This is a genomic window from Pectobacterium carotovorum (assembly GCA_016415585.1).
Lineage (GTDB): Bacteria > Pseudomonadota > Gammaproteobacteria > Enterobacterales > Enterobacteriaceae > Pectobacterium > Pectobacterium carotovorum_K.
This window is the reverse complement of record CP066552.1, coordinates 1,268,770-1,326,440: the sequence shown is the minus strand read 5'-3', so window position 1 is coordinate 1,326,440 and position 57,671 is coordinate 1,268,770. Positions and strand designations below refer to the sequence as shown.

At 49.9% G+C, this 57,671-nt stretch carries 48 protein-coding genes, 1 tRNA gene and 3 pseudogenes; 17 read left to right on the top strand and 35 right to left on the bottom strand.

Translation table 11 applies throughout. The annotated features are described in order from the left end of the window. Positions 1-79 precede the first annotated feature (79 nt). Positions 80-1,593, bottom strand: a protein-coding gene (locus JFY74_05940) for an IS3 family transposase (GenBank protein QQG29580.1) whose coding sequence is annotated in 2 segments (ribosomal slippage) — positions 80-1,146 and positions 1,146-1,593 — 1,515 coding nt in all. Because the reading frame shifts where the segments join, the coding sequence is not laid out codon by codon here. A 63-nt stretch (positions 1,594-1,656) separates the two neighbouring features. On the opposite strand from JFY74_05940, the pseudogene JFY74_05935 reads away from it, so the two are divergent. Next, positions 1,657-2,298: pseudogene (locus JFY74_05935) on the top strand (IS3 family transposase). A gap of 395 nt (positions 2,299-2,693) precedes the next feature. On the opposite strand, the gene JFY74_05930 reads toward JFY74_05935, so the two are convergent. Together JFY74_05930 and JFY74_05925 are read right to left on the bottom strand one after the other, a co-directional pair. Further along, on the bottom strand, positions 2,694-3,875 hold the full coding sequence (locus JFY74_05930; protein QQG29579.1) for a DUF4062 domain-containing protein: 1,182 nt from the start codon (positions 3,873-3,875) through the stop codon (positions 2,694-2,696). Between the two features lie 31 nt (positions 3,876-3,906). After that, positions 3,907-4,368, bottom strand: a complete 462-nt coding sequence (locus JFY74_05925; protein QQG29578.1) for a helix-turn-helix transcriptional regulator — start codon at positions 4,366-4,368, stop codon at positions 3,907-3,909. Positions 4,369-4,607: 239 nt separating this feature from the next. On the opposite strand from JFY74_05925, the gene JFY74_05920 reads away from it, so the two are divergent. Further along, complete coding sequence (locus JFY74_05920) at positions 4,608-5,105, top strand: hypothetical protein (protein ID QQG29577.1); 498 nt, start codon at positions 4,608-4,610, stop codon at positions 5,103-5,105. A gap of 137 nt (positions 5,106-5,242) precedes the next feature. Here JFY74_05920 and JFY74_05915 read toward each other — a convergent pair whose 3' ends face one another. After that, positions 5,243-6,952 (bottom strand): RNA-directed DNA polymerase, encoded by a 1,710-nt coding sequence (locus JFY74_05915; GenBank protein QQG29576.1) that lies wholly within the window; start codon positions 6,950-6,952, stop codon positions 5,243-5,245. 264 nt (positions 6,953-7,216) lie between these two features. Further along, complete coding sequence (locus tag JFY74_05910) at positions 7,217-7,882, bottom strand: recombinase family protein (protein QQG29575.1); 666 nt, start codon at positions 7,880-7,882, stop codon at positions 7,217-7,219. Positions 7,883-8,236: 354 nt separating this feature from the next. On the opposite strand from JFY74_05910, the gene JFY74_05905 reads away from it, so the two are divergent. The 6 genes from JFY74_05905 (at position 8,237) to JFY74_05880 (ending at position 14,359) form a co-directional block, all read left to right on the top strand. Further along, the gene (locus JFY74_05905) at positions 8,237-8,509 is read left to right on the top strand and encodes a hypothetical protein (protein ID QQG30462.1); all 273 of its coding nucleotides are present in this window, start codon (positions 8,237-8,239) and stop codon (positions 8,507-8,509) included. 10 nt (positions 8,510-8,519) lie between these two features. Next, the gene (locus tag JFY74_05900) at positions 8,520-8,849 is read left to right on the top strand and encodes a hypothetical protein (GenBank protein ID QQG29574.1); all 330 of its coding nucleotides are present in this window, start codon (positions 8,520-8,522) and stop codon (positions 8,847-8,849) included. A gap of 10 nt (positions 8,850-8,859) precedes the next feature. Further along, entirely contained in the window at positions 8,860-9,786 is a 927-nt protein-coding gene (locus tag JFY74_05895; protein ID QQG29573.1) for a hypothetical protein, read from the top strand. 930 nt (positions 9,787-10,716) lie between these two features. Next, entirely contained in the window at positions 10,717-11,049 is a 333-nt protein-coding gene (locus JFY74_05890) for an NIPSNAP family protein (GenBank protein ID QQG29572.1), read from the top strand. A 375-nt stretch (positions 11,050-11,424) separates the two neighbouring features. Then, a complete protein-coding gene (locus JFY74_05885) occupies positions 11,425-13,089 on the top strand; it encodes an AAA family ATPase (protein QQG30461.1) in 1,665 nt (554 codons plus the stop codon). Positions 13,090-13,150: 61 nt separating this feature from the next. Beyond that, complete coding sequence (locus JFY74_05880; GenBank protein ID QQG29571.1) at positions 13,151-14,359, top strand: IS256 family transposase; 1,209 nt, start codon at positions 13,151-13,153, stop codon at positions 14,357-14,359. Positions 14,360-14,437: 78 nt separating this feature from the next. Here JFY74_05880 and JFY74_05875 read toward each other — a convergent pair whose 3' ends face one another. The 7 genes and pseudogenes from JFY74_05875 to JFY74_05845 all read right to left on the bottom strand — a co-directional run bounded on the left by JFY74_05875 (position 14,438) and on the right by JFY74_05845 (position 20,828). Next, positions 14,438-14,803: an AAA family ATPase gene (locus tag JFY74_05875; protein QQG29570.1), complete on the bottom strand. Its 366-nt coding sequence runs from the start codon at positions 14,801-14,803 to the stop codon at positions 14,438-14,440. Continuing rightward, a complete protein-coding gene (locus JFY74_05870; protein QQG29569.1) occupies positions 14,796-15,893 on the bottom strand; it encodes an ISAs1 family transposase in 1,098 nt (365 codons plus the stop codon). The genes JFY74_05875 and JFY74_05870 overlap by 8 nt, the downstream gene beginning before the upstream one ends. Positions 15,894-15,931: 38 nt before the next feature. Further along, a pseudogene (locus JFY74_05865) lies at positions 15,932-16,315 on the bottom strand (AAA family ATPase). Positions 16,316-16,350: 35 nt separating this feature from the next. Beyond that, positions 16,351-17,559 (bottom strand): IS256 family transposase, encoded by a 1,209-nt coding sequence (locus JFY74_05860; GenBank protein ID QQG29568.1) that lies wholly within the window; start codon positions 17,557-17,559, stop codon positions 16,351-16,353. Between the two features lie 125 nt (positions 17,560-17,684). After that, positions 17,685-19,625 carry a site-specific integrase gene (locus JFY74_05855; GenBank protein ID QQG29567.1) on the bottom strand — a complete coding sequence of 647 codons (1,941 nt, stop codon included), beginning with the start codon at positions 19,623-19,625 and terminating at the stop codon, positions 17,685-17,687. A gap of 87 nt (positions 19,626-19,712) precedes the next feature. Continuing rightward, positions 19,713-19,788 (bottom strand) — tRNA-Thr (locus tag JFY74_05850). Between the two features lie 299 nt (positions 19,789-20,087). Further along, positions 20,088-20,828, bottom strand: coding sequence for an IS5 family transposase (locus JFY74_05845; GenBank protein ID QQG29566.1), 741 nt, complete (start codon positions 20,826-20,828; stop codon positions 20,088-20,090). Between the two features lie 685 nt (positions 20,829-21,513). Between JFY74_05845 and JFY74_05840 the strand changes: the two are divergent. Further along, positions 21,514-23,561, top strand: a pseudogene (locus JFY74_05840) (multicopper oxidase domain-containing protein). A gap of 101 nt (positions 23,562-23,662) precedes the next feature. Here the strand turns inward: JFY74_05840 and proA are convergent. From proA to gpt, 5 genes are all read right to left on the bottom strand, one after another. Then, the gene (proA, locus tag JFY74_05835; GenBank protein ID QQG29565.1) at positions 23,663-24,916 is read right to left on the bottom strand and encodes a glutamate-5-semialdehyde dehydrogenase; all 1,254 of its coding nucleotides are present in this window, start codon (positions 24,914-24,916) and stop codon (positions 23,663-23,665) included. Between the two features lie 10 nt (positions 24,917-24,926). After that, positions 24,927-26,030, bottom strand: a complete 1,104-nt coding sequence (gene proB / locus JFY74_05830; protein QQG29564.1) for a glutamate 5-kinase — start codon at positions 26,028-26,030, stop codon at positions 24,927-24,929. 123 nt (positions 26,031-26,153) lie between these two features. Beyond that, positions 26,154-26,528 (bottom strand): sigma factor-binding protein Crl, encoded by a 375-nt coding sequence (crl, locus tag JFY74_05825; GenBank protein ID QQG29563.1) that lies wholly within the window; start codon positions 26,526-26,528, stop codon positions 26,154-26,156. Positions 26,529-26,632: 104 nt separating this feature from the next. Continuing rightward, on the bottom strand, positions 26,633-27,883 hold the full coding sequence (gene frsA / locus JFY74_05820) for an esterase FrsA (protein ID QQG29562.1): 1,251 nt from the start codon (positions 27,881-27,883) through the stop codon (positions 26,633-26,635). 244 nt (positions 27,884-28,127) lie between these two features. Then, positions 28,128-28,586 (bottom strand): xanthine phosphoribosyltransferase, encoded by a 459-nt coding sequence (gene gpt / locus JFY74_05815; protein QQG29561.1) that lies wholly within the window; start codon positions 28,584-28,586, stop codon positions 28,128-28,130. A 331-nt stretch (positions 28,587-28,917) separates the two neighbouring features. Here gpt and pepD point away from each other — a divergent pair, with 331 nt between their 5' ends. Next, positions 28,918-30,378 carry a beta-Ala-His dipeptidase gene (gene pepD / locus JFY74_05810; protein ID QQG29560.1) on the top strand — a complete coding sequence of 487 codons (1,461 nt, stop codon included), beginning with the start codon at positions 28,918-28,920 and terminating at the stop codon, positions 30,376-30,378. Positions 30,379-30,444: 66 nt separating this feature from the next. Here the strand turns inward: pepD and dinB are convergent, their stop codons facing one another. Both dinB and JFY74_05800 read right to left on the bottom strand, forming a co-directional pair. Next, the gene (gene dinB, locus JFY74_05805) at positions 30,445-31,503 is read right to left on the bottom strand and encodes a DNA polymerase IV (GenBank protein QQG29559.1); all 1,059 of its coding nucleotides are present in this window, start codon (positions 31,501-31,503) and stop codon (positions 30,445-30,447) included. A 75-nt stretch (positions 31,504-31,578) separates the two neighbouring features. Continuing rightward, a complete protein-coding gene (locus tag JFY74_05800; GenBank protein QQG29558.1) occupies positions 31,579-32,379 on the bottom strand; it encodes a helix-turn-helix domain-containing protein in 801 nt (266 codons plus the stop codon). A gap of 229 nt (positions 32,380-32,608) precedes the next feature. Between JFY74_05800 and JFY74_05795 the strand changes: the two genes are divergently transcribed. Together JFY74_05795 and JFY74_05790 are read left to right on the top strand one after the other, a co-directional pair. Beyond that, positions 32,609-33,382, top strand: a complete 774-nt coding sequence (locus tag JFY74_05795; GenBank protein ID QQG29557.1) for a methyltransferase domain-containing protein — start codon at positions 32,609-32,611, stop codon at positions 33,380-33,382. Between the two features lie 256 nt (positions 33,383-33,638). After that, positions 33,639-34,373: a murein L,D-transpeptidase gene (locus JFY74_05790; protein ID QQG29556.1), complete on the top strand. Its 735-nt coding sequence runs from the start codon at positions 33,639-33,641 to the stop codon at positions 34,371-34,373. On the opposite strand, the gene JFY74_05785 is transcribed toward JFY74_05790, so the two are convergent. After that, complete coding sequence (locus JFY74_05785) at positions 34,344-35,111, bottom strand: class II glutamine amidotransferase (GenBank protein ID QQG29555.1); 768 nt, start codon at positions 35,109-35,111, stop codon at positions 34,344-34,346. The two genes, JFY74_05790 and JFY74_05785, sit on opposite strands and share 30 nt — an antisense overlap. Positions 35,112-35,161: 50 nt before the next feature. Then, positions 35,162-35,743 (bottom strand): D-sedoheptulose 7-phosphate isomerase, encoded by a 582-nt coding sequence (gene lpcA, locus JFY74_05780; protein QQG29554.1) that lies wholly within the window; start codon positions 35,741-35,743, stop codon positions 35,162-35,164. 349 nt (positions 35,744-36,092) lie between these two features. Between lpcA and fadE the strand changes: the two genes are divergently transcribed. Both fadE and JFY74_05770 read left to right on the top strand, forming a co-directional pair. Further along, positions 36,093-38,540 (top strand): acyl-CoA dehydrogenase FadE, encoded by a 2,448-nt coding sequence (fadE, locus tag JFY74_05775; protein QQG29553.1) that lies wholly within the window; start codon positions 36,093-36,095, stop codon positions 38,538-38,540. Positions 38,541-38,818: 278 nt separating this feature from the next. Next, positions 38,819-39,169, top strand: a complete 351-nt coding sequence (locus tag JFY74_05770; GenBank protein ID QQG29552.1) for an HNH nuclease family protein — start codon at positions 38,819-38,821, stop codon at positions 39,167-39,169. 50 nt (positions 39,170-39,219) lie between these two features. Here JFY74_05770 and JFY74_05765 read toward each other — a convergent pair whose 3' ends face one another. Next, positions 39,220-40,422 carry an S-methyl-5-thioribose kinase gene (locus JFY74_05765; GenBank protein ID QQG29551.1) on the bottom strand — a complete coding sequence of 401 codons (1,203 nt, stop codon included), beginning with the start codon at positions 40,420-40,422 and terminating at the stop codon, positions 39,220-39,222. Positions 40,423-40,574: 152 nt separating this feature from the next. Between JFY74_05765 and mtnA the strand changes: the two genes are divergently transcribed. Beyond that, complete coding sequence (gene mtnA / locus JFY74_05760) at positions 40,575-41,606, top strand: S-methyl-5-thioribose-1-phosphate isomerase (protein QQG29550.1); 1,032 nt, start codon at positions 40,575-40,577, stop codon at positions 41,604-41,606. Positions 41,607-41,662: 56 nt separating this feature from the next. On the opposite strand, the gene JFY74_05755 is transcribed toward mtnA, so the two are convergent. From JFY74_05755 to JFY74_05700, 12 genes are all read right to left on the bottom strand, one after another. Continuing rightward, positions 41,663-41,929, bottom strand: coding sequence for a type VI secretion system PAAR protein (locus tag JFY74_05755; protein ID QQG29549.1), 267 nt, complete (start codon positions 41,927-41,929; stop codon positions 41,663-41,665). A 42-nt stretch (positions 41,930-41,971) separates the two neighbouring features. Continuing rightward, entirely contained in the window at positions 41,972-43,687 is a 1,716-nt protein-coding gene (locus JFY74_05750; protein ID QQG29548.1) for a DUF2235 domain-containing protein, read from the bottom strand. A gap of 2 nt (positions 43,688-43,689) precedes the next feature. Beyond that, positions 43,690-44,205, bottom strand: coding sequence for a hypothetical protein (locus JFY74_05745; GenBank protein ID QQG29547.1), 516 nt, complete (start codon positions 44,203-44,205; stop codon positions 43,690-43,692). After that, positions 44,202-45,899, bottom strand: coding sequence for a DUF2235 domain-containing protein (locus tag JFY74_05740; protein ID QQG30460.1), 1,698 nt, complete (start codon positions 45,897-45,899; stop codon positions 44,202-44,204). The genes JFY74_05745 and JFY74_05740 overlap by 4 nt, the downstream gene beginning before the upstream one ends. Before the next feature lie 20 nt (positions 45,900-45,919). Continuing rightward, positions 45,920-46,438, bottom strand: a complete 519-nt coding sequence (locus JFY74_05735) for a hypothetical protein (GenBank protein QQG29546.1) — start codon at positions 46,436-46,438, stop codon at positions 45,920-45,922. Further along, positions 46,435-48,150: a DUF2235 domain-containing protein gene (locus JFY74_05730; protein ID QQG29545.1), complete on the bottom strand. Its 1,716-nt coding sequence runs from the start codon at positions 48,148-48,150 to the stop codon at positions 46,435-46,437. The genes JFY74_05735 and JFY74_05730 overlap by 4 nt, the downstream gene beginning before the upstream one ends. Then, complete coding sequence (locus JFY74_05725) at positions 48,150-48,665, bottom strand: hypothetical protein (protein ID QQG29544.1); 516 nt, start codon at positions 48,663-48,665, stop codon at positions 48,150-48,152. The genes JFY74_05730 and JFY74_05725 overlap by 1 nt, the downstream gene beginning before the upstream one ends. After that, positions 48,662-49,387 (bottom strand): DUF4123 domain-containing protein, encoded by a 726-nt coding sequence (locus JFY74_05720; protein ID QQG29543.1) that lies wholly within the window; start codon positions 49,385-49,387, stop codon positions 48,662-48,664. The genes JFY74_05725 and JFY74_05720 overlap by 4 nt, the downstream gene beginning before the upstream one ends. A gap of 1 nt (position 49,388) precedes the next feature. Next, the gene (locus JFY74_05715) at positions 49,389-51,416 is read right to left on the bottom strand and encodes a type VI secretion system tip protein VgrG (protein QQG29542.1); all 2,028 of its coding nucleotides are present in this window, start codon (positions 51,414-51,416) and stop codon (positions 49,389-49,391) included. Between the two features lie 458 nt (positions 51,417-51,874). Continuing rightward, on the bottom strand, positions 51,875-52,420 hold the full coding sequence (locus JFY74_05710; protein QQG29541.1) for an acireductone dioxygenase: 546 nt from the start codon (positions 52,418-52,420) through the stop codon (positions 51,875-51,877). Then, complete coding sequence (gene mtnC, locus JFY74_05705) at positions 52,417-53,106, bottom strand: acireductone synthase (protein QQG29540.1); 690 nt, start codon at positions 53,104-53,106, stop codon at positions 52,417-52,419. The genes JFY74_05710 and mtnC overlap by 4 nt, the downstream gene beginning before the upstream one ends. Next, the gene (locus JFY74_05700) at positions 53,103-53,720 is read right to left on the bottom strand and encodes a methylthioribulose 1-phosphate dehydratase (GenBank protein ID QQG29539.1); all 618 of its coding nucleotides are present in this window, start codon (positions 53,718-53,720) and stop codon (positions 53,103-53,105) included. The genes mtnC and JFY74_05700 overlap by 4 nt, the downstream gene beginning before the upstream one ends. Positions 53,721-53,900: 180 nt before the next feature. Here JFY74_05700 and JFY74_05695 point away from each other — a divergent pair, with 180 nt between their 5' ends. Continuing rightward, positions 53,901-55,058 carry a pyridoxal phosphate-dependent aminotransferase gene (locus tag JFY74_05695; protein QQG29538.1) on the top strand — a complete coding sequence of 386 codons (1,158 nt, stop codon included), beginning with the start codon at positions 53,901-53,903 and terminating at the stop codon, positions 55,056-55,058. Beyond that, positions 55,046-55,813, top strand: a complete 768-nt coding sequence (locus JFY74_05690; GenBank protein QQG29537.1) for an amidohydrolase — start codon at positions 55,046-55,048, stop codon at positions 55,811-55,813. The genes JFY74_05695 and JFY74_05690 overlap by 13 nt, the downstream gene beginning before the upstream one ends. A 59-nt stretch (positions 55,814-55,872) precedes the next feature. Here JFY74_05690 and cysI read toward each other — a convergent pair whose 3' ends face one another. Beyond that, positions 55,873-57,567, bottom strand: coding sequence for an assimilatory sulfite reductase (NADPH) hemoprotein subunit (cysI, locus tag JFY74_05685; GenBank protein ID QQG29536.1), 1,695 nt, complete (start codon positions 57,565-57,567; stop codon positions 55,873-55,875). Between the last annotated feature and the right edge of the window lie 104 nt (positions 57,568-57,671).

The window sequence follows — 57,671 nt, the reverse complement described above, 5'->3', positions numbered from 1 at the left end:
GCGATGGTCACCACCAAAGGTATAAAACTGAGCCGCTGGCGGGCGGTAAGTGTCAAGGTAGTTGGCACCCTTGGTTAATTTAAGCCGCCTGTTTTTCCCGTTCCGGATTCAACGTTACCGGGCCTTCCGGCTGCCAGTTTCTTGTCTTCCCTGACCAGCGCTCAGGATGCGCTTTCTGTGCCTGACTATACAGTTCATCCCGCTGGGTCAGCAGAGCTCTGTCTTCACCACGATGTCGTTCTGCCGGCGTCACATAGCGTATTCCACTGTGACGATGCTCTTCGTTATACCAGCGGATAAATTGATTCACCCAGTGACGGGCATCCTCCAGCCTTCGGAACCCTGATGACGGCCACTGTGGGACATATTTCAGCGTCCGGAACAGCGACTCTGCATACGCATTATCATTACTGACTCGCGGTCTGCTGTGAGACGCTGTGATATTCAGTTCATGTAGTTTCATCCGCAGCGTCTGCGATTTCATCGCCGCACCATTATCAGCATGTAACACCAGGGGCTGACGCCAGCAGCCTTCCCGTATCACGCTACGTTGCATCAGTGCCGCTGCCTGTTCACCACTTTCCGTCTCATACACCTCATAACCGGTGATTTTTCGGCTGTACAGGTCGAGTATCATATACAGATAAAACCAGCGACCACGCACTACAGAGGGTAGCCAGGTGATGTCCCACGACCACACCTGACAAGGCCCAGACGCTATAAAGGTTGTCGGTGCTGATACCTTCTGCTGCCGTGCCTGACGTCCTCTGCGATGGACTTCACCTGAGCGACGCAACACCCGATAGAATGTTGACTCACTGGCCAGGTAAATACCCCTGTCGGCCAGACGCGGCACGATTTGTGAGGGGGGAAGGCTGGCATATTCCGGTTCATGACAGACACCCCGTATCCGGTTTTCTTCCTCCGGACTCAGCCGATTAAACGGCACGGGTCTTACCGCCTCAGCTCGCCGGTCACGGGGAAAGTACTGCCAGCGTCGCCAGGTACGCAGGCTGATGTTGACTTCACGGCAGGCAATGGCCAGTCGCGCTCCCGAGGTTACCGCTTCATTTATCCAGAGAATAAACTGCTGTCGCTCACCTTCAGGTGTCAGTCGTCCCCGTCGGTTTCCCCGTAGTAGTCTGTGAGCTTTTTTCGCAATACCAGTATGGCTGCCGCCTCCGCAAGGGCTTTTTCTTTACGGAGAAGTTCTCTCTTTAGCTGTTTGTTTTCTTTCTGACTCTGCTTGAGGGCTGCTTTATCATCGGGATTTTCAGTCTGCATAAAACCTTGTTTCCAATGAACAAGTTGCTCCGGGTAGAGTCCTTTCTTACGGCAGTATTCCGCGATTTCTGCCTCACTGAGTGTGGCGGTTTCGACTATCACGGCAAAGCGCGCATCTGCTGACCACTGGTCTGTTGTTTTCTCTGCTCTGGGCACGGGTTTTCCCTCTGATCTAGCCTGATTTCGCCAGTTATAGAGGGTAGCTTCGGATATTCCTTCCATCTGTGCAACAGCAGCCACGGTCATATTGTAGGGCGGCAGCAGTTTTGCCAGTATTCCGGATTTTCGTTCAGGGGAAATACGTTTCATTTGTCACTCCATCACCCTCGCGTTTATTTTCAGAGGGGGTGACAACTATGCTGACACTGAGGGCGGGCAACAAAGCTGATGAAAGCGCTCAATATTATCAGCTGTCAGCAACCTGGCCATCGTTATAAGAAGGCGTCTAAGGAACACATTGAGATCCCTAATTATCTGGATCGCCAGTTTGCTGTTACCGAGCCTAATCAGGCCTGGTGCGGTGATGTGACTTATATCTGGACGGGAAAACGCTGGGCTTATCTGGCTGTAGTACTCGATTTGTTTTCCCGTAAACCGGTTGGCTGGGCGATGTCATTTTTCCCTGATTCAGCACTGACAGGTAAAGCCCTGTCGATGGCCTGGGAAGCACGGGGAAAACCGGCTAATTTACTGTATCACTCGGATCAAGGCAGTCACTATACCAGCAGGAATTTCAGGCAGTTACTGTGGAGATATCAGATAAAGCAAAGTCTGAGTCGCCGGGGAAATTGCTGGGATAACAGCCCAATGGAACGGTTCTTCAGAAGCCTGAAAACAGAGTGGGTACCGGATAATGGCTACGCGAATTTTAGCCAAGCCAGCACGGCAATAACGAATTACATCACAGGATATTACAGCCAGCTCAGACCTCATCAATATAATGGTGGTTTGACGCCGAATGAATCAGAAAGATTGTTCTGGAAAAACTCTAAAGCCGTGGCCAGTTTTTGTTGACCACTACACTCTTGATGATATGTAGAACTGATTTTTCAACGTGAACGGAACTATTCCCATTAAATGTTTTGTTTTCTAAAAGGGAATACTCACTACATGCAAACGCATCACAGTTTTAGGAAATGCGTAGTTTCCGTCAATGTTTCGATCTCACTGGTCATTTACTACTGTTCGCTTTAACACTAGCCGGTAATGCAACTGCTTTCATATTTCGAAAGGACTCATGAATAATCAATCAACTCTTCTATGGTTAAATTAACTTTATGTTATTAATAGTTTTTAAGAGATTTGAATTGTCTTTATCAAGGAGAAAATGCAACCATAACACCTCTGAAACGCACCTACTTTTAGCCCTATTTAAAAAAACAGGGCATTGTAAATTATTTATAACTAAATCAACTCTCGTTATCGGATAGCAATTCACCGTTTTCTTGCCATTCGGATGTTTTCTTACCAAAAGGTTCTTTTATATATCTAATGATGCCTAAGGGTGTTCTCATATCACCCAACGCATCAAATATAATAGCTCTAACATCTTCAGACAACTTAATAAATGCCTCCCAGTCCAATGAAAGATTATTAATATATTCAATCGGAAAACGTAACTCAAAGTAAGTTTCATCAGCTTTAATTAAGAACGTCCGCCCCCGCATATGATAAGATGAGCTTTCCTTAATGCTTTGAATTAACTCTGGTGATAAATTACTTATATCAACAACTCTCTCTATACCGGCATGATTTTTAAGAAGCACATCCCATGAGTCTTTACAACGGATAAAAATTTGATCATCTCCGATTCTCAATGCCTTCATAAAATCAATTAATCGTCTATATTTGACTACACCTCTAGCAACTTCTCTCTCGTTACTAGAGCCAATTGAAGTTAAAATTGCGGTTTTCAAATCTTCGAACTGTTCTGTAAGACTATCAATCTTCTTAATTTCAATGGCTTTCCTTCTTTGCTCATGAATCAACCGTTGAAATAAGAAAGACCATTGTTTGCGTAATGTTTCTTCAATATCTTGAGTTTTCGAAAATGGGAATAAGCTATTTCCTTTTGCTCTCTGCCTTAGGAAATTAATAAATTCAAAAACAAAAACTGCGGTTTCATTTTTTTCAATGGATGGGAATATTATATCTTTAATGATACCCTTATCTTTATTCCTCTCATACAAAGAGTGATCATGCCATACTGCATTGTCAACAAAAGTGAATATAGGAATCCCAGACTCAATTGCTTTTAAAATTTCCAACTGAGTTATCGATATATTCTCTTTCTTTTTTAAAAACTCTATTGTTTTCCCTGGCTCTTGAAGAGAATCAAAATCTACTTTTGTTAAAGCTTCTGGAACTACTTTCCCACCAAAACGGGACCCAATAATCAGAACAACAACATCGGCGGAAGAAACCTCATCAATACAACTAGTATGAGTATGCTGTCTTGGGTCATAGAGAAGATCACTATAATCACTCATCATAGGTTCATAACCAAGATTTTGTATAAAAATTCTTAATTGCGAACGTAGAAGCGATAAATCATAGCAAGTAGAGGAAACAAAGACCCTTAATCCAGCCATAATAAAAATATTCCTTTTAAAAAAAACACAATTATTTCAGTTTATCCCACCGCACTGCTGAAACTATACCCCAGTTGCCACTGGCATTGGGCCTACGCCATTTTGCCGTCTCCATGCTACGGAGATACTCCAGTGCTTCGGAAAATGAGTCAAAACGCTTTTGAGCCGCTTTATCACCAACGCCAAAAGAACCATCGCGAGTGCTTGCCAGTCCGGGATGAAAGCACGAGCCATCGGCAGCATATGGAACCAACAGTTCCGGATCGTTATCTTCGGATGAGTCGAACGTCAACAACTGCCAAGGCTCAACACTTAAAGCCTCAGCCAGCACCTCAATCGCATCAAGAGACGCATTAGAGCCACCACGTTCAATTCTACTCAGATAGCTTCTCGCAAACCCGCATAAATCAGCAAAAGCTTCCTGGCTCATTCCGGTAGCGATACGCAACTCTTTTACTCGTTGTCCAAACAGGATTCTTAAAGATTTCTTCATGCCCTGAATGTGCAAGTTTGACCTCTACAAGGCCACGCTCCAATTGAGACATTTTGAATCTAAAGACCTCCTTTGTGAGCACCATCACCATCATCAACACCTTTCATCCTTTCGCCCCATAAGATTCAAAATGATCACCAATGGTGACATTTCAAATCTAACCAGTATGATGATCATTATCGGCTGGGCTAAGCCAGCAATCTCTATCAGGTAGATGTAATTTGGAAAACGAGGGAATCATGACGGGATCATACTTTTTATTACCGATGGCAATGGGGGCCGTGCTTGGTTGGGTAAGTTACAATGTAGTCGCTCACGTTACGTCGAAACGGCAAATTAACACGCTACGTGCTATATCATGGGGCGTTCTTGCAACTCTCACAATGATGCTTGGCGTAAGCGCTTTTTCCGCTATAGGAGCGGAACAGACGTTAACTAAGCAGAACGTCCAATGTTCAAATAACAGCCCTGAATGTTATGCGAAAGCGCACTATAACCCCGTAAGAAAGTGCAGGCAGGCAATTGATGAAAAAGCAGAATTTCACCATATATGGCTGAAAAACGCATCTCAACAGATTTTTGAAAAATATCTTTGGCACGACCAGACCAAACGAACTATACAAATCTTCGGTCAACAGGCTAAAGCGATAAACAGTTTAGGAATATTAACGCCACTCCAATACTTTTGTATTTTCAACGCTAACACCGGAGAAATTATCGCTGCGTCATTTGAGTGAATAATGCTTCCCAATAATTTTGAAGAAAGCATCTTAATGATGCTTTCTTCTTTACTAATAGTAACAAACAATAAAAACAGTTTAATTAAAAGTATTCTTCCCAGTTACTTATCCATTGCTCATTTATCATTAAAAGCCTACTTATTATACGTAGAGGCTATTTCAAGTATTTGTATGAAAACCTCATGAAAACCACTATAATCGACATTATTAAAAGGTGGTTGACCGCTGCAAACATAATCTGCAAATTTGTTTTTAGGTAATGCTACATTTTTCCTCTCTGAGATATTAATCACATTATCATCATACACAAGAGAACTCTTGTTAATCCGGCAGAAGAGATTAGGATCAGTCTTATGACAATTAAGGTTATCGAACTCATCCTTAAAATACAAACGTCTTCCCTCGCTATCACAAGTAAAAAGTAACGAGTCTTGATACAGATGCTCAATACATATTGAGTCATTCCCTTTTCTAAATTCAGGAATAGGGATAATTAGACTAAATACGTTATTACCGTGATCTCTGTAATTACCCGGAGAACCACTCATTTCATTTACTATATTTCTTTCATCTCTATCAAAGATGCATAAAGTGAGATGTTTTTGTGATGTTTCTCGCAGATTTTCACACAGCGTTTTAAGATTTGCGCTTCCAGGCTTGCTTGAGTTTTTGAATATTATTTTCAAGTCAAGGAATTCACCACGATTTTGAAATGCATTCAGCGCCGCTTGGAAATGTTTTGTATCAGTCACACCTTCGGTATAAATATGAATTTCGTCGGTTATCTCTCGCCGAAATTTCTGCTCATCAATTTTAAATTCGCTATCAAGTGTTTGTAATCGCTTAACAAGCGTTAGGAAAGTTGCATCAGTATATCCTTTTACATGACCAACATGGATTATTTTACCGCGTATTACCAATCTCATTTGTGGCGGTTGATCATCAAATTTATTAGATCTTTCTATTTCTTTCTTCCAATATTCCTCAGCAGCGTCCAAGCCAAACTTCTCCCACGCATAAAGTCCTGCACGGATAGACTTTATATACTCCTTCGGTATATTGGTTTTTTTGTTAACTATAACCCCTGTAACAAGTTGCCTCTCGGATTTTTTACGAAGAGTCGTCTTACCAGCATTCACTTCAAAACCAGAATTTATTATGATATTTTTTATTGCTTCACTTAGTTCTACATTACCATCGTCGCCTCTTATTGCTATTGCCGAAGGGAATACACTTCCATTATTAGAGATAAATATATCATCGGCATAGCGAGTGTAGTAACACTTGTTTGAAGAAGCTAGTTGCTTAAGTTTATAATCTAATCCTTTGCAAATGATGTTACTAATCACTGGACTAGCTGGTGAACCTTGTGGTAAGCGCCCATCTTTTGTGCAAAGACGTGCTACAGTATTTGCCGGGGATTTAGCAAAGCAAAATGGAGCGCGTCTTAACACTCCTGAAACTCGCGCCGAACTTATTGAATGGAAGAAATCCTTTAAATCCAGGCGTAGTAGCCATCGTTGCCCAACGTGAATTGAGGCATGTTCAACTATGCCTCTTTCTTTAACATACGCAAATACGCAAGAACGAGGTGTATAGTTTCTCTCCAGAAAATGAGAAATTGTTTTTTGGATATCTTTAAGCCCTCTATTTGGAGCTTCAATTAATCTTTCTCCGTTAATTCGCTTGCGAATTTTGAATGAGTGATACTTATCATCATCACTTAAATAATAGGCGTAATAAGTTAACTTAGCAGTAGTAATACCGATTAGTGCAGCTAATTCTTTATTGTTTTCTATCTTATATTTTGGCGAGGTATTAAAAGGGAAAAATGTATCCATCACTGGCTCATGCTCCTTCTGGTATGAGAGGGCAACTCAGGACCCCAACAACCGCGAGTAACCCGTGGCGGCGCGACGCGTTAGCGTCAAAGGTAAAGGCACTACAAGCCGAGACGTATACATCTCAGAAATGCGGGTCCTGAGGCCCAACACAATCGTAACCATGTTGATTCTATTGGTCAATGTATCTAGACAACTGGTTTCTAAATCAACAAATACCTACTGTTTTTTCGAAAAAAAATCATTACTTAACAATAAATTAATATATCAGCCGAGCCGTGAAATTACCCTTTGGAGCTGCGACAATCCCCACTCACCACCTTTCGGTGCTGGTGTCCGTGAAGCATTTAGCGTTTCAACCATTTTGCGCTGCGATAGTCCGCGCACTTTCATGCTTTCGATTAACGGCCGCATATTCTCTGCGAAGCTCTCTGCCGCTTGTTGGCGGGCTTCAATGTTACTTTTGAGGTTAGCACTACCCGCCACCCCCAGAACTTTACCACGTGCTTTGGCGGCTGCGAGAGCTGCTTTTGTCCGGGCGCTAATCTGGTCGCGTTCATGCTCAGACATAACCGCGTGCATCTGGATCATCACCTTGTCAGCTTGTGGCATATCGGCGGCCACAAAATTAATCCCAGTTTCAATTAGTCCGGTAACAAAGTGCACGTTGCGGGCCAGGCGGTCAAGCTTAGCGATCAGCAAAGTAGCACCTTGTTTCTTACACGCGGCCAGCGCTGCCCGCAGTTGCGGACGTCTTTCTAGAGCATTTGAACCTTTACCTGTCTCAATCTCTTCAAACTCGTCGACAACTTCCCCAGTAGTGCTTCTGATGTAAGCAGAGACAGCTTCCCTTTGAGCTGCCAACCCTAAACCGCTCTTACCCTGCTTCGCAGTGGAAACGCGGTAGTAAGGGATGAACTTGCCTTTTGCCATGTCGCTGACCTCGCAGCTAATCGAACGTTTAATGTGTGGTCAATGTATACACAAACAATATAGGATGCAATTAGTTTCCTATGTTGTGCAAATTAATTCCATTGGGTATAATGTCATTGCGTTACTAACTATAAGGATGATGTTGTGAACTCTGAACCAAAAATTAGAACAGCCAAGTTAATTGGAGAAAATCGTACTTCGTTGAAGCTTGATGAAAGCACTTGGGCCGCAATTGACATGCTGGCTGGGAAACAAGGCACTGATTGGAAAGGCTGGGCAAAGATGGTGCTTAAAGCAAATCCTGACTCACCAAATAAGGCAGCTTTGCTCCGAGCCGCGGTAGTAGAAGAATTAATGACCGAGCAGATTCTTACCCTCGCGGAAGCTGGGCCAGTTCAAGCCAATATCAGCCATAAAATTATCGGAAATGGCTATTGGCGGTTAAATGACGAGCAACTTCAGAGCGAGCTAGACGGCGCAACCATCGTCACACGTGATAACTCATTTGCGGCGTTTACCTTACTGACTGGCTACAGAGATAAAAGCTACGGCGGATCACCATTCGTGATCATCCAGAACGAGCTACGCGGTCAGCTACATCTCATGATCGCTCCAGACGTTGATTAAGGAGGAAAAAATGAAAGTTAAAACGCTTTCAGCAAGTGAGACGGCTTACTTTTTGAGAGTCAAGCTGGGCGACGTCAGGGCATGGGATGATTTATTAGCGGATATGCGGCGCGGGAGGGCTAGCTATTGCGGTGAGTTCTTACTTCCTGTCGGAAAGTATTCCGCCACTCGCCACCCTCGCCCGGTTTATCTATTTAGTGAAGTATGTGAGTTCGTCGAAAAAGTCTCACGCCTTTGCCCTCCCCCCGCCAAGCCGCACATGCTGTCTATGCTTGAGGTTGACATTGACCTCACCGATAAGCGGCATTGGAGCGTTCGCCCTCCAATAGCGACGAGCTGAAAGGCTGGCAATGAACAACTATCAACAAACAGCGGATTCAGCCTTGAAGCAATTCAGGGCTACCGCCGTCATCGACTGGCTCGACGTTGAGATTCGCACTGAACGCCCAACACAACACCAACACATCCGCAGAGCGCTGAGAGAGATAACGAACGTTAATCGCTGGTGGGTTGAGGCAATCGACATGCAGCCCGGTGATGTTACTGACACATTCCGCATTCGCTTTCATGACGAGCTGGTGAACAACTATCAGCAGCTCCGTGCTGCGCTCCATGCGTTAGCCAGACGGTTCACGTTTACAACCGAACCGACTATTGCCGGGATAGAGATCAGTTGTGACTTCTGGCACAAACAACAGTCAGTTGAAGCAACTCGCGCCCTCACATATCGGATGCAAACAAGCCTGTTCGCTCCGGGCACCAATCATCGCCAATACAACGGCGAAAACAACAGTAACCAATTTCTTGATAAGCCCGGCAATCGTATAAACCCGGCTTATAACCTACGGATTGGCAACGAAGATGACGCCATTTCATGGCAGTGCTATCACAAGTGCACCGACAAGAAGCAGCCGCTGCCGCTTCGTCTGCAACGTGCTCGTATAGAGGCGACATTACAGGGTGACGCGCTACAGCAACACGGCTTCGGTCTTCTCTCCGGGCTGCAACACTTCCCGTTTGAAACGCTCTCCAGTCTTTTCACGTTCCGCAGTCCGATAGCTGCGGCACAGATGGCAAAAGGGGATATGTTCCGACTCATTTCAATCAACTGGATACGCACATACAGAGATGCAACGACGGAACGCGGCATTCACTCGTTCAGCACTGTAGGACAACGCGACAAGAAAGGCCGAACTCGGACAGAGAGCAGTCACCTGACAGCAGACAAAGAACTGAGTAACCGGGTTAGAGCAGCATTGCGGCACCTACACCCGTGAATATCCATTCCAAAAAAGTGTGCGGATTTTGAAGCATTGATCCGCGTATCTACAGGGGGGACGGGCTGCTACCTAATAACTTAAATACATTCAGCCGCTAACCAACTACGTTTACACACAACAACAGGTAACAGGGAAAACCGGAAGTGAGAAGCGGAGCCGCGAACTTCACCAACAAGCTGTCAGGGATATGACCGCTGAAAAGTGAAGAGTCTTAGGTTTTAACATCCCCCTTCTTGGCGAAGCAGTTAAAAACTTCGGAGTTTGAAAAACAAAACCTTATACAAAGAATTGTGGGCGATTATGCTTAATGCCAAAAGTGCTGAGAGAGCGCCGCAAATACCACCCCATAAAAAACCTACTGCCCAGGATAAAAACGCGGCAAGGGGCTTTACAAGCGCTTTCGATACAAAAGTTAAAGCTCACCCAGATTTCTCAGTGATAGCTCAATCTCCGCTACCCACTTATTAGGACAAGGGTAAACCCGGCTTTCGGTGCTGATCCGGTTCGGAGATACGCGGCGGGTTAGTCCATGCAATGACTTAACATGCGCTATCCAGCATGTTTTGACTGATCTCCCTGTTCGAGATTTAACATCATCAGCAATTTGTCGATAGGTCGCCATAGATGTCCATACTCCGCTAGTTGATATTTTTCAGCACGTTGCCGCATATTCCATCAGTGGCAAGGTTACGCGCTTGTTTCCACTGGCTTCGCCAGCAACTCTATGACAGCTCCGCTAATTCTGCACCATGATTTCACTACCCCTGAGAAAAAACGCGCCACACAGCTTCCCTGCGCGTCTGAGGGGTTTTGCTGCTTCGGCTTACGAATAGCTGTCTGGTTAGTAGTAGCTTCATAGGCCAGCCAGGTTTACTTTAATCTCTATCAACAAGGAACCGCCCAGTAGCTACTAACGGAGACAACTTTTTGATAACCGTCGAAATACTGCAATACACCTTACGTAAAGGCACCGGAACTGCTTTTCACGCAATCATGCAGGAAATCAGCGTTCCCCTACACCGACGCCACGGGATCGACGTTGTTTCGTTTGGCAACTCGCTTCATGACCCGGATTGCTACTACCTGATTCGCGCCTTTGACAGCGCTGAAAAAATGGCTGCGGTTCTCAATGATTTTTATGCAAGCGATGACTGGCGCAGCGGCCCACGCGAAGACATTATTCGCAGCATTGGAACCAGCATTAAAACAGTGATGAATCTACCATCAGAAAGCGTGGAAGGGCTGCGGGTGCAATTGTAGGTCATCAAGTTTCACTAAACGCGTTTTGAGCATCTCCAAATTTCGCACTATGAAATCTACAACCCTTAATAAAAAAATGCGCCAGAATCGTTCTGAGCGCGTTAGATCAAGAAAGAGAGTCAGGCTGTTGCGGTTCTTTTCGCGTTTTCTTGTTGCGCTTCATTCGCAGGATGTTACCCGTAGCGGAAGTTAGATCGCTATTACTAAACTTACGGACAATGACCTTGATACTGCGAAGATATAACGTTTTTTTGGCATATATCAAATTGTTGAACCATAAAACTATCGCAACACATACAAATAATAGAGTATTTTTATTCGTAAAGTCTGTATGAGAAAAAAATGGCATAGATATAATCACGCAGGGTTACTACTATAGTGCAAAGCATTGACTTACTTAGAGACTACGGAATTTTCAGAAATTACATCAAGACTGATGCAAAAGATTTTGGAAGGCTTAATTTAATATACGGCTGGAATGGAAGCGGAAAATCAACATTATCATCGCTTTTTGAGCAGATAGAAAACCGCCAGAATACTAGATACCCTAATTCAACCTTTTCTATAAAAACCTTCGATCAAGGAACGATAACAAAAGATAACATTTTCGCAAATAATTTAAATCTGAAAGTATTCAATCAGAGTTTTATAAACAAAAACATTGACTGGAATAACTCAGTAAAAAGTATTTTGTTGATAGCTCAAGAAAAAATTGAAGAGAAGAAAAAATTAGAGGAATTGAGAACATCTTTAGATAAAAAAACAAAAGAGTATGTTAGAAGAAAAACAGCGAATGATAAACTTACCGATGAACTTCAAAAGTTTCTAACGGATGCAGCGAAGAGAACTAAAACAAGTTTACAAGTTATTGATACCAGTGACTCAAGATTTTTAAGCTATAATAGAACAAAACTTGAAAACTTCATCACGTCAAATGTTGATCTAATAAAAAAAGCAGATTCAATCCTAGATATAAATGAAGTAGCAAGGTTAACTAAAGCAGCAAATCCCACACAAAAACCGGCAATTACAACCAAAACTCCGAGCGTAGACTCTTCTCTACTTAAAAAAGCACAAGATAGGTTAAATGAACTATTTAAACAATCAGTAACAAACAAAGTTATTGAGAGCTTAAAAAACAATCAAGATATACAATCTTGGGTTTTTAGTGGATTGAATTTAAATCTAGGTAGCGATAGCTGTCATTTTTGCGGGAACAAGATTTCACAAGAACGAATCGATGAATTAAACGCACATTTTAATGATGAATACAGAAAGTTTTCAGAAACTCTAGACAAAGCTAAAACATGGTTAACAAGCCATTTCATTGTGTTAGCAAGCAACAGTGATATTGATATTTATGACGAACATAAAGATCTTCTAAAAGAAAAATCATCACTCCTTAAAGATGAGGCTGAAAAAATAAACAGTTACATCAATGAATGGGAGAAAACATTAGATGAAAAAATAACCAACCCTTTCAACATTGATCTCTTTGCCGTTGAGATACCTAACTCCTTATTTATTAACTTCAATCAAATCGCAACCGAAATTAATAAAATAATAGAAATGCATAATAAAAAATGCAAAGACTTCAAAGAAGAAACTCACAAGGTAAAATCAAAACTTGAGTCACACTATGCAGCATCGGAGGTAAATAGCTTCGATTATTTCAGAAAAATATCAAATCGCGATGCAGAAACAAAAAACTTGCAAACAAATGATAATGACCTAAAAGAAATAAAAGCAGAAATAAAATCCATTGAAGATTCGTTATCAAATGAAACCATAGCAGCAGATATTTTCAATAAGCATCTACACGGTTTTCTTGGTCGTTCAGAATTATCTCTCCAATTTAATAAAGAAAAAAATGGATACGAAATACTCAGAGATAACCAAATTGGGCATGCACCTAATCTTAGCGAGGGTGAAAAAACTGCCATAGCCTTGATTTACTTTATAACAAAACTAACAGAGAATGATAACAAAATCTCCGACAGCATCATAGTTTTCGATGATCCCGTTTCGAGGAGACTGTAATTAAAATTGTGTAATTGCCTGTTTTTGATATGTTCACTCCAACAACGGAGACAGGCAAACGATGGACGAAAAGAAACTTAAAGCACTGGCTGCTGAATTGGCTAAAGGCCTTAAAACCGAAGCCGACCTCAATGCGTTTTCCCGCATGCTGACGAAGTTAACCGTCGAAACCGCGCTCAATGCAGAACTGACTGAGCATCTCGGGCACGAAAAAAATGCCCCTAAATCAGGCTCCAATACCCGAAATGGTTACTCGTCTAAAACCGTGTTATGTGACGACGGTGAGATTGAACTAAGCACGCCACGTGACCGTGAAAACACCTTCGATCCGCAACTGATAAAGAAAAATCAGACGCGCATCACGCAGATGGACAGCCAGATTTTATCCCTGTACGCCAAAGGTATGACGACCCGTGAAATCGTTTCTACATTCAAAGAGATGTACGATGCCGATGTGTCGCCCACGCTGATATCCAAAGTCACCGATGCGGTTAAAGAACAGGTGACAGAATGGCAAAATCGTCCGTTAGACTCACTGTATCCCATTGTTTACCTTGATTGTATTGTGGTGAAAGTCCGTCATAGCGGCAGTGTCATTAACAAAGCGGTATTCCTCGCTCTGGGTATTAACACCGAAGGCCAGAAAGAGCTGCTGGGTATGTGGCTGGCCGAAAACGAAGGCGCGAAGTTCTGGCTAACAGTGCTGACGGAGCTTAAAAACCGAGGACTTCAGGACATCCTGATTGCCTGCGTGGACGGCTTGAAAGGCTTCCCAGAGGCCATCAACAGCGTCTATCCGCAGACACATATCCAACTGTGCATCATCCACATGGTGCGAAACAGCCTGAAATACGTCTCGTGGAAGGATTACAAGGGCATCACCAGCGGGCTGAAAGCGGTGTATCAGGCCCCAACCGAGGAAGCGGCGTTGATGGCGCTGGACACATTCGCGGGCATCTGGGATGAGAAATACCCCCAAATCAGCAAAAGCTGGCGTGCGCACTGGGAAAATCTCAACACGTTCTTTGGCTACCCGCCGGATATCCGCAAGGCTATCTACACCACCAATGCCATCGAGTCGCTGAACAGTGTGATTAGGCAGGCGATAAAGAAACGTAAGGCGTTCCCGACAGATGATTCGGTACGTAAAGTGATTTATCTGGCGATACAGTCGGCCTCGAAAAAATGGAGTATGCCGATCCAGAACTGGCGGCTGGCAATGAGCCGTTTTATTATCGAGTTCGGTGACCGCCTGAGCGATCACCTTTAATACGGTGGCAATTACACAGAATTATGGACAGGCTCTTATAATATGGCATCCCCCATAACAATTGGGGGGATGCAACTATCAGTTTTTCTGGCAAACACTTACCATTTCATCATAATGAACCTTGTCAATTTCTTCTATCCATAAAAAGATATCTCCGATTACGTTTGTGCCTTCACCTATTAAATTTTCAGCAATATCTTCATTCATTTCGATAACAGCACTATGGGAATATTTGTTAATGAAGCGATAAACCTTTTCTTTTTTATTGCTATCAAAGACAACACAATTTTTTGCAGCAACATCCATTAGTTGTGATAAATCTGATCTATGTTTTGGGTATTTGAAGTTTAAAAATGATTCTAACAATTTACGAGATAGATTTGCTGTAAAGAATGCCTGCTCACGAGTCAGGGCGGGATTCCACTTTGTCGATGAATTAACCAAAGATAACCTCGCTACGAAAATCTCCTGACCATCCGGCACATTGTCGTTTGCCCGCTATGCTATCTTTTTTACCTTCATGCTGTTTCAGAACACTCAACGCGACTCGATTGAACAGCGCCATATGCGCCGCTCCTTCCGGGTCTTTCAGGTTCATCTCATCCTCTCTGAAAACCACATCCAATACCCAATGCAGTTGATTTTCTATACACCAATGCTCGCGTATCATTTGTGACGCTACCCGTGCGTCTACCGCCAACGAACTGACATACCAACGCGACTCTCTGTGTACCACCTTTCCCCGCTCACCACGTTCACTCACCACTTCTATTAACGTACGAATTGTCGGCCAGCGTTGTTTTAACTCCTCGGGAAGGTCCGCATCTATCTGCATCACCTGACGATATTCCGTCCGCCCATGCGCCTGATTATTTTCACTGTGCGTCGCCAGCCCTTCATCGTCATAACATGAAGAAAAACGCTGTTTAACAAATTCATACAGCTTTTTTTGGTTCCCTTTAATGCCGACGATAAACTCGCCTTTACGCTGACAGATAAGCTGCAATGTCTCCACCTGACAATGAAGAGCATCCAGCGTGACGGTGGCATTTTCCAGCGACAGACATTCAATAAGCTGGCGGGCCACTGGTCCTTCTTTACCTTTTCTTTCAGTAAGTTGTTGATACAACGCAATACCATTGCCAATGTCGTAAGCGCTGACGACATGCAGGGCTTGCGCTAAAAAGCCGTTGCCCGTTCCGCGAAGTGTTTTACCGTCAATTGCTATCTGTTTTCTGCCATTACCACTGCGACGTTCATTAATCCAGCTTAACAGTGCCGACATCAGGGACTGGCTATCTAATGCCTTGATAATATTGGCGATACAATGACGTTTTGGAATACCATTAGCAAAAGGAGAATGCTGTCTCAGCCACGGGAGTTGGCACTCACCGAATTGCTGTATGGCTTTCCAACCCGATGCGCCGCTGAGCACGGCAGCAAAGGTGAGGAAAATGACGTCCATCAATTCATGCTTTTTATTCGTCTCGCAGCGAGGGTCGGGTATTTCATTGATATAATTAAAGATGGTCATTGTCTTTCACTGAGTGTTGGGGGGAGATAAAACTCAGATCAATGAAATCGAAATAAGTTCTCTATTTCAATAAGTAAAGTGGGATCCCACCCTGGCTCACGAGTTAGTCGAGGATGTTCTTTATGCTTATACAAAGTATCAAAGATATAATGATATTCTGAGTTGTAATCAATTAAACTCGGGTCAGCATTACATATTGCTGATGAGCGAGGCGTAACAGCACTGGGTTCAATGGTATAGAAAAATGCGTTTTCAATTTTTTCTTTCCTTTTTCTGTTTTTATTGTTTGTATTGAACCAGTCGCGTGCCAATTTGAAAAACGTAAAGTTATGAGTTAGTAAAAAAAGTTGCTTTGCATCATTACAATACGTTTTTATAAATGAATATGAATGAAATAGATGGTTTGAATCAAAACTCGAAACGAGCCTGTCCATAATTCTGTGTAATTGCCACCGTATTAAAGGTGATCGCTCAGGCGGTCACCGAACTCGATAATAAAACGGCTCATTGCCAGCCGCCAGTTCTGGATCGGCATACTCCATTTTTTCGAGGCCGACTGTATCGCCAGATAAATCACTTTACGTACCGAATCATCTGTCGGGAACGCCTTACGTTTCTTTATCGCCTGCCTAATCACACTGTTCAGCGACTCGATGGCATTGGTGGTGTAGATAGCCTTGCGGATATCCGGCGGGTAGCCAAAGAACGTGTTGAGATTTTCCCAGTGCGCACGCCAGCTTTTGCTGATTTGGGGGTATTTCTCATCCCAGATGCCCGCGAATGTGTCCAGCGCCATCAACGCCGCTTCCTCGGTTGGGGCCTGATACACCGCTTTCAGCCCGCTGGTGATGCCCTTGTAATCCTTCCACGAGACGTATTTCAGGCTGTTTCGCACCATGTGGATGATGCACAGTTGGATATGTGTCTGCGGATAGACGCTGTTGATGGCCTCTGGGAAGCCTTTCAAGCCGTCCACGCAGGCAATCAGGATGTCCTGAAGTCCTCGGTTTTTAAGCTCCGTCAGCACTGTTAGCCAGAACTTCGCGCCTTCGTTTTCGGCCAGCCACATACCCAGCAGCTCTTTCTGGCCTTCGGTGTTAATACCCAGAGCGAGGAATACCGCTTTGTTAATGACACTGCCGCTATGACGGACTTTCACCACAATACAATCAAGGTAAACAATGGGATACAGTGAGTCTAACGGACGATTTTGCCATTCTGTCACCTGTTCTTTAACCGCATCGGTGACTTTGGATATCAGCGTGGGCGACACATCGGCATCGTACATCTCTTTGAATGTAGAAACGATTTCACGGGTCGTCATACCTTTGGCGTACAGGGATAAAATCTGGCTGTCCATCTGCGTGATGCGCGTCTGATTTTTCTTTATCAGTTGCGGATCGAAGGTGTTTTCACGGTCACGTGGCGTGCTTAGTTCAATCTCACCGTCGTCACATAACACGGTTTTAGACGAGTAACCATTTCGGGTATTGGAGCCTGATTTAGGGGCATTTTTTTCGTGCCCGAGATGCTCAGTCAGTTCTGCATTGAGCGCGGTTTCGACGGTTAACTTCGTCAGCATGCGGGAAAACGCATTGAGGTCGGCTTCGGTTTTAAGGCCTTTAGCCAATTCAGCAGCCAGTGCTTTAAGTTTCTTTTCGTCCATCGTTTGCCTGTCTCCGTTGTTGGAGTGAACATATCAAAAACAGGCAATTACACAATTTTAATTACAGTCTCTATTATAACAAACAAATTAAATCAGACAGCTAACAAAAACACTCAAACTTATGTTTATTGTTTAAGATTACGCTCTCTATTATTTCTTTTAATTTGTAGCGCATCAGCTACCGCATCTACACCATCTTCGCAAACAAATGGAGCAACTTCTGGTAGCCCTAACGTAACGCTCTCAAGCACAGCATAGAGGGCTGCTGGTGGATGATCTTTGCTATATCGGTTCTCCGTCTCTCCAGAACCGCGGATATGTCCAACAAACTGCGCACGCGTCTCGCTGTCGATTCCTGCTTGTTTGAGCCTGGTAGAAAACGTGTGACGGAATGAATGGAAAGATTTTTTGCTGTCTTTTTCAAAGCCTAACCGTTTTTTGAGCAACGAGCGATTAAACCAGTCCGAAGCTTTATCGCCATATCCTTTTACAGGGTGGTAAGGAAGCTCTGGAAATAAACGCGCATGACCTGCTTTCTTCAATGCTTCGCAATAGCGGATTAATCCAAGTTTTATCAATGTCGGATGCAACGGTATTTTTCTTCGTGAATTAATCGTTTTCAGTGACTGATCGGCCCGATCGTTGTTGATTTCAAAGAAATAAAACCCGGTCGCATCCTGCTTAATATCATCTAGATAAAGTTGGCATAACTCATTAATCCTTGCTCCGGTAAAGAATCCGATGAGTGGCAACCAGTAATGAAATGCACGGTAATGATGGAAGCGTCCCTCGCTATTTCTATCCACAGTTCCACGTTTAAACCAAGGGCAGTTAAAAATAGCGCGCAAATCCTCATCAGTGAAATCAGCTTTGAAGTCCTGATCCATCTTTTCATTTTCTACAGGTGCGAAGAATTGATTCGCTGGGGACTTAATAAAAATACCTTCTCCATCAGCCCACCTGAAAGCTTCGAAGATAACCCGCATATATTTACGAACGGTGTTATCGCTCATTAGAGAGTCGCCATTCTCTTTTGCTTTAACCACCAGCTTATGAATGTCATTGATTTTGTATCGGATTTTAGCCAAATCACGCCGTGCAGGTATCGACCTTAGTAAGCTCTCATACTCACGGAGATAGTCACGATCTACTTTTATAAGCTTTGGATCACCCATGACTTCAACCAGTAGGCTAAAACCTTCCCGAACTCGATTCTCTGCCTTTTCCGTGAATTTCCCCCCGCGCTTGTAGCGAATATATTTTTCACATAGCTCGCTCATTTTCACAGAGTAGTATTTACGATTTACATACTCATTCTCTGGCAATGATGGGGACAATATTGCAGTGGATATTGCTTTTGGCTTCTCAGGAGTTGCAGGAGAGAGCACGGGACTATATGACAGCCAAAATAATCGTAAGCGCTCAGCTTGCACACGATGAATCATTAATGAAGTAGGTGAGATTTCGACACCGGGAAAGTCAACGAACCATGCAGCTTTGGATGAAGCCTCTGAGGATTTAAACGCGGTTTCTGCTTCCAGCGTCTCGCCTGCTATCATCTGACGTAATATACGTGAGGCAACCAAGGGCTGAATATAACCGTTCAGAGAACCTCTGATCCCGATGTTAATGGCACTATCGATGATAAATCCAGAAGCCCCAGGATCATCCTTATCAACGAGTGAGAGGTCTTCTACATAGTAGGCAGGACGCCCATCAGCAAGCCAAAAAAGCGGGATATTCGTATCAAGTAGTCGCTGCGCCACTTGTTGCAGGGAAGCGCTCGTTAAACCGCAAAATTCAGCGAGGCTGATCATTCCTTCTCCAGCCAAAGCAGGCGCACTGCTTACCAACTTTTCTCTATCCAATTTTTGATACTCACCCAGACATCGCTGCCAGACAACCAATAAACCTGCGGCAATCGCTCTCGCTTTTCTGATGTCGTTTGTTTCTGTTGAAGCGTGAATCTCACGCTGTCCCGTGTAGAGACGGTATCGGGCGGGAACTGCAATACGGACAACATAAATACCGCTGCTACGGCGATACAGATTATCACGTTGAGCCATCGGCTGTATGACCTCTATGTAGTAGAGGCTACGCGATTTCACTTTGAATGAATTTAACGTTAATTAAATCAATAAGATATAAGTGAATGGTGCCGATAATAGGAGTCGAACCTACGACCTTCGCATTACGAATGCGCTGCTCTACCAACTGAGCTATATCGGCTTTGGGATCGTCGTGGCGAGAGCCAGACGTGAACTACGGGGTGACAAATTAGTGATAATGGTACGCCAAGTCAAGCGCTTGGCGGTCGTATGCTGGTTTTATCATCACCCTTATATTGATAAGGCAGTTCTGATAATTTTCCGTACTAATAACACCATATACTATAATTTTTCGGCTTAACGGACGCGCTGTACGCCACGTACCCTAAACCCACGGTCTTCTTCACATGAAGTATCAGAAAGAGGCTTTGTTGAATAAATCAGAGTCAGCCGACAGGATGGCTCCAACTGGAACCCTTGTTACGCGATCCGGACGCTGTGCGGCATACCCAATAACGTCATTCGGTTCAGCGCGTTAACCATCGCCATCGCTTCACCCACCTGCGCGTCATAGTCCCGCAGGCTCAGATGACCACCCAGCAGGGTTTTGATACGGAACATAGCCGTTTCTGCCACTGAGCGACGGTGATAACCCACTTTCTTTTTCCAGACGCCATTACTTCCGCTCAGGTGCTGATTCGCCACTGCATGGTTACGCTCAGGGTACTTGTCGGGCCAGTATTGCGCACCCTTTCGCGGCGAGATGAGTGGCCTGATTTTTTTCTTCATCAGGGCATCATACCAGTAGCAGACATCGTAAGCGCCATCTTCTGAGGCTTGTTTGATTTTGCGGTGAGTCTGGTTTATCAACACAGGAAGAGCCTGCGCATCAGTGGTTCCACTGAGAGATAAATCGGCACAGATAGTCTCATGTGTGACACTGTCTGCCGCCAGATGGCGTTTTCTCCATACTCTGTGCTTATCTGTCCCGTACTGCCTGACTTTCCATTCGCCTTCGCCGAAGACCTTCAGACCGGTACTGTCGATGACCAGATGCGAGATTTCACTGTAGTGAAGTGGTCGGCCACGACCTTCAGGTTGTGCGTTGTCGGTCCATGCGGCAATCGCTGATTCATCAAGCCAGACCGTCAGTGAACCACGTTGCCTGAGCGCGTTGTTGTAGGCAGACCAGTTGGTGATTTTAAACTTTTGCTTTGCCATGAGGATCTGTGTTGAAACGAACTGTCGTGATCAGATCCGCCAGTCACCTGAAAGTTCGATTTATTCAACAAAACTACGCAGTGGTTGAATCAATAAGCGCATTTTGCCGATATTGATGTGTCGAAGCTAAAGTATCACGGAAAAAAGTCTGGCATACTTTACGGACAGGTACAGGGATATCTCATTGAATTTTTTGGCGAAAATCAGTAGATCATAAAACTCGATGCCTGTCTCCTTTTCTGGGGATTCGTCAGCCCTTAAGGCCGAGGTTCAGAGATGAGCCGAGTATTGCCAACGCATAAGCAGCTTGAAGTATGACGGGTATATCTGTATGGCGTCAGGATTGTTAACAAGCCATCCTTCATTGTCGTCAGAGCTTTCCTTCGTCCACATGACACGCGCTTACTACCATTTACTCAAAAAATAAATTTTCGTAAAAATCATTATCCCTCCTATAAAATAATTAGGCTAAATATAAATTTAAAAAATACTCCTCCATAAAAAAATAGAAAATATTCATTGAAAATCATAAACATTCAATATGATGTTTATCAATTTTGAAATTTTATAAATTTATACTTTAATTTAACCATTAAATTAATTGCAAAAAAAAATAGCGAGGTAAAAAAACTCATTTATAAAAATAAATTCGTATAAACTTAAAAAATTAAGGCATAGGGAAGATATGGCATATAGAAAATTATTTCTCAGCGCGACTGTTTTTCTATTCAATTTTTATCTACCTAATGTAGATGCTCAAGAAGCAAAAAATGAGTCGCAAGTAAATACATTCATGAACCCTCCCATACTGACCGAATCGTCAATGATGCCGTCTGGAACACTTTATCTAATGAAAACTGATAATCCAGCTCAGCCTCATGCAGGTCGAGAGCAAACTTTAGATCTTAAAGTGAAATATATAGAGGGATTAATTCACAATCCAGCACAAGGACACCCCGATAAAGTACGCTTACGTAGCTATAGCGGCACAGGTGTCGATCCCTACCACCCTTTTATAGCCCCAACGATTGAAGCCATGCCGGGAGATACTGTCAGAATAAGACTCGATAACCAGTTACCTCCCGAACCTGATTGCAGCAAAAAAATGATAACATTAACGTCCCACATTGTTACAACTACACCAATCTACATAGCCACGGGCTTTGGGTTAGCCCAACCGGGAATAGCGATAATGTCCTGTTGTCAATTAACCCAGGTGTGAAGTTTGAATATGAATATAACATTCCCTCCGATCATCCTTCTGGAACATTTTGGTATCACCCGCATAAGCATGGTTCAACCGCAGTTCAGGTTGGCAGTGGTATGGCTGGTGCGCTTGTTATTCGTGGGAATCGTATGCCAACCGAAACGTCAAACGGCGATATCGATACACTGCTGAAGACCACGGATGGTAAACCATTCCCTGAACATCCGCTGGTTTTTGAGCAAATTCCCTATGCCTGCCTCAAGGATGGCGAGCTGAAGGAAAAACCAGATGGATCTATTGACTGGTCATGTAACCCTGGCGAAGTAGCCTCTTATAAGCAATTCGAGCCAGGATCATGGGATGATTCGGGTCGTTTTACTACAGTCAACGGCCGAGTAAGGCCTGTTTTTGCCAATACCAAAGCTGGTCAGGTTGAACGCTGGCGTCTGGTTCATGCTGGGGTGCGTGAGACTATTAAAGTAGAGTTTCGTAAACTCAATACCAATGATTTTCTCTCACGAGAAAAGGACCTTAGCGCAGCAGATGAGGATCGTTTTGTACGCGATCTCTGCACTGGCTCACCGAGCCCTTATGCTGTCGTCGCAGCTGACGGACTGACTATGCCCCAGGGACTGGTACAAACTAATACTACCCTGCAACCCGGCTATCGCAATGATCTACTTGTCAATTTCCCTGAAGATGGCCTCTATTGTATTGTCAATCCACCGGTAAAAGCAGCGGATAACGCCTCGCGTGAAGACAAAGCACGCTCGGTGCTGGGTTTCGTCAGAGTCAAAGGCGGGAACCCTACAAGCGACCCCATAGCGTCAACAACTCAGCAACTGATCGAGCGTGCGCAGAAGGCTTATCAACCCGAGCTGGCCAAAGAAATTGTCAGTAGTTTGAAAGAGGGCCTTAAGCTGACCAAATTTGTTCCCCATCCGCCTATTACTGACGAAGAGGTGAGCCATGTCCCAGCGCAGGAACTGGTGTTTTACATTGATACAACCAAGACGCCCCCGACGTTTGAAGTGGGTAATTCATTTTCTGTAGTAAAAAATAGCGATGGAACCTATAGCCCTGCTGGCTCTCATTCCTATTCCCCTACCCAGATCGAGCGCCCATTGGTACTTGGAACCGCGCAGGAATGGCAATTACAATCCTATTTCGCTAGTCATCCTTTCCATATTCATGTAAATCCTTTCGAAATTATTCAGATTCTCGATCCAAATGGCAATGACGTGAGTATGCAGGGCGCGAAGGAAGCGGATGGTAGTATCTCACAGTACGCTGGTCTGAAAGGCGTCTGGAAGGATACATTATGGATAAAAAGTAACATAACCATTAAGCTCCATTAACGCTCCAACGGGTCATACAAAATTTCTATTCGTACACGTTATGAACGCTATATCGGTGAGTTTGTATTGCATTGCCATATTCTGGATCATGAGGATCAGGGAATGATGCAAAATGTAGTGATTGGGCTTCCTGACGGGGCGGGAGGGCTTGCGCAAGGTCATCATTGATATTTTTTTTAGAATTTCAAATACGGTGTAAAAGTAAAGGGTTCTCTGTCATCTTCTCTACTCATAACAGAGAACCCTGCTGCCTTCAGGCAGCAAAAAAATTACACACGAATCAGATCGTCGCCATAACCAATCCACTTATAGGTGGTCAGCGCTTCCAACCCCATTGGACCGCGCGCATGCAGTTTCTGGGTACTGACTGCCACTTCCGCGCCGAGGCCAAACTGGCCGCCGTCGGTGAAACGCGTACTGGCGTTGACATACACCGCAGAGGAGTCCACTTCACGCACGAAGCGTTCTGCATTGCCCAAGGAGCGCGTCAGAATCGCATCAGAGTGCTGTGTACCATGTTCGCGGATATGGGCCACCGCCGCATCCAGATCGTCCACCAGCGTGACGTTCAGGTCGTTAGAGAGCCATTCATCATTGTAGTTGGCATCTTCCACGGCAACGACGCTTGCCGGGCCATCGGTCAGGTAAGGCATTGCTGACGGGCTGGCATGTAACGTAACACCAGACGCCGCCATTTTTTTGCTCAGTTCCGGCAGGAAACGGTCAGCGATACGTTGATTGACCAACAGCGTTTCCAGGCTGTTGCAGGCGCTAGGGCGCTGTACCTTAGCACTTTCAATGACGGTCAGCGCTTTGTCGAAATCGATGCTGTCGTCAGCATAAATGTGGCAAACGCCGATACCACCAGTGATGACCGGAATTGTCGATTGTTCGCGACACAGCTTATGCAGACCTGCACCACCGCGCGGAATCAGCATATCCACGTAGCGATCGAGCTTCAGCAGTTGATTGACCAGCTCACGCTCCGGGCTTTCAATTGCCTGCACCGCAGCGGCAGGCAGGCCGCACTGTGACAGTGCCTGCTGAATCACTTTTACCGTTGCTGCATTAGTGCGATACGTCTCTTTGCCACCGCGCAGAATCACCGCGTTACCGGTTTTCAGGCACAGGGACGCCACATCAATGGTGACGTTCGGACGCGCTTCATAAATCACGCCAACTACGCCCAGCGGCACACGACGACGCTCCAGCTTAAGCCCGTTATCCAGCATGCTGCCATCAATCACCTGCCCTACCGGATCGGTCAGACGGCATACTTGACGCACATCGCTGGCAATCGCGCTCAGTCTTTCCTGCGTTAAGAGCAGACGATCCTGTAACGCCGCACTCATGCCATTTTGGCGTGCATCGGCTAAATCCAGCGCGTTAGCTGCCAGAATCGTCTCGCTCTCGGCTTCCAGCAAATCCGCTATCGTCAGCAACGCACGATCTTTCTGAGCCGTGCTCAAGACCGCTAGCTGATAAGAGGCCGCTTTTGCCGCTTTACCCATTTGTTCAAGCATCGCGAACTCCTTAATTGATAATCATATCGTCGCGGTGGATAGCCACCGGACCATATTCGTAGCCAAGAATATCGGCAATCTGTTGAGAGTGGTGTCCGGCAATCATACGCAGCGCATCGCTGTTATAACGCGTCACAGCATGCGCCACATCGCGCCCCGCCAGACTACGCACGCGGATCACTTCACCACGGGAGAAATTCCCTTCTACGGTGCGAATACCTTTAGGCAGCAGCGAACTGCCGCGCTCGAGGATCGCCGAGAGCGCGCCGTCATCAACGGTGATTTCCCCTGCCGGCGGTGCGCCAAAAATCCAGTGTTTACGGCTTTCCAGCGGCGCATCCAGTGCATGAAAACGCGTTCCGACAGAAATATCGGCAATCACATCACCAATCACACCCGGTTTGTTGCCTGCGGCAATCACCACGTCGATACCGGCGCGGCAGGCCACATCAGCAGCCTGCAATTTGGTCGACATGCCACCCGTTCCGAGACCAGACACGCTGTCGCCCGCAATGCTGCGCAGCGCATCGTTGATACCGGTGACTTCACGGATCAGTTCAGCATCAGGATTATTGCGCGGATCGGCGGTAAACAGCCCAGCCTGATCGGTCAGCAGCAGCAGCTTATCCGCATCGGCCAGAATCGCCACTAGCGCAGACAGGTTGTCGTTGTCACCGACCTTGATTTCGGCGGTCGCAACGGCGTCGTTTTCATTAATGACCGGGACGATATTGCTATCCAGTAGCGCTCGCATGGTGTCGCGCGCGTTGAGGAAACGCTCACGATCTTCCATATCCGCACGCGTCAGCAGCATTTGTCCGACGTGGATACCGTAGATGGAAAACAGCTGTTCCCACAGTTGAATCAGGCGACTTTGACCCACGGCGGCCAGCAGTTGTTTGGTCGCAATCGTGGCCGGGAGTTCGGGGTAACCCAAATGTTCACGTCCGGCGGCAATCGCCCCTGAGGTGACAATAACAATCCGATGCCCTGCCGCATGTTGCTGCGCGCACTGGCGCACCAGTTCAACAATGTGGGCGCGGTTAAGACGGCGCGAACCGCCGGTTAGCACGCTGGTGCCCAGTTTCACAACCAAAGTCTGGCTGCCGCTCATAATTTTTCTGCCGTTGAATGTCAAAAAATAAGAATAAGGAAAACGTTGTAGCAGGACAGACGCGTTATGCCAACAGGCACAACGCGAAAACCTGCGAATAAATCGGGGATCGTCGGGGAAGTATCACGGTCGAACGACAAGGGTACAGGCGGGTTCCAGCGAGTGCAGCATTTTCTCCAGCCGAACATGGAAAGCTTGTTTGGCATTTTCTACCTGCTCCATCACGGCTTTATCCTTGATCTTTTCCTCGCGCCAATTGCCCTGCTTATCAAATAAGCCGTAGTAATACTCATAGGCAAAGACTTCACCGGTATCTTCCAAATTCAGCCACCAGCCCCAGAACTCCCGCTGTTCTGGCGCTGGTTTGATGTTGACGCAGACCGCCAGACAATCAAAGAAGAATGCGGAACCTTCACACTGTGCTTCACGGATATAAGGCCCCAGTGCCATAAAGTTTTTCATGAGCCGGCTTTTGAGGTGTCCACTCGGTAACATCATCTACGATCTCCTTTGGTTGAACTTTCTTTTTAGCAGAGAATGGCAATTTATCAACCACCTGGGATCAGGTTACTGTTCGACGTCAGGATTTTTATGCATCATGTTCAACACACTTTATCCTGCAACCAACCGCTGATTTGCTGTAGTGCGCGGTGGAAATTCTGGTACACCGGCGAGAAATTAACCGCCAGCAGTTTCCCTTGTGCGGATGAATTCACAATCAGGCTGGCCTCTTCTTTCGGGCAGAGTGGATCGTTATCCCAGTAGCCTGCCAGCATCGGCGTCGGGCAGCGGCGTCCTAGCAGCCCCTGCGTTTTCAGCGAATAGCGCCCCAGCTCGGTTTTCAGCGAGGCATCCGTCGAGAACGGCATACCCAGCCGGCTCGCCAGCACATCCATAAACATATCCGGCACCTGCTGCTGACGATTCGGATCGCTTAACAGATGGTGAACTACCGGGCCAAGGCAGGCCACACCGCGCAAGCGCTGCGATTCCAGATACGCCAGCCGAACGGCAATGTTGGCCCCAAAACGGAAGCCAAACGCGACAACGCGGGTGTGATCGACCCACGGGACATCCGGCAGCGCGCGCAAGACCTGCTGATGCAGGAAGCTGGAATCCTGAGTCAGCTTCCAACGGGAAGAAAATCCAACTGAGGGGACATCAATCGTCAGCATTGCCATGCCCGCTGGCGCAAAATAGTCCTGAAACAGGCGATGATAATCGCTCTGCAACATTTCCAGACTGCCGCACATAAGCACCGTTGGGAAAGGCGCTTTCGCCTGCGCAGGCATATGCAGAAAACCGGTCAGCGTACCGCCGCCAGCAATCGGGAAGGTCAGTTCTTTGAGTTCGTAAGACAGGTACTTGGCGGCCTCTTCATAGGCGCGGTTTGCAAGCGTTTGCGCCTGCTCCGCCAGCTCATCACCTTTAATATGCGGATAGGCAGCAATGCTGTAGAGGTTGGCAGCATTCAACCAGAGTTGCCCGGTTTGCGCGTCATCTTCATTTTCCGTGGCCCGCTGCTGCCAGTCTGCGCCCTGCTTCGCCCATTCATAAATCCAGTTACCGCCGCGGTAGCCGATCACCGTATCGAGCAGTTGTTCATTACTTCTGTCGGCCTTACTAGCAGCGATGCGCGACAGTACGTCTTCGATTTCCCACGGGTCAACACCACGCCAAATCCACATCAGCCGGTTAATCATCCGATACCAACTATGGGTCTTCTCCCCTTCCAGCGTAGAATGCAGCCCCTGCACGTCCTGACTATTCCGCGCACGTCTGACCAACGTCGAGGTTTCTGGATGTTTAAAGGATGGTTTGAATAGCGTTTCAGACAGGTTAGCTTGCGCCACAGCAGCCTCCGTTAATGTAAACCGCTGTTAGCGGACATCAGACGACGTTTTCGTCACCCACTAAAGTGTAACGAATTCAGGCCAGAGAAGACAAATATCAACGGCAGAAACACACGATCGGATCAAATCCTGTGGCAGAAATGATGACAGTTCAGAAACAACCGTCGCCATAAACAACAATCGTCAAAAACAACAATGCCCGGCTAAACCGAGCATTGGGGGAAATCGATATTCGCTCTGGCGATTAACGGCCAGACAAAGGCGGAACAAACACCACGCCCATATCCCACGGCTGTTCAATCCAAGTATCCTGTGGAATATCAATCACGTAGTCATCGACCAGCGGTTGACCAGCAGGTTTGGCGAAAATGGTCACAAAGTGCGCTTTCGGGTACATATCACGAATCGCCTTCGCCGTACCGCCAGTATCAACCAGATCGTCAACTACGATGAACCCTTCGCCATCTCCCTCGGCACGCTTGATTACTTTCATTTCGCGTTGGTTGTCATGGTCATAGCTGGAGATGCAAACGGTATCAACGTGACGAATGCCCAGCTCACGCGCCAGCAGCGCGCCAGGAACCAGACCACCGCGACTGACGGCAATGATGCCTTTCCATTGATCGGCAGGCAGTAAACGCTGTGCCAGTTTGCGGGCATGAATTTGCAACATATCCCAAGTTACGACGTACTTTTCGCTCATAAAATATATCCCAGCCGAATAAAAAACGGCTTAAGTTGAGTCTGAGGGGGGAAAAAGGTTGCGCGAGATTATAGATAGCCAACAACATAAAAACCAGTTTTTCTCAACGTGAGAATCGAGTTTTTCCTGACAACCTGCGCCCTGCCGAACCCGTTGGTTCATATTGCAGCAGGAAAAATAAGACGGGGCCGACGGCAATTCCCCTGCTTTGATGGAAAATGATATTCTGTGTTGACGCGCCATGTTCCGTGGCTAACTGCGATTAATTTTTAACCTGTAGCGCCTGCACGCCAGAGTGCGAAGATAGGTGGCTAAAAAGGAGACTCAAATAGTGTCTGAATTATCTCAACTTTCCCCCCAGCCTCTGTGGAATATTTTCGCCAAGATCTGTTCTATCCCACACCCTTCTTATCATGAAGAAGCGCTGGCTGCGCACATTCTGGAATGGGCTAAAGAGAAAGGCATCTATACCGAGCGCGATCAGGTCGGCAATATTCTGCTGCGCAAAGCGGCAACCGCAGGCATGGAAAATCGCAAACCTGTCGTGTTGCAGGCGCATCTGGACATGGTGCCACAGAAAAACAACGACACCGTACACGATTTCACCACCGATCCGATCCAACCTTACGTTGACGGTGAGTGGCTGAAAGCACGCGGCACCACGCTAGGCGCGGATAACGGTATCGGTATGGCTTCTGCTCTGGCAGTGTTGGCCGATCCAAGCGTTGAGCACGGCCCGCTGGAAGTGCTGCTGACGATGACGGAAGAAGCCGGTATGGATGGCGCGTTTGGCCTGCAACCTAACTGGCTTCAGGGCGAAATCCTGATCAATACCGATTCGGAAGAAGAAGGCGAGATCTACATGGGTTGCGCCGGCGGTATTGACTTCATCACCCGCCTGCCGCTGGTGCGCGAACTGCCACCTGCCGGTTATCACACGCTGAAGCTGACGATTAAAGGGCTGAAAGGCGGCCACTCCGGCTGTGACATCCATTTGGGGCTGGGCAACGCCAACAAACTGCTGGCTCGTTTCCTGTTCGAACAGGCGCAAGCGCTGGATATCCGCATTCTCGATCTGAACGGTGGGACGCTGCGTAACGCGATTCCGCGTGAAGCCTTCGCCACGCTGTCACTGCCTGCCGCTAACGTCGAGCAGTTGAAAGCGCTGAGCCAAGAGTATCTGGCCGTGCTGAAAAATGAACTGTCCGCCGTTGAGAAAAACGTGACCGTACTGGTGGAAGCCAGCGACAGCAATGAGCACCCGCTGACGCAGGACAGCCGCGATCGCCTGCTGGCACTGCTCAACGCCACGCCGAACGGCGTGATCCGCATGAGCGACGAAGTCAAAGGCGTGGTAGAAACGTCACTGAACCTCGGCGTTGTCACGATGGAAGACGACCACGCAGAAATCATCTGCCTGATTCGTTCCCTGATCGACAGCGGTAAAGACGCCGTCGTCGGTACGCTGACGGCGCTGGGCCAGTTGGCTGGCGCGAAAACATCACCGAAAGGTGGCTACCCTGGCTGGCAGCCGGATGCCCATTCGCCGGTCATGGCGCTGGTGCGTGAAACGTATCAGAAGCTGTTCAACAAGACGCCGAACATCATGGTGATTCACGCCGGTCTGGAATGTGGTCTGTTCAAAAAACCGTACCCAGACATGGATATGGTCTCCATCGGGCCGACCATCACCGGGCCGCACTCCCCGGATGAGCAAGTGCATATCGGCAGCGTCGATTTGTACTGGAAATTGCTGACAGCGCTGCTGAAAGCGATTCCGTCACGTGCTTAATCGCGTAGTCGTAAAAATCAGGGCGGCGCATAGACGTCGCCCTTTTTTATCCTCAACTGAACAGCTTTATCCCCAATCAAACACCAGCTGTCGCTCAATTTGCGGGTCGAGCAGCGTCACATGTAGCCCAACCAGCCGGACGCCTCTGGATTTACGCCGCTCCTGCCAGGTTTGCTGCGCAATCTTCAACAGATCCTGTTTATTCAATACTGGCCACACATGTTCCTGCGTGGTTTGCTGGAAATCATCAAACTTGAGTTTGACGCCCTGACGCGCAATATGCAGATCGGGCTTCACCCGTTTCAGGCGGACTTCCAGCTCCTCATAGAGCTGTTCGATCAGGTTTTCACACTGTTCCCAGTCGTGAATATCCTGCGCCAGCGTCTTCTCCACGCCGACCGACTTCCTAAGCCGATCGGGTGAAATCCGTCGCTCATCGATCCCCTGACATCGCTCCCACAGCACACGGCCAAACTTACCAAATTCTTTAAGCAGATCTGCCAGCGCATACACCCGAACATCGGCACAGGTATGCAGGCCACGTTCTTCCAGCCGCTTCGCCGTCACCTTCCCGACGCCGGGTATCTTCTCCAGCGGTAGCGTCAGCAGGAAATCATCCACCTGCTCCGGTGTAATCACATATTGTCCATTCGGCTTATTTAATTCAGACGCGATCTTCGCCAGAAACTTGATGGGTGCAATCCCCGCCGAGGCGGTCAGATTCAGTTCATCGGCGATGGTTCGACGGATTTCTTCGGCGATACGCGTCGCCGAACCGTTACAGTGTGGGCTATCAGTGACATCCAGATAGGCTTCATCCAGAGAAAGGGGTTCGATCAGCGACGTGTAGCGGGAGAAGATCTCACGGATTTGGCGCGAGGTGGACTTATACACCTCCATGCGACCCGGCAACAACGTGAGGTGTGGACACAGGCGCAAGGCGGTTGCCGTTGCCATCGCGCTACGGACACCGTAGCGTCGGGCAGGATAGTTCGCGGTGCTAATGACGCCACGGCGATCGGCGCTTCCACCAATCGCCAAAGGAATATCGCGCAGGCGCGGGTTATCACGCATCTCAATTGCTGCGTAGAAGCAGTCCATATCAACATGAATGATTTTGCGCATACTGGCCCTCCGATGATACTGTATAAATATACAGATCAAAGTCAGTATAGACAAGCTGCGCGATGCCTGCGGCGTTTACTGCGCGATCAGCATAACCAGCTTAAATTCGCCCTGCATGGCAGGATGGAAAGTCTGTTGATGATAGGCGATATCGCCAAGCAAAGGATGGTGGAAACGTCGCTCGCCGCCTTCACGCGCGGTTACTGCCTGCTGCGACCACCAGAGAGCAAACTCGCGGCTTTCTTCACACAGCGACATCACGATGTGCCGAACAGCGTCAGTAGGCGCGTAATGGCTTGATTCTGCGCGGAACTCCGCCACTACCCGCTTCGCTCGTTCCGGCCAATTGACCACCAGCAATTGAGCTAGCGGATTCAGAAACATGAAACGCAGCAGGTTTGGCTCGGGATCGTGTCCCAGCCATCCGGCAAACAACTGTTCCGACGGTGCATTCCACGCCAGCATATTCCAGCTACCATCCAGAAGATACGCAGGACAAGTGATGTGATGCAGGCTGGCGGCAATCTGCGCATCCGGCGACATTGCCCTATTCTGCTTCTGGGGATCCTTCACGCCAGCAAGGCTAAAAAGATAATCGTGCTCTGCGGGTTCCAGTTTTAACGCCTGCGACACGCGGAGCAAAGCCGATGCCGAAGCGGACACATCACGCCCCTGCTCAAGCCAGGTATACCAGGTGGTGCTGATTCGGGCGATTTGCGCCAGCTCTTCGCGGCGTAACCCACTGGTGCGCCGCCGCCCGGACGCTGGCAACCCCACCATTTCCGGCGTAGTCCGCTCACGCAGCGCCCGTAAGAAAGCCCCCAGCGCTTTTGGGCCGCTCAGAGAATTGGCAGACATAAACGAATGTGCAGACATAGTCAGGTGTCCTTTTCATCCCGCTCGTCAAGGCGAGTTCGTGATGACAACAGCATGAGTGAAAGAGGTGTTAATCAAACAGGGAGTATTTTATACCCGTATAAATGCTCATATTGTACCCGTATTTTTCCCTCATTATAGTGTGTTCAGACCGACGTCTTCTTTAGTGGCTGGCGCGCCGCCGTTTACCCCATGATGAAACGAAAGCAATTCGGATAAAGCGAGAGCAATGATGGAAGAAAAACAGAACCATAGTCATCGCGTCGAACATCAGTTCGGCTCACAGGCGCAGAACTACCTGACCAGTGCGGTGCATGCACAGGGCAAAGATTTAACCCGGCTGGCGGCTTTATTAGCGCCCTTCCCGCAGGCGCGCGTGATCGACGTCGGCTGCGGTGCTGGCCATGCCAGCTTCGTCGCCGCACAGGCCGTCGCAGAGGTTGTCGCCTACGACCTGTCTTCCCAAATGCTGGACGTGGTGAGTCAGGCTGCCGCAGAAAAAGGACTGAATAACATCCGCGTACAGCAAGGCGTAGCCGAAACCTTACCGTTCGATAACGGCAGTGCGGATATCATTATCAGCCGTTATTCCGCCCATCACTGGCATGATGTCGGTCAGGCGTTACGGGAAATGCGGCGCGTTCTGAGACCGGGTGGACGCGTTATCATGATGGATGTCGTTTCGCCCGGTCATCCGCTGCTGGACAGCTATTTGCAGACGGTAGAGAAGCTGCGCGATACTTCGCACGTACGTAATTATGCGCCCGGTGAATGGTTAAGTCTGTTTGTGGAAGCAGGGTTCATCGTGCGTAACGTCACCAGCGACAGGTTGACGCTGGAGTTCAGCAGTTGGATCGCACGTATGCGCACGCCAGAACATTTCGCTGTTGCGATTCGTGAACTGCAAAAAACGCTGCCGGATGAGGTGGTACAGCATTTTGAGGTACAGGTTGATGGTTCCTTTGTCACCGACATTATGATGATAGAAGCCACCCGCGCCTGATGCGCTTTCCCACAATTAACGACCTCAAATTTGAACGGCCCGCATCCTTTCGGGCCGTTTTTTGTAAATGTTATTTTTTAGCGCTTTTCAACGCTTGATTAATATGAAACCAATGATAATGTGATTTCGTTTTCGTCGTTGCCTATTCGCCGACGAAATAGATACCGATAACGGCAGCCCCAACGCTTTCGCTAAAACACCAGTAGCGCGACGCGGATGCCGCATGTAGCAGGCAATTTTATTATCAGGAACCATAATGCAAAAAATCGCGCTGTCGTTTGCGATGTTGTTTTTTTTGCCTTCTCTTGTTGTTACCAGCGCAGCCAGCGAGACCGCACCACCGCTAGCGCCGATAGCAAAAGAATTAAAACAGCAATTATTAGGCTCTCCGATCTATATTCAGATCTTTAAAGAAGAGCGAATATTCGAACTTTATGCGAAAGTCGGTAACGAATACCGTTTATTGGAACAATACCCCATCTGTAAATATTCGGGTGGATTAGGACCAAAACGCGTTGAGGGGGATTTAAAAAGCCCGGAAGGTTTTTATCAAGTTGACCTGCGTCAGCTTAAGCCAGACAGCCAATATTACCGCGCGATCAATATCGGTTTCCCCAACGACTATGATAAATCACAGGGATATTCCGGTCGTTATTTGATGATCCACGGTGAGTGTGTGTCGGTTGGCTGCTATGCCATGACCAACACCTATATGGATGAGATTTATCGCTATGCCGAAGCGGCGCTACGCAACGGGCAAGCGAAGATTGATATCGCCATCTACCCGTTCCGTATGACAGAACAGAACATGCAGCGCCACCGTAATTCCACCTACGCCAGCTTCTGGAAACAGCTTCAGCCGGGGTACACCTATTTTAATCAGCATAATCAGCCACCGGCCGTCACGGTGTTTAACGGACAATACGTCGTTAACCCACCATTGATGACCAGCCAGCCGACCTTAAAGTATGCGCTCGCCGAAACAAAATAGAACGAATTCACCTGGCATAATCTGATGCCAGGTTTCGTTGCCCGTTAGCGGCTGAGTTGCCAGCACGGTGACGACATCATTGGGTGTCGTCTGCTGCTGGAAATCAATCTCCACATCCTGATCCAACAGCGTCGCTTTACCAAACGGCGCGCGGCGAGTGATCCAGTAGAGTTTGGTTGAGCAATACCCCATCACAAAGCGCCCGTCCGACAGCAGCATGTTAAACACGCCTTTCTCCCGCAAGACATCTGCCTGTTTGGCAATATAGCGGAATACCGCTGGCCAGTTGCCCGGTGTACGCGGGTAGCGCTCAGCCAATTGGGACAGCAGCCAGCAGAAAGCAAATTCGCTGTCCGTCTGGCCAACAGGGCGAAACATGCCTGTTTTCAGGGAATGGTAGCCTTTCAGTTGCCCGTTGTGGGCGAACGTCCAGTTCCGCCCCCACAGCTCACGCGTAAAGGGATGGGTATTTTCCAGCGACACCGCACCGCGGTTGGCTTGCCGGATGTGTGAAACCACCGCACACGATTTGATAGGGTAATCCTGCACCAATCGCGCAATCGGCGAGTTATAGCTTGGCAGCGGATCTTTGAACGTACGGCAGCCGTTCCCTTCATAAAAGGTAATTCCCCAGCCATCCCGATGCGGTCCGGTTTTCCCACCGCGCTGTATCAGCCCGGTAAAGCTAAAGCAGATATCCGTCGGCACATTCGCGCTCATCCCCAGCAGTTCACACATCTGACTTCCTACCCTTCCCTTCTTGCCCGTTTAGAGCGAATTAATGTGGCTTACTGATCCGCCATCTCTTTTTCAATCAGCTGAATCAGGATGTGAATCGCTTTGATATGGATTTCCTGAATACGGTCGGCATAACCGAAATGCGGAACACGAATTTCCACGTCGGCCGAACCTGCCATTTTACCGCCGTCTTTCCCGGTCAGCGTAATGACCTTCATGCCTTTCGCTTTTGCCGCCGCAATGGCTTTAATAATGTTGCCGGAGTTACCCGAAGTGGAAATCCCCAGCAGCACATCGCCTTCACGCCCCAGCGATTCAACATAGCGAGAGAAGACAAAGTCATAGCCAAAATCGTTGCTGACGCAGGACAGGTGGCTCGGATCGGAAATCGCAATGGCCGGATAGCCCGGTCGATTCTCGCGGTAGCGGCCCGTCAGCTCTTCGGCAAAGTGCATGGCATCACAGTGTGAACCACCGTTACCGCAGGAAATCACTTTACCGCCCGCTTTAAACGCGTTAGCCAGCAGCACCGCAGCATTTTGAATCGACTGAATGTTCGCATCATCACTCAAGAAATTATTCAGTGTTTCTGCCGCTTCTTTCAGTTCACTACGGATTAAATCCTGATACATGGAATCCTCTCATTTTGTCTGGTGACAACATTCTTTTCTGTTCAGCAGTGTAGCGGATAGTACCAACAGCGAGAAGCACGTAATCACGGGATCGAGAGGATCGCTGATGCCCATCAGAAAACGCACGACTGCCGCTCGGTTTGTGAAGTGAGTTGTAATTATGATGTAAACGAATTGATAAAAATAATCAGATAAACTACAACGAATATAAGCAACAGGTCAGACCTCTTATGATATTGACCTACTACGCCTTATTTCACTGATGACACGGTTCTCGCTTTCTACTGCCACACAACGCTCGGTGGAAAGCTGAAAACCCTCAATTCGATCACAATGCTGGAGACACGTTATGGTTGCTGTCAGTATCCTCCTCCTACTGATTATCATCGGAGCGATGTTTTATCATCGGCTCAATCTGCTGCTCGGCAGTGCCATCCTACTGGCCTACTTCGCGGCCATGTCCGCCATGTTGCTGTGGCCCGTCTGGTTAATGATTCCGCTCGTGGTTCTGCTGGTTCCGATTACGGTTCCCGCCCTGCGCCAAAAGCTGGTTTCTGCTTCCGCGCTGCGCATGTTCCAGAAGGTCATGCCGCCGATGTCGAACACGGAGAAAGAAGCGATTGATGCTGGGACAACCTGGTGGGAAGGCGACCTGTTCCGCGGCGCGCCGGACTGGAAAAAGCTGCATAACTATCCACGTCCACAGTTGACCGCCGAAGAGCAGGCCTTTATTGACGGGCCGGTTGCTGAAGCCTGCCGAATGGCAAACGACTTTGAAATCACCCACGAACGCGCCGATATTCCGCCAGAACTGTGGGAATTTTTAAAAGAACACCGCTTCTTTGCCATGATCATCAAGAAGCAATATGGCGGGCTGGAATTCTCTGCCTATGCACAGGCACAGGTGCTGCAAAAACTGGCGGGCGTTTCCAGCATTGTGGCGATCACCGTCGGCGTGCCTAACTCACTCGGCCCCGGTGAACTGCTGCAACATTACGGTACGGAAGCGCAAAAAGATCACTACCTGCCACGTCTGGCACGCGGTCAGGAAGTCCCCTGCTTTGCGCTGACCAGCCCGGAAGCGGGTTCCGATGCGGGCTCGATTCCCGATACCGGCATAGTCTGCTACGGCAACTGGCACGGCGAACAGGTCGTGGGCATGCGCCTGACCTGGAATAAACGCTATATCACACTCGCCCCTGTCGCCACCGTGCTGGGGCTGGCCTTTAAGCTGTACGATCCCGACCATCTGTTAGGCGATCAAGATGACGTAGGCATTACCTGTGCGTTGATTCCGACGGATACCGACGGCGTTAAAATCGGCCGTCGCCATTTCCCGCTGAACGTGCCGTTCCAGAACGGACCAACGCAGGGTGAGAATATTTTTGTTCCGCTGGATTACATCATCGGCGGCGCGAAGATGGCAGGTCAGGGCTGGCGTATGCTGATGGAGTGCCTGTCAGTCGGGCGCGGCATTACGCTACCGTCCAACTCTACCGGCGGACTGAAGTCGATTGCCCTCGGTATCGGTGCTTACGCCCACATTCGCCGCCAGTTCAAAATCTCCATCGGTAAGATGGAAGGCATCGAAGAACCGCTGGCACGCATTGCGGGTAACGCTTACGTGATGGACGCCGCTGCGACGCTGATTACCAGCGGTATCATGCAGGGTGAAAAACCGGCGGTGCTCTCCGCTATCGTCAAATATCACTGTACCCACCGCGGTCAGCGCAGCGTACTGGATGCGATGGATATCGCCGGCGGTAAAGGCATCTGTCTTGGCCCGTCCAACTTCCTGGCGCGCAGCTATCAAGGCGCACCGATTGCGATCACCGTGGAAGGGGCGAATATCCTGACGCGCAGTATGATCATCTTCGGGCAAGGTGCCATCCGCTGTCACCCTTATGTGCTGGAAGAGATGGCAGCCGCGCAGGATAACGACGTATCACGCTTTGACCGTGCGCTGGTGGGTCACATCGGCCACGTTGGCAGCAACAAAGTGCGCAGCTTCTGGCTTGGGTTGACCAACGGCCGCCTGAGCAGTGCACCAGTCAATGACAAAACACGTCGCTACTATCAGCAGCTCAACCGACTCAGCGCGAACCTGGCGCTGCTGGCGGATGTGTCGATGGCGGTATTGGGCGGTAGCCTGAAACGTCGTGAGCGTATCTCCGCGCGTCTCGGGGATATTCTCAGCCAGCTTTATTTAGCTTCCGCGACGCTGAAACGCTATGAGGATGAAGGGCGTCAGAAAGCAGATTTACCGCTGGTGCACTGGGGCGTTCAGGACAGCCTGCATCAGGCCGAGCAGGCGCTGGACGATCTGCTGCGTAACTTCCCGAATCGTGCTGTAGCGGGGCTGCTGACCTTTATTATCTTCCCGCTAGGTCTGCGCTGCGCTGCGCCGTCTGACCGCCTCGACCATGAGGTCGCGAAGATTCTGCAAACACCATCGGAAACGCGCAGCCGTCTGGGACGCGGCCAATATTTGGTTGCCAGTGAGCACAACCCTGTGGGGCTGTTGGAAGAGGCGCTGCTGGATATCATCGCCGCCGAGCCGATTTACCAACGCCTGTCGAAGGCTAGCGACAAACCGCTGCCGTTCATGCGATTGGATCAGTTGGCAGAACAGGCGCTGATCGAAGGTCAGATTACCGCAGAAGAAGCGGGTATTCTGACCAAAGCGGAAGCCAGTCGCTTACGCTCAATCAACGTCGATGACTTTGCGTTCAACGCGCTGGCCGCCAACAAGCCTACGCCCGTAACGCAGCCGGAAAGAAAAACCGAAGCAGCATAAATAGAAGCTAGAATCAGGCCGGTTATGCTGGCCTCAGACCGTTAACAAACCTATTGGCAGAACGAAAACGGTAGTAACGGAATAGAAGAGTAAAGCGTTTGCGCCAGGGATGGCGCAAGCCGAGCGCACAGGGACGTGTTTACAGCGACTTTACGATCTATCCGTTACTACCGCTCAACGGCCTTTGTTCACTATCAATATTGATGCCTGTTCTTTCCTTTAAAGGCACATCAGTTGTAAAATCTACGCCATCTTTTCTTCTGAATGAAACCTGACACATGGCTTACATCCCCAAGAACTATGCCAGACTTGAAAGCGGCTACCGCGAAAAAGCGCTCAAACTTTTCCCGTGGGTATGTGGTCGCTGTTCACGCGAATTCGTCTATTCCAACCTGCGTGAATTAACCGTTCACCACATCGATCACGATCACAGCAATAACCCAGAAGATGGCAGTAATTGGGAAATGCTGTGCCTCTACTGCCACGACCATGAGCATTCGAAATATACCGATGCGGATATGTACGGTTCGACCGTCGTTGCAGGCGAAGATGCACAGAAGGATGTCGGTGTTGCCACCCATAATCCTTTCGCGAATTTGCAGGCCATGATGAATAAAGGGAAGAAATAATCGGTTTGCCGCTCCCATCAGGTTCATTGACGGGAGCGGTTATCAACGAGTCAGGCGCCGCTCTGTCGCACACGCGCCAGCAGCGCACCCACATCAGCAATATGCGGAGCCGCCAGCACTAACGTTCTGCCCAGCGCAATAGCATGTCGCTGGCACGCTAAACGCGCTTCCGTCTCCTGAATACTGTCCAGATCGGCGACGTGCGCCAGCCCAATCGTGCGGCGAATCAATTCGGTGCCGCAGTAGCCAACGGCATCCAGCCACACCTGTTGTAAAAACAGCGTGGCATAACCCGATTCCGCCAGCGCAGGATCGCGGCTTTCGCTTTCGCTCAATGCCAGAAAACGGGCGGAAAAGGTCTGCCACAGCGTACGAATATCTTCCAAACGTCGTTCGCGTCCAGCCGCCGCCTCGCGCGGTGCGAGTAGCCCCGGTAGACCGCAATAATTCAGCAGCAGATTGCCGATTGCGGTGCCAGCATCAAAGCCGATCGGCCCGTAGAAACCGAATTCAGCATCAATCGCCTTTAAGCGCCCTTCTGCCACAAAGATCGATCCACTGTGAATGTCACCGTGCAGCAGCGCCTCGGCTTTGCTCAGGAAGCGGTGTTTCAGCCCAGCAACCGCCAGCTTCAACGCTCGGTCCTCACGCAATGCGTGTACATCCGGCGTCAGCGCAGCATCAAATTGGTTTCTTTCGTGATCGATATAGGGGTCGGTAAAGAAAAGATCTTCGGTAATCTGACACAGTTCAGGGTTAGTGAACTGGCTTACCGCCGCTTTCTTCTCATGCGGGTGCTGATAGAAATCAGAGGTATGGAATAACGTCTGCGCCAGATATTCCCCCAGCTGTGCCGCCGCCTGAGGATAATCCGCGCCGTTAACCAACTCGCTACGCCAGATACGATGATCGGAGAGATCTTCCTGCACCATCACCGCCAGTTCGGGATCGTGATATAACACGGTCACGGTATGCTGCGGACAAAAACGCGCATGCGTCAGCAACGTTTCGGCTTCAATGCGGGCGCGGTCAAGCGTCAGCGGCCAGGATTCCCCGACACAGCGCACGTAGGGCAGCGCCTGTTTAACGATTACCCGACTGACGCCCGCTTCGTCTTTAATTTTAAACACCAGATTCAGATTGCCATCGCCGATCTCTTCTGCGGCTACCAGCGTTTGCGGCTGACTGACACCACCGTACTGGCGGGCATATTCAACAGCGTCATCCGCCGTAAAAGTGCGGTAAAGTGACATTCCAACTCCTCGCTATTCTGAAATCAAAACTGTTCTTAAATTAAAACTATTTTTGAAATAAATATATGGACATAAAAACGTTCGGACGTCTATACATCTATCAGGCATCTTGGCAGAATAAGAATATCGATGCAACATGGATTTAACGACCTATGCAGACACTTAACACAACCAGCCTGAAAATCGTTGATAACCAACTGTGGATCCTCGATCAACAGGCGCTACCGCAAGAAAAACGCTGGAGCCCGTGTCCGGATGTCGCGTCACTGGTTGAGCATATTCAGACGCTGCGAGTACGTGGCGCACCACTGATTGGCCTGTCCGCCAGCCTGCTACTCGCGCTGCTGGCCGAGAAAGGGTTATCACAAGCCGAACTGGCGCAGGCGCTGGAGACGCTGCGGGCATCGCGTCCTACCGCGGTGAACCTGATGAACAATCTGGATCGCATGAAGCTGGCGTTGGCACAGCCGCAGTTTGTCGATGCACTGGTGCAGGAAGCCCTGCGCCTGGTAGAAGAAGATCGCGCTCTGTGTGAGCGCATTGCCGATCGCGGCGCTGCGCTGGTAAAACCCAACAGCCGCTTACTGACCCACTGCAACACCGGCGGGCTGGCAACGGCAGGCATCGGCACCGCTATCGGCGTGCTGCTGCGCGCACATCAGCAGGGGAAAGTCGCGCAGGTGTGGGTCGATGAAACTCGACCGCTATTGCAGGGCGGACGCCTCACGGCCTGGGAGCTGGGCGAGCTGAGCATCCCTTATCAACTGATTTGTGATTCGATGGCCGCCAGCCTGATGGCGCAGGGTCAGGTCGATGCAATTTGGGTCGGTGCAGACCGCATTGCGGCTAATGGCGACGTTGCCAATAAGATCGGCACTTACAGCCTCGCGGTACTGGCGCACTATCACCAGATTCCGTTTTACGTCGCGGCACCGCACACCACGCACGATCCCGTGTGCCCAGACGGTCGAGCCATCCCTATCGAACAGCGTGCCGCCGCCGAAGTCACCGGCGTTTCCGGCAGCTTCGGCCACTGCCAGTGGGCACCGCAGAACGCCGCCGTCTACAACCCAGCATTCGACGTCACCCCCGCCGCCTTAATCAGCGGCTGGGTACTCGACACCGGCGTGGTCACGCCACAGGAAGTGAAAGACGGGATATTCCAGAAGGCGTTGAATTTATAACAAACCCAAAAATTTCCAAGAGCCTCAGGATACGCCGCACGGACGCGGCGAAGCCATCACCCAATGGTGACCGTTCCTCCACCAATCAACACGCCACCGCAGCTCACTGCATCACCCGTTCGCGCCGCGGGTTTACCATCAACGAGTACGCTGGATGAACCGCTGCTAATGCTCCGGTCATGGCCGTGAGAAGCCAGCGGATCGCCTTGTCGGGCCAACGGTAGGCCGTCAACCTTAACCGTTGATGATCCTGAAGCGACAGGCGTAGGTGGATGGCTCCCCTGCCCGGTGTCGCTATCGCCTACTTTAACGGCGTTACCCATTTTTTAGTCCTTTTAGTTGAATAGTCAGGCTTGCTGCAACGATCATGCTGCGGCCTCGTCATCAGCAGTTAATACCTCGATTCCGCGTGGGACGAAGAAGTTATTGTTCCTCAACATCGTACCCGCCTGATCGTTCAGCGTAGCGAACCGGAGTTCCTCTGATGCGAAGTCGTGCATAAAATAATTGAAGAAAATATCCGCCGCATGCGGCACCCGCTTAGTTTCATCAAAAAACTTCACCAAATTGGCTCCCTGATACATCTGCCGGCGCAGCCCCCGGCTTCTCAACACGTTCTCCGCATCGCGCCCGACCTGTATCAACCAGCCCCACTGCGCGTTGAGTTTATCCCGCTCACTTCCACTCACGTTTTGGCGGAGTAGTTTGTAATCATGCAATTTTTCCCCCAGCCAAACGCAGTAGTGGATCATGTGCAGTTCGAACGCTTCCGGGGTCGGGTTCATTTGCCCCACCCATTTGCTGTAGAACTCACTGTATGCCTTCGCCGAGTAGCCCAGCCGGCTATCCTGCATGATGAAATATTGGGCTACTCGTGGGTTTTTAGCATCAAGAGTGAGAAAATTGGGAAAAGGCACCTGCGCCCTACGCGCGGTTTCAAGCATTTGTCGCAACGGCACCCGGCACAGCTCGGCACTGGGGCGCTGTTCGTTGGGTAACAGTCCTCCCGTCACGTCTTCACTGATGCCGGGGCATAGCACCTCACGCCAGCCGGACCGGAGCGGCCCCAAAGGCAACAGAGGACGGTATTCTCGTCGTTCATGGGCCGCTATCAGGTGTAAGGCGCTTTTGACTGCGGGATGAAGCGGTTTATCGAATGCAATCACTTTCGCACCAAAAGCCGTGGTGATCATGCCAACAACAGGGTGCCGGGCAACGAGCCCTGCCCCGTCAGAGACGGTTGCCACGGTATCCCCCATGTCCAGCGAGCTGCGGCGTGTGCAGTCGAACAGGCCAGCAAAGATGACCTCAACCTTGCTGTCTTCGTAGCGGTATTCGTTTCCCACTTTGGTACAGAGTGTTTCCAGCAATTCGTCGATAAAGCGCCGTGCTAACGCCGCCCCCAGATCGGCACCAAACACCGAGATCTGGATTAGTTTGATGGGCAGTTGGTTCTCCTTTTTACTCAGTGCAATGCTTTCTTTGAACTTGTTTTTAGCCAAATCTACCCGAGCATCAACCCCAGTCATCATCAACTCCGCCACGATCGGGTTATCTCGAATCGGCTCGGCGGCTTCGAGCAGCGCGCGGGTCACCGCCTTTTTGGCAGTGGACGCTACGGCATCGAGGCCGCTCTTCATGGTCCGCAGGTCATCTAGCTTATTGGAGAGAACCTGACTCCAGTCCCCCTTGAAAACACCCTTGACAGTATCGACCGCCGTTTCTTTCCCCTGTTCAACCAGTGCATCGGCATAGTCCTCAGGCAGCGCTTTCTGTCTGGCGTCCAGAATGCTGTCCAGTCTCTCGGATGGCGTATCGTCAAGGGGGGTAGCTAAACCAGGAATATAAACTTTGGCATACGTGTATGAAGAAGTAAGGTCTGCTTTTATTTTTAGAGAGTGGGCACGAAACAAACGGCCTATGTTAGTCAGACGCTGGCTGTCTTCATCCACATTAATATTTCGCTTCAGACCATCAAAGAAGAAGCCTATCTGTAACGCCAGTGAGCAAGTGCCTATTCCTGCCTGATGACGGCTTTCTTCACGCGCAACGCGACATTCAAGATCATCCCAGTCAACCATCTTTACTTCCTTGTTCGATAAGTATCAATCACATCTTTCATACCAGGAATACCCCACCCAACCCAGCGCACCATCACCTGGTTATCCGGCAGAAACAGCACATAGAAATTATCTTGTCCTTTTTCTCTCTTAGGCATTGGTAAAATAACTGTATGAATCTCAGGGCGATAGCCCAATTCGTCATATTGTCGGCGGGTCATCGCCAGTTCCCATTTTATCTTAACTGTATCTCCCTCTATCCGATAAGGTCCCGCAGAACTGCCTCCCGTATTAAGCCCATCAAATGCGTCGGTATTCCCTCCCATATTGCCATTGACATACACATAGCTAATGGGGCGGTCGATCACCGAATGGACAACGATTGACGCTCCGCCATGCCGTTCCTGAATCAGGAACGTCCAGACCAGCCAAAGCACCAGCAGAATGCTTGCCACCCACCGCCCCCAGCGCGGCAAGATCTGCCATATCGCCGTGATCAGCCCCGAGATTGCTCTCGTCAAACCAGTTGCCGCACTCATACTGTGGCCTTGTCATCAGCAGTTAATACCTCGATTCCGCGTGGGACGAAGAAATTATTGTTCCTCAACATCGTACCCGCCTGATCGTTCAGCGTAGCGAACTTGAGTTCCTCTGATGCGAAGTCGTGCATAAAATAATTGAAGAAAATATCCGCCGCATGCGGCACCCGCTTAGTTTCATCAAAAAATTTCACCAAATTGGCTCCCTGATACATCTGCCGGCGCAGCCCCCGGCTTCTTCGCACATTATCCGCATCGTACTCGACCTGCTTCAGCCAGCCCCACTGCGTGTTGAGTTTATCCCGTTCACTTCCTGTCGCGTTTTTGAAAAGTATCTTGTAATCATGCAGTTTTTCCCCCAGCCAAACACAATAGTGGATCATGTGCAGTTCGAACGCTTCCGGGGTCGGGTTCATTTGCCCCACCCATTTGCTGTAGAATTCACTGTATGCCTTCGCCGAGTAGCCCAGCCGGCTGTCCTGCATGATGAAGTAGCTTGCCACGTAGGGGTCTTTCTGATTAAGCGTTTTAAAGTTGGGAAAAGGCACCTGCGCCCTGCGCGCCGTTTCGAACATCTGTCGCAACGGCACCCGACACAGCTCGGCGCTGGGGCGCTGTTCGTTGGGTAGCAACCCGCCCGTCACGTCTTCACTGATGCCGGGGCAAAGCACTTCACGCCAGCCTGATTTGAGCGGCCCCAACGGCAACAGAGGACGGGATTCTCGTCGTTCATGTGCCGCTATCAGGTGCAAGGCATTTTTTACCGCCGGATGAAGGGGTTTATCGAACGCAATCACTTTCGCGCCAAAAGCCGTGGTGATAAGCCCAACAATAGGGTGCCGAGCAACCAGTCCCGCCCCGTCAGAGACGGTTGCCACCGTATCCCCCATGTCCAACGAGCTGCGGCGCGTGCAGTCGAACAGGCCAGCAAAAATGACCTCAACTTTACTGTCCTCATAACGGTATTCGTTCCCTACTTTGGTGCAGACCGACTCCATTAACTCGTCGATAAAGCGTCGGGCTAACGCCGCTCCCAGATCGGCACCAAAAACGGAAACTTGGATTAGCTTGATGGGCAGTTGATTAATTTTTTTTACATCCGCCACGTTCAACGTGAATTGGTTCTTTGCTGAATCCACCCGCGCATCGACGCCGGTCATCATCAACTCAGCCACTATCGGGTTATCTCGGATAGGTTCAGCAGCTTCGAGCAGAGCACGGGTCGCCGCCGTTTTGGCAGCGGACGTGGCGGCGTCGAGGCCACTCTTCATGGTGCGCAGGTCGTCCAGTTTATTGGAGAGCACCTGACTCCAGTCGCCTTTGAAAGCCCCCTTGACCGTATCTACCGCCGCTTCTTTACCCTGTTCAACCAGCGCATCGGCATAATCCTCTGGCAGCGCCTTCTGTCTGGCGTCCATAATGCTGTCCAGCCTTTCGGACGGCGTATCGTCAAGGGTTGTACCTAAACCAGGAATATAAACTTTAGCGTAAGCGTACGAGGATGTGAGGCTGGCTTTAATCTCTAAAGGATGAGATCGAAACAAGCGCCCTACATTAGTCAGACGCTGGCTCTCTTCATCCACATTGATATTTCGTTTCAGACCATCAAAGAAGAAGCCTATCTGTAACGCTAGTGAGCAAGTACCTATCCCTGCCTGATGACGACTCTCTTCACGCGCAACACGACATTCCATATCATCCCAATCCACTTTATTTATCTCCTTGTTCTATAGGTATCGACGATACTATCCATTTCAACGGCACAGCTTTCAGCCCACCTTACCATCGGTTTATTATCAGGTAACATCAGCACACAGAAACCATTCTGACCTTTCTCTCGTTTAGGCATAGGTAAGGTGATAGTATGTTTCTCAGGCTGAAATCCCTGTTCTTCTTGTTGCTTTAGAGTGGCGCTTAGTAGCCAATCTATTTTGACCGTATCTCCGTCTATCCGATAGGGGCCAGCACTTCCTCCTCCCCCGGCATGAAATCCATCAAACGCAAAGGTATTGCTACCCATATTACCGTTGACATAAACGTAACTAATGGGACGATCGATCACCGAATGGACAACGATTGACGCCCCGCCATGCCGTTCCTGAATCAGGAACGTCCAGACCAGCCAGAGCACCAGCAGAATGCTTGCCGTCCACCGCCCCCAGCGCGGCAAGATCTGCCATATCGCCGTGATCAGCCCCGAGATTGCTCTCGCCAAACCGCTTGCCGCGCTCATGCTGTGGCCTCGTCATCAGCAGTTAATACCTCGATTCCGCGTGGGACGAAGAAGTTATTGTTCCTCAACATCGTACCCGCCTGATCGTTCAACGTAGCGAACCGGAGTTCCTCTGATGCGAAGTCGTGCATAAAATAATTGAAGAAAATATCTGCCTCATGCGGCACTCGTTTAGTTTCATTAAAGAACTTCACCAAATCGGCCCCTTGGTACATCTGCCGGCGTAGCCCCCGGCTTCTCCGAACATTATCTGCATCGTACTCGACCTGCTTCAGCCAGCCCCACTGCTCGTTGAGTTTATCCCGTTCGCTTCCTGTCGCGTTTTTGAAAAGTATCTTGTAATCATGCAGTTTTTCCCCTAGCCAGACGCAATAGTGGATCATGTGCAGTTCGAACGCTTCCGGGGTGGGGGACGTTTTCCCCACCCATTTGCTGTAGAACTCACTGTATGCCTTCGCGGAGTAGCCCAGCCGACTATCCTGCATGATGAAGTAGCTGGAGACTCTACGTGATGTCTTCTGTAAAGTTCGGAAATTAGGAAAAGGCACCTGCGCCCTGCGCGCCGTTTCGAACATCTGTCGCAGCGGCACCCGACACAGCTCGGCGCTGGTGCGCTGCTCGTTGGGGAGCAGTCCTCCCGTCACATCTTCACTGATGCCGGGGCAGAGCACTTCACGCCAGCCTGATTTGAGCGGCCCCAGAGGTAACAGAGGACGGGATTCTCGTCGTTCATGTGCCGCTATCAGGTGCAAGGCACTTTTTACCGCGGGATGAAGGGGTTTATCAAACGCAATCACTTTCGCGCCAAAAGCCGTGGTGATCATGCCAACAACAGGGTGCCGGGCAACCAGTCCGGCCCCATCAGAGACGGTTGCCACGGTATCCCCCATGTCCAGCGAGCTGCGGCGCGTGCAGTCGAACAGGCCAGCAAAAATGACCTCGACTTTACTGTCTTCGTAGCGATACTCGTTCCCTACTTTGGTGCAGACCGACTCCAATAACTCGTCGATAAAACGCCGGGCCAACGCGGCTCCCAGATCGGCACCGAACACCGAAATCTGGATCAATTTGATGGGCAGTTGATTAATTTTTTTTACATCAGCCACGTTTAGCTTGAATTGGTTCTTTGCTGAATCCACCCGCGCATCGACGCCGGTCATGAGCAACTCAGCCACGATCGGATTATCACGAATAGGTTCGGCAGCTTCGAGCAGGGCGCGGGTTGCCGCCGTTTTGGCAGCGGACGCTGCTGCGTCGAGGCCACTCTTCATGGTCCGAAGGTCGTCCAGCTTATTGGAGAGCACCTGACTCCAGTCGCCTTTAAAAACACCTTTAACGGTATCTACCGCCGTTTCTTTCCCCTGTTCAACCAGCGCATCGGTATAATCCTCGGGCAGTGCCTTCTGTCTGGCATCCATAATGCTATGTAAGCGCTCAGTGGCTGTATCATCAAGTGGGGTGCCTAATCCTGGAACGTAGACCGCAGAATAAACATATGACGAACCAATCTCCGACGTTCTTCTTTCTGGATGAGCACGAAACAAGCGCCCTACATTAGTCAGACGCTGGCTATCTTCATCCACATTGATATTTCGCTTCAGACCATCAAAGAAGAAACCTACCTGTAACGCCAGTGAACAAGTGCCTATACCTGCCTGATAACGGCTTTCCTCACGCGCAACGCGACATTCCATATCATCCCAATCCACCATCACAATTTCCTCGTCCGATAAGTGTCTATTACATCCTGCATATCAAGGTGACAGCGATAGGTCCAACGTATCATCGGCTTGTTATCTGGCAAGAACAGTACGCAGAAATCATCTTGTCCCTTCTCACGCTTTGGCATCGGCAAAGTGGTCGTATGTTTTTCGAATTGAAACCCTGCTTTTTCCTGTTCCTCGGTCATATCCAACTCCCAATCAATTTTGACCGTATCCCCAGTTATCCGATAGGGGCCTGCGGTTTTCCCTCCCGCATTCCGTCCGTCAAATGCATCTGTGTTTCCCCCCATATTGCCGTTGACATAGGCATAGCTAATGGGTCGATCCATTACTGACATCACAACCAATGACGCCCCGCCATGCCGATCCTGTATCAGGAACGTCCAGCCTAGCCAGAGCACCAGAAGAATGCTCGCCAGCCACCGCCCCCATCGCGGCAATATCTGCCATATTGCCGTTATCAACCCTGAAATCGCCCTCGTCAAACCGCTTGCTGCGCTCATGTTCGTCCCTTTTGTTCTTCCAACGCTTGCTGACCACCTTCCAGATAGGCGAATGCCCACAACCGTCTTTGAGACTCTGTCGCACCAGCCTGCTCGGCTTTCGCCAATGCCTTACGAACCATGCTCATCCTTTCACAGGACGGGAAATGTCTGATGCTATCTCCCTCTTGCCACAGAGTGAGCAGACGATGCTCGTCAGGCAAACCTTGCAACGCTTGATATAACTCAGACGTCAATCTCACCAGAACAGGTTCAGTGGGAGGAATCGATAGACTCAGTTCGCGCCAACTGCCGTCGCATTCTCGTAACCACCAGCGATCGATCCCGCCAAACAGCCCACCGAGCCACGGGGCGTCGTGTTGTTCAACAAGCAGAGGCAACGCGTGCGGCGTGTAGAACCGCAGCAGTTGGCTAAATTGCCCTGCGGGTTCAATCACCCTCACCCCCAAAGCCAGTTGCTTTTGCAAAGCGCTAAGGGATTGGTCGCTCTCCAACAGGCCAACCACGTGCCCCTGCTGAACAAGCGTCGCCAGTAATCTTTCATCCTCTGGTGAACAATGCCAAAGCCAGGGGCCCAGATTGATCAATTCAAACAAGTCATCATGAAAATAGAGCGGTAAAAACGGATTTTTGCTCAACTGTTCGCGCTGTTCAGCGGTGAGGTTCGCCCCTTCCAGCAGGGCGATACAGGCACCCCGGTGCCAGATAGTTTCAGGTAGCATCTTATTCTCCCTGTATCAATGCATCGCCCTGCGCCATGGCACGCAGTAGACAGGGAATACAGACCGGTTTTTCAAGAGGCGGTATTTTGGGCAGTTGGGGCAGCGCAATCACCTCAACCGTTCCCGGTAATGAGGGCAGTTGACCTGCCCAACCAGAGCCACAACCCGGGCTGCCACCTGAATTCATCTTGATGCCGGGGCCGACCAGCGTCACGCCACTGGGATCGATCTTCACGAAGCTTCCCCCGACTTTCAGCGTCAGCTCCGCGCCCGCTTCAAGAACCACCTTAGCCCCCGCTTTTACATGCACTTCCTCACCCGCCTCAATCAGTAACGCTTGCCCCAGTTTCTGATGCATCGACGCATCAACGGTCAGCGAGAGGCCTCCTTTCACGTGGTCACGTTTCTCGTTCTCCACCGTCAGGTGATCGTTGGCTTTAACGCGGGTGACTCGCTCATTATCAATCTCCGTGTGGGCATCATGTTTGATATGCCAGACCACGTCATTCTCAACGAGCGCCTTGAGATCTTTCTGCCCGTGAATATAAATCTCTTCCTGACCGGCCTGATCCTCAAAGCGCAGCTCGTTAAATCCTTCACCTTGATGCGTCTTCGTACGCAGTACGGTACGCGTCTTGTTAGCAGGCAGCGGATAGGGGGACGGATTAGTCGCATGAAAGGTTCGCCCAGTCACAATCGGCTGGTCGGGGTCGCCTTCAAGGAAGCTAACAATCACTTCATGCCCGATGCGCGGGATGGCAATCATTCCGTACTGGCCGCCCGCCCAGCCCTGACTGACGCGCACCCAGCAGGAACTCTGGTCGTTACTCGCCCCGTAGCGGTCCCACGGGAATTGCAGTTTTACCCGACCATACTGGTCGCAGTAGATCTCTTCCCCCGTTGGACCGACGACGGTGGCGATTTGCGGGCCGTCCACCCTCGGTTTGTAGGGCATGGCGGCACGCCACGTCGTCGTGCCTTTCACCACAGTAAAACTGTTGCTCATGGTCGTCGGTTCGCCGCCGCTTTCCTCTTCCAGCGCCTGCGGCTGTTGCCCGACGTGCGTGACGCTCACTGTCTGCCACACTGCGTTCAGCGCCGCATTCGGGTGTTCCGTCAGCGTAAACGTGTTGCCCGGCATCAGCCCCGCGCAGTTGGATTCCCCTTCGCTCGTCACCGCCCCTGAGCGCAGCGCATCCAGCCGGTAGCCGCTGAACGCCTTGCCGCTCGGGTCTTGCTTATAGCGGCCCGGATAGTCGTAATGCTGATAGCTTTCGCGCTGGTGTTCTAGTTCGCCGCTTATCTTCTTGTGCGACAGCCCGTAAGCCGGTGTTTTGAAGCTGTAGTCTTTCAGCTCGACATCCGATGTGCTTACCCGCTCCGCGTAGTGGAAGCGCCGGACATATTCGCCTTCACTCAGCCCATGTGTCGCCAGATTGAAGAACAGCTCAGGGCCTTTGGTCAGTGCACCCGCATCGTCGGCAAACACCACTCGGTGTTTGCCCTCTTCGTATTCGTGGAAGAAGTACATTCCCTCCTCGGCAGCCAGACGGGTGATAAAGGCTAAATCGCTTTCCCGATACTGCACGCAATATTCGCGCACTGCGTGCTCGTTACGCAGTGCAAAGGCGTAGTCGGTAATGCCCGCTTCTTCCAGCAGTGCACCGATAATCGCCTCCGGCTTTTGGGCCTGAAAGATGCGGGCGTTGGTACGCAACCCTAGCCGCCACAGTGCTGGACGAACTTCCGCCTGATAGCGTGTGCGCCGGAATCCGGTGTCGCCCTGCGTGAAGCCGCTGATAATCCCGCTGACCCGACGTTTCAGTTCGCCTTCATACCAAATCATCAGCTCGCACGGCTGGTCCAGCACCGCGCCGAAATCGACATCCGGCAACGCGCTCGCCAGACTCAGCGACAGACTGAAAGGCCGGTTCAGCCCTTCATCCAGCCTGAAATCCACCACCGCGAAAGTGCCTGCTTCCAGGGCACCGACCTTTACGGTGAACTGTAATCCTGTACTGTTTGCCATCGGCTTTCTCCTTATTGTTATTGTTGCTCTGCCGCCACGGCTACCGCATGCACGCCATTCTGGCTAAACGCCATATGAGCAAAAACGCCACGCAGGTGAAAAGCGCAGAGCATTTAAATCGAGCAGCGATTCGGTATGTTCACGTCGTGGGAAACAAGAAGGTCGCGGGGTTGAAACGGTGTGAAGAGTGATGAAAACGTTCCATGTGGCATCCTTGACGCTATTCCTTTTAAAAAAATACGCGTAAAGAATAACAAGATGTTCGCAGAGCCAATAGCACAAAAAAAGGACTAAAACGAAGCAAGTCCATTGATTAATATTAAAATAATATCATTAAGAATAAATTAGATAACTAACTAAAAGACTCAATCATCATCTAAGAACAGAGCATCTACCCTGTTCTTAGACTATTGATAAACCATTTTCGTCCGTGGAATAAGGGCATAAAACCCTACAAGCTATCGCTCCAACTTCGGATACGCATCCGCGATCTTATCGCCGGTGAAATGCGCTATCCACCCTTCCGGATTATCAAACAGGCGGATGGCGGTGAAGTGCGGCTCCGGTCCCATATCAAACCAGTGCGCCGTGCCTGCGGGTACGGATAGCAGATCGTTCTTCTCACACAGAATCTGGTAAATCTTGCCGTTCAGGTGCAGGCAGAACAGCCCCGCGCCTTCCACGAAAAAGCGCACTTCGTCTTCATGGTGGACATGCTCGGATAAAAATTTGGTGCGTAACTCCGCGCGCTGCGGATTATCAGAACGCATGCTGATAACGTCCCAGCTCTGATAGCCTTTTTCTTCTACCAGCTTATCGATTTCATGCTGGTAGGCCGCCAGCACTTCTTCAGACGACGGCGCGTCGCTCAGCTTCTGGCTGGCTTCCCAGCGTTCAAAACGTACACCGATCTCATTCAGCTGCTTCTGAATCGCCTCGGCATCCTGACTTTGCCAAATCGGCTGGCTTGCATCGCTGTCGCTAAAAATGGTTAATCCACTCATTGGGCGTACTCCGGTAAGTCGATCTGGTCAAAACGTGCCACCTGACGGTGACGGCTTACGCTATCCGCATCATCACGGATAAGCTGACAGGTGTGCCAGCCGGCCTCCTGCGCGGCATCCAGCTCCTGACGAATGTCCGACAGAAATAACAGTTGCGCAGCAGGTAGCCCGATGGCTTGCGCAATCGTGCGATAAGAATCGGTCTCCCGCTTCGCACCGACGCGAGTATCAAAATAGTCGCTGAACAGCGGACGCAGGTCACCCGCATTGCTGTAGCCGAACAGCAACTGCTGCGCTTCTACCGACCCTGATGAATACACATACAGGCGCAGGCCCTGCTGCTGCCATGCGGCGAGTTGCGCGGCCACTTCGGGGTACAGATGCCCCTGAAAATCGCCGTTACGGTAGCCCGCACGCCAGATAATGCCTTGCAGCTGTTTCAGCGCGGTGGATTTACGATCTTCATCCATAAACTGATTCAGCGCGGTAATCAGTGCATCATTATCCGCATCGGGCTGACCCAGTTCCTGACGCAACGCATCCAGCGCCTGCGCGATCTCAGGATCGCTACCCTGCTGCCGCACCGTGTCGGCCAGTCGTTCACGGGCATAAGGGAACAACACGGTGTGAACAAAACGGATGTCGCTGGTGGTGCCTTCAATGTCGGTCACGATCGCGTTAATCATGCTTTCGCCTCCAGCAGTCGACGCTGCAATTCACATTGGAACAGGAACTCTAGTCCTTCCAGATGCCGACGTGCTTCTTTCACCGTCGCGCCCCAGCAGTAAAGGCCGTGGCCGCGCACCAGAAAGCCATAGCGTAGCGATGTGTGGCTGGCGTACTCGGTCACCCGCTGCGCCAGCGCCGGAATATCCTGATCGTTATCGAAAATGGGGATCGCCACGCGATCCAAATGAGTACTCTGCCCGGCCAACGACTTTTGCATTTCGTAACCGTGCAGCACCAGTTCAGCGCCCTTCTCTACCCGAGACAGCACCGTCGCGTTCACCGAGTGCGTGTGCAGCACCGCGCCGATAGTCGGCTCACGGCGATACAGCAGCGTATGCAGCCCCGTTTCCGCCGACGGCGTACGCCCGCTCGGCACATGGTTAGTGGCAATCTCTACCAGCAGGAAATCCTCTGCCTGAAGACTGCCTTTATCTTTACCCGATTCGGTAATCAGGCACTGCGCTTCATCAAGGCGCACGGACATATTGCCGCCCGTCGCCGGACACCAGCCCTTCTCACCTATCCAGTGGCAGGCCGCAAGCAGCGCCGTCAATTGTTGATTTTCAGTCATGAGGCTTCCCGTTTTTGGTCTCTCTGTTTCAAAGCATGCAGTTGCAGGTTTAGATTTTTTCATTATGTCTTAGCACGCAAAGGCATTTAGCCGTTTAAACGTCCAAGCGTCTTGATTGCCAAATACTAACAGCATGTTATATTACCAAGCAATACAGGCTTGCAGGAGTTCCACCCCGCTATGAGCGCCGCTCTGATCCCCGACAGTAAACTGCCTTCGCTGGGCACCACCATCTTTACCCAGATGAGTGCACTGGCCCAACAGCATCAGGCCATCAATCTATCACAAGGTTTCCCTGATTTTGACGGCCCGGATTATTTACAACAGCGGCTGGCGTATCATGTCAGTCAGGGCGCAAACCAATATGCGCCAATGACCGGTGTTGCGCCGCTGCGTCAGGTGATTGCTGAAAAAACCGCAGAGCTGTACGGCTGGCGACCGGATGCCGATAGCGAAGTCACCGTCACGGCGGGCGCGACAGAAGCGCTGTTTGCCGCCATTGCGGCACTAGTGCGCCCCGGCGACGAAGTGATTTGTTTCGATCCCAGCTATGACAGCTATGCGCCCGCTGTCACACTGGCTGGCGGCGTACTCAAACGCATCGCCTTGCAGCCGCCTGCATTTCGCGTGGACTGGTCGCATTTTGCCAGTTTGCTGAGCGATCGTACTCGTTTGGTCATCCTGAATACACCGCACAACCCGTCCGCTACCGTCTGGCAGAAGGCCGATTTTGAGCAACTGTGGCAGGCAATTGCCACACGCGACATCTTCGTACTGAGCGATGAAGTCTACGAACACATCTGCTTCGACAGTGAAGGACACGCTAGCGTGCTGGCACACCCGTCGCTGCGTCAACGCGCTATCGCCGTTTCATCGTTTGGCAAAACGTTCCACATGACCGGTTGGAAAGTCGGCTACTGCGTCGCGCCAGCTGCATTGAGTGCGGAAGTCCGTAAGGTTCACCAGTATCTGACGTTCTCCGTGAACACGCCTGCGCAGTTCGCCATCGCCGATATGCTGCGCGAACAGCCGCAACACTGGCGCGAACTACCTGATTTTTACCGTACCAAGCGCGATCGTTTCATCAAGGCGCTGGCGGGCAGCCGTTTTGACATTCTCCCCTGCGAAGGCACCTACTTCCTGCTGGCGGACTATCGGGCGATTTCCGACCTGGACGATGTCAGTTTCTGCCGCTGGCTGACCGAGCACGTTGGCGTCGCGGCCATTCCGCTGTCCGTCTTTTGCGCCGATCCGTTCCCACATACGCTGATTCGACTATGCTTTGCTAAACAGGAAGCGACGTTGGATGCCGCTGCGGAGCGTTTATGTCGACTTTAAAGATTTCATTACTGCAACAGCCTCTGGTCTGGCGCGATGGCGAAGCCAACCTGCGCCACTTCGATACCTTATTAGCGGAGATGAGCGGGCGTGATGTGATTGTGCTGCCGGAGATGTTCACCACCGGCTTTGCGATGGAAGCCGCCAAAGGCAGTCTGGATCAATCAGTCGTAGAAGCGTGGCTGCACCAGTGGGCGCGGAAGACCAATGCGCTGATCGGTGGCAGCGTCGCAGTGAACACGCCAAAAGGCGCGGTGAACCGGTTCCTACTGGTCGATCCGCACGGCAAGGTGTATCACTACGATAAACGTCACCTGTTTCGCATGGCGGATGAACATCACCACTATCAGGCAGGAACAGAGCGAGTCACCATTGAATGGCGCGGCTGGCGCATCTGCCCGATGATCTGTTACGACCTGCGTTTCCCCGTATGGTCGCGCAATAGACAGGATTACGATCTGGCACTGTATGTCGCCAACTGGCCTGCGCCTCGTGCGGCACACTGGCAGACGCTGCTAGCAGCGCGTGCCATTGAGAACCAAGCCTACGTTGCAGGCTGTAACCGCGTTGGCACCGACGGCAACGGCCACAGCTACCGTGGCGATAGCCTGATTATTAATGCTCAAGGGGAAATTCTGGCCTCTGCCGCGCCCAATCAGCCTGCCCGTCTGGACGCCGAACTGTCGCTGGAAGCGCTGCAAAGCTACCGGGAATCCTTCCCCGCCTGGCGCGATGCCGATCGCTTTACGCTATAAATACCGAGCTTTTCTCGTCCCGACCTCATCATACAAGATGAGATCGGGCAACTTTTCAGCTACACCGCTGTATGAAAATCCACGGGCGCATTGAGCACAGGCATAACAATTTTCGCCCTGATAACAAAATCACCAAAGCCTTCGCCCGCCTTTCTCTCTTTCGCCCACAGGGCAATCAGCCGTTCGATTTCAGTCAGTAATGTCGGCACGTCGATATTATCTTTATACAAGCGAGGAATACGCGTCCCTTCACGGTTGCCGCCAATGTAAAGGCTATAGCGCCCCACGGCTCGCCCAATCAGCCCCACCTCCGCTAACATGGCCCGTCCACAGCCATTTGGGCATCCGGTAATACGAAAAACGAACGACTCATCACCCACGCCATGTTTATGCAACAGATGTTCTATCTCCGAAACCACATCCGGCAGGATTCGCTCTGCCTCGGCCATCGCCAGCGGACAAGTGGGAAACGAGACACACGCCATGGAATCTTTACGCTGTGACGAAAGCGATGAACCCAACAACCCATACTGTCTAGCTAGCGCATCTATCTGCGGTTTGTCTTCGCTTTCCACCCCTGCAATGATGATGTTCTGATTCGCCGTCAGGCGAAAATCGCCTTTATGCACGCTGGCAATCGCCGCAATACCACTTTTATTCGGTAAGCCCGGTTTATCCAGCAGACGCCCGCTGGGAATAAACAGGGTCAGGTGGTGTTTGCCATCAATCCCTTCGACCCAACCAATGCGATCGCCGCGCTCAGAAAAGGCGTAGGGTTTCAGTGGAGAAAACGTCACTCCGCTGCGTCGTTCGACCTCGGCTTTAAAGACATCGATCCCGACACGTTCAAGCGTATATTTTGTCTTCGCGTTACGGCGATTCTCACGGTTGCCCCAATCGCGCTGGGTCGAGACTACCGCTTCAGCAATGGCAAGCGTATCTGCCAGTGGGATGAAGCCAAACTCCGTCGCCAGACGGGGATATGTGCTGGCATCTCCCTGCGTCATCGCCAAGCCACCGCCCACCAATACATTGAAGCCCAGCAGTTGATCGTCATCACCAATGGCGACAAAACTCAGATCGTTGGCGTGAATATCCACATCATTTTGTGGCGGAATCACCACCGCCGTTTTGAATTTTCTCGGTAGATAACTGTTTCCCAGAATCGGTTCGTCATCGGCCTGAATAATTTTCTCTTTATCTAGCCACACTTCCGCATAAGCGTTTGTACGCGGTAAAAGGTGCTCAGAAATCTTCTTTGCCCATTCCCACGATTGACGATGCAAAACGGATTCAACTGGGTTAGCCGTACACAACACATTGCGGTTAACATCCCCCGCGGTAGCGCGCGAATCCAGCCCGAGATGATTAAGCAGTTTATGCACGGGCTTGATGTCATCTTTCAACACACCATGCAGTTGCACCGTCTGTCGATTAGTAATGCGAATGCTGCCATAGAGCGTGTGCTCGCGCGCAAAGGCATCAATACCTAGCCACTGGTGTGGCGTAATGATCCCCCCCGGCAAACGGACGCGCAGCATAACGGTATGCAGCGGCTCTAATTTCTGAGCAATACGCTCTTGCCTGATATCCCGATCGTCCTGCTGATACATCCCATGAAAACGAATTAACTGGAAGTTATCCGCAACAAATCCCCCCGTTAACGGGTCGGCCAAATCATCTTGAATCGTACCGCGAAGATAATTACTTTGTGTTTTAAGACGCTCATTATCCGACAGTTTTTTATCACTCATTATGCTATCTCACTCGCTAGTATTTATTGGAATAATACGAATGAAGTAAAGCAGGCATAATTCACCATATATAGATACAGTCCTTTTCACTTCTCCTATAACAG

Coding starts and splice junctions, on each gene's coding strand:
- JFY74_05930 (QQG29579.1), bottom strand. CDS start 3,875: ATGGCTGGATTAAGGGTCTTTGTTTCCTCTACTTGCTATGATTTATCG.
- JFY74_05925 (QQG29578.1), bottom strand. CDS start 4,368: ATGAAGAAATCTTTAAGAATCCTGTTTGGACAACGAGTAAAAGAGTTG.
- JFY74_05920 (QQG29577.1), top strand. CDS start 4,608: ATGACGGGATCATACTTTTTATTACCGATGGCAATGGGGGCCGTGCTT.
- JFY74_05910 (QQG29575.1), bottom strand. CDS start 7,882: ATGGCAAAAGGCAAGTTCATCCCTTACTACCGCGTTTCCACTGCGAAG.
- JFY74_05905 (QQG30462.1), top strand. CDS start 8,237: ATGACCGAGCAGATTCTTACCCTCGCGGAAGCTGGGCCAGTTCAAGCC.
- JFY74_05900 (QQG29574.1), top strand. CDS start 8,520: ATGAAAGTTAAAACGCTTTCAGCAAGTGAGACGGCTTACTTTTTGAGA.
- JFY74_05895 (QQG29573.1), top strand. CDS start 8,860: ATGAACAACTATCAACAAACAGCGGATTCAGCCTTGAAGCAATTCAGG.
- JFY74_05880 (QQG29571.1), top strand. CDS start 13,151: ATGGACGAAAAGAAACTTAAAGCACTGGCTGCTGAATTGGCTAAAGGC.
- JFY74_05870 (QQG29569.1), bottom strand. CDS start 15,893: ATGACCATCTTTAATTATATCAATGAAATACCCGACCCTCGCTGCGAG.
- JFY74_05860 (QQG29568.1), bottom strand. CDS start 17,559: ATGGACGAAAAGAAACTTAAAGCACTGGCTGCTGAATTGGCTAAAGGC.
- JFY74_05855 (QQG29567.1), bottom strand. CDS start 19,625: ATGGCTCAACGTGATAATCTGTATCGCCGTAGCAGCGGTATTTATGTT.
- JFY74_05845 (QQG29566.1), bottom strand. CDS start 20,828: ATGGCAAAGCAAAAGTTTAAAATCACCAACTGGTCTGCCTACAACAAC.
- proA (QQG29565.1), bottom strand. CDS start 24,916: ATGCTTGAACAAATGGGTAAAGCGGCAAAAGCGGCCTCTTATCAGCTA.
- proB (QQG29564.1), bottom strand. CDS start 26,030: ATGAGCGGCAGCCAGACTTTGGTTGTGAAACTGGGCACCAGCGTGCTA.
- crl (QQG29563.1), bottom strand. CDS start 26,528: ATGATGTTACCGAGTGGACACCTCAAAAGCCGGCTCATGAAAAACTTT.
- gpt (QQG29561.1), bottom strand. CDS start 28,586: ATGAGCGAAAAGTACGTCGTAACTTGGGATATGTTGCAAATTCATGCC.
- dinB (QQG29559.1), bottom strand. CDS start 31,503: ATGCGCAAAATCATTCATGTTGATATGGACTGCTTCTACGCAGCAATT.
- JFY74_05800 (QQG29558.1), bottom strand. CDS start 32,379: ATGTCTGCACATTCGTTTATGTCTGCCAATTCTCTGAGCGGCCCAAAA.
- JFY74_05795 (QQG29557.1), top strand. CDS start 32,609: ATGATGGAAGAAAAACAGAACCATAGTCATCGCGTCGAACATCAGTTC.
- JFY74_05790 (QQG29556.1), top strand. CDS start 33,639: ATGCAAAAAATCGCGCTGTCGTTTGCGATGTTGTTTTTTTTGCCTTCT.
- JFY74_05785 (QQG29555.1), bottom strand. CDS start 35,111: ATGTGTGAACTGCTGGGGATGAGCGCGAATGTGCCGACGGATATCTGC.
- lpcA (QQG29554.1), bottom strand. CDS start 35,743: ATGTATCAGGATTTAATCCGTAGTGAACTGAAAGAAGCGGCAGAAACA.
- fadE (QQG29553.1), top strand. CDS start 36,093: ATGGTTGCTGTCAGTATCCTCCTCCTACTGATTATCATCGGAGCGATG.
- JFY74_05770 (QQG29552.1), top strand. CDS start 38,819: ATGGCTTACATCCCCAAGAACTATGCCAGACTTGAAAGCGGCTACCGC.
- JFY74_05765 (QQG29551.1), bottom strand. CDS start 40,422: ATGTCACTTTACCGCACTTTTACGGCGGATGACGCTGTTGAATATGCC.
- mtnA (QQG29550.1), top strand. CDS start 40,575: ATGCAGACACTTAACACAACCAGCCTGAAAATCGTTGATAACCAACTG.
- JFY74_05755 (QQG29549.1), bottom strand. CDS start 41,929: ATGGGTAACGCCGTTAAAGTAGGCGATAGCGACACCGGGCAGGGGAGC.
- JFY74_05750 (QQG29548.1), bottom strand. CDS start 43,687: ATGGTTGACTGGGATGATCTTGAATGTCGCGTTGCGCGTGAAGAAAGC.
- JFY74_05745 (QQG29547.1), bottom strand. CDS start 44,205: ATGAGTGCGGCAACTGGTTTGACGAGAGCAATCTCGGGGCTGATCACG.
- JFY74_05740 (QQG30460.1), bottom strand. CDS start 45,899: ATGGAATGTCGTGTTGCGCGTGAAGAGAGTCGTCATCAGGCAGGGATA.
- JFY74_05735 (QQG29546.1), bottom strand. CDS start 46,438: ATGAGCGCGGCAAGCGGTTTGGCGAGAGCAATCTCGGGGCTGATCACG.
- JFY74_05730 (QQG29545.1), bottom strand. CDS start 48,150: ATGGTGGATTGGGATGATATGGAATGTCGCGTTGCGCGTGAGGAAAGC.
- JFY74_05725 (QQG29544.1), bottom strand. CDS start 48,665: ATGAGCGCAGCAAGCGGTTTGACGAGGGCGATTTCAGGGTTGATAACG.
- JFY74_05720 (QQG29543.1), bottom strand. CDS start 49,387: ATGCTACCTGAAACTATCTGGCACCGGGGTGCCTGTATCGCCCTGCTG.
- JFY74_05715 (QQG29542.1), bottom strand. CDS start 51,416: ATGGCAAACAGTACAGGATTACAGTTCACCGTAAAGGTCGGTGCCCTG.
- JFY74_05710 (QQG29541.1), bottom strand. CDS start 52,420: ATGAGTGGATTAACCATTTTTAGCGACAGCGATGCAAGCCAGCCGATT.
- mtnC (QQG29540.1), bottom strand. CDS start 53,106: ATGATTAACGCGATCGTGACCGACATTGAAGGCACCACCAGCGACATC.
- JFY74_05700 (QQG29539.1), bottom strand. CDS start 53,720: ATGACTGAAAATCAACAATTGACGGCGCTGCTTGCGGCCTGCCACTGG.
- JFY74_05695 (QQG29538.1), top strand. CDS start 53,901: ATGAGCGCCGCTCTGATCCCCGACAGTAAACTGCCTTCGCTGGGCACC.
- JFY74_05690 (QQG29537.1), top strand. CDS start 55,046: ATGTCGACTTTAAAGATTTCATTACTGCAACAGCCTCTGGTCTGGCGC.
- cysI (QQG29536.1), bottom strand. CDS start 57,567: ATGAGTGATAAAAAACTGTCGGATAATGAGCGTCTTAAAACACAAAGT.